53 protein-coding genes (2 of these 53 cut by a window edge) are annotated in these 56,164 nt (G+C 72.3%); 40 read left to right on the forward strand and 13 right to left on the reverse strand.

Going from position 1 to position 56,164, the window contains the following annotated elements; translation table 11 throughout:
- The 8 genes from ABJI51_RS02215 to ABJI51_RS02250 all read left to right on the forward strand — a co-directional run.
- On the forward strand, positions 1–1,338 hold the 3' portion of the coding sequence (locus ABJI51_RS02215) for an acyl-CoA carboxylase subunit beta (protein ID WP_348947200.1). The gene continues 261 nt to the left of window position 1, outside the view; the window shows 1,338 of its 1,599 coding nt (coding positions 262–1,599); its start codon lies off the left edge, out of view; the stop codon is at positions 1,336–1,338.
- A 7-nt stretch (positions 1,339–1,345) separates the two neighbouring features.
- Positions 1,346–3,295 carry an ATP-binding protein gene (locus ABJI51_RS02220; RefSeq protein WP_348947201.1) on the forward strand — a complete coding sequence of 650 codons (1,950 nt, stop codon included), beginning with the start codon at positions 1,346–1,348 and terminating at the stop codon, positions 3,293–3,295.
- Positions 3,292–4,458, forward strand: coding sequence for an acyl-CoA dehydrogenase family protein (locus tag ABJI51_RS02225; RefSeq protein WP_348947202.1), 1,167 nt, complete (start codon positions 3,292–3,294; stop codon positions 4,456–4,458). Before ABJI51_RS02220 ends, ABJI51_RS02225 begins: the two co-directional genes overlap by 4 nt.
- A gap of 7 nt (positions 4,459–4,465) precedes the next feature.
- Positions 4,466–5,065 carry a TetR/AcrR family transcriptional regulator gene (locus ABJI51_RS02230; RefSeq protein WP_348947203.1) on the forward strand — a complete coding sequence of 200 codons (600 nt, stop codon included), beginning with the start codon at positions 4,466–4,468 and terminating at the stop codon, positions 5,063–5,065.
- Between the two features lie 122 nt (positions 5,066–5,187).
- Positions 5,188–5,691: a hypothetical protein gene (locus tag ABJI51_RS02235; RefSeq protein ID WP_348947204.1), complete on the forward strand. Its 504-nt coding sequence runs from the start codon at positions 5,188–5,190 to the stop codon at positions 5,689–5,691.
- A gap of 106 nt (positions 5,692–5,797) precedes the next feature.
- Positions 5,798–6,055: a hypothetical protein gene (locus ABJI51_RS02240; protein WP_431605553.1), complete on the forward strand. Its 258-nt coding sequence runs from the start codon at positions 5,798–5,800 to the stop codon at positions 6,053–6,055.
- Between the two features lie 77 nt (positions 6,056–6,132).
- On the forward strand, positions 6,133–7,914 hold the full coding sequence (gene murJ, locus ABJI51_RS02245) for a murein biosynthesis integral membrane protein MurJ (RefSeq protein ID WP_348947206.1): 1,782 nt from the start codon (positions 6,133–6,135) through the stop codon (positions 7,912–7,914).
- Between the two features lie 156 nt (positions 7,915–8,070).
- Entirely contained in the window at positions 8,071–8,712 is a 642-nt protein-coding gene (locus ABJI51_RS02250) for a hypothetical protein (protein ID WP_348947207.1), read from the forward strand.
- Here ABJI51_RS02250 and ABJI51_RS02255 read toward each other — a convergent pair.
- A complete protein-coding gene (locus ABJI51_RS02255; RefSeq protein ID WP_348947208.1) occupies positions 8,700–10,049 on the reverse strand; it encodes a purine-cytosine permease family protein in 1,350 nt (449 codons plus the stop codon). The genes ABJI51_RS02250 and ABJI51_RS02255 overlap by 13 nt on opposite strands.
- 164 nt (positions 10,050–10,213) lie before the next feature.
- Positions 10,214–11,173, reverse strand: a complete 960-nt coding sequence (locus tag ABJI51_RS02260) for a chitinase (protein WP_348947209.1) — start codon at positions 11,171–11,173, stop codon at positions 10,214–10,216.
- 209 nt (positions 11,174–11,382) lie between these two features.
- Here ABJI51_RS02260 and ABJI51_RS02265 point away from each other — a divergent pair, with 209 nt between their 5' ends.
- Entirely contained in the window at positions 11,383–12,651 is a 1,269-nt protein-coding gene (locus tag ABJI51_RS02265) for a GGDEF domain-containing protein (RefSeq protein WP_348947210.1), read from the forward strand.
- 244 nt (positions 12,652–12,895) lie between these two features.
- On the opposite strand, the gene ABJI51_RS02270 is transcribed toward ABJI51_RS02265, so the two are convergent.
- Together ABJI51_RS02270 and ABJI51_RS02275 are read right to left on the reverse strand one after the other, a co-directional pair.
- Entirely contained in the window at positions 12,896–13,858 is a 963-nt protein-coding gene (locus tag ABJI51_RS02270; RefSeq protein ID WP_348947211.1) for an isopenicillin N synthase family dioxygenase, read from the reverse strand.
- 7 nt (positions 13,859–13,865) lie between these two features.
- The gene (locus ABJI51_RS02275; RefSeq protein WP_348947212.1) at positions 13,866–14,324 is read right to left on the reverse strand and encodes a nucleoside deaminase; all 459 of its coding nucleotides are present in this window, start codon (positions 14,322–14,324) and stop codon (positions 13,866–13,868) included.
- A gap of 111 nt (positions 14,325–14,435) precedes the next feature.
- On the opposite strand from ABJI51_RS02275, the gene ABJI51_RS02280 reads away from it, so the two are divergent.
- The gene (locus tag ABJI51_RS02280; RefSeq protein ID WP_348947213.1) at positions 14,436–15,392 is read left to right on the forward strand and encodes a helix-turn-helix transcriptional regulator; all 957 of its coding nucleotides are present in this window, start codon (positions 14,436–14,438) and stop codon (positions 15,390–15,392) included.
- Here the strand turns inward: ABJI51_RS02280 and ABJI51_RS02285 are convergent.
- Positions 15,389–16,462, reverse strand: coding sequence for a winged helix DNA-binding domain-containing protein (locus tag ABJI51_RS02285; protein WP_348947214.1), 1,074 nt, complete (start codon positions 16,460–16,462; stop codon positions 15,389–15,391). The two genes, ABJI51_RS02280 and ABJI51_RS02285, sit on opposite strands and share 4 nt — an antisense overlap.
- Entirely contained in the window at positions 16,459–17,010 is a 552-nt protein-coding gene (locus tag ABJI51_RS02290) for a DinB family protein (RefSeq protein WP_348947215.1), read from the reverse strand. Before ABJI51_RS02290 ends, ABJI51_RS02285 begins: the two co-directional genes overlap by 4 nt.
- Before the next feature lie 63 nt (positions 17,011–17,073).
- On the opposite strand from ABJI51_RS02290, the gene ABJI51_RS02295 reads away from it, so the two are divergent.
- Positions 17,074–18,021, forward strand: coding sequence for a helix-turn-helix transcriptional regulator (locus ABJI51_RS02295; RefSeq protein ID WP_348947216.1), 948 nt, complete (start codon positions 17,074–17,076; stop codon positions 18,019–18,021).
- Here ABJI51_RS02295 and ABJI51_RS02300 read toward each other — a convergent pair.
- The gene (locus tag ABJI51_RS02300; RefSeq protein WP_348947217.1) at positions 18,011–18,640 is read right to left on the reverse strand and encodes a TetR/AcrR family transcriptional regulator; all 630 of its coding nucleotides are present in this window, start codon (positions 18,638–18,640) and stop codon (positions 18,011–18,013) included. The genes ABJI51_RS02295 and ABJI51_RS02300 overlap by 11 nt on opposite strands.
- A gap of 238 nt (positions 18,641–18,878) precedes the next feature.
- On the opposite strand from ABJI51_RS02300, the gene ABJI51_RS02305 reads away from it, so the two are divergent.
- The 16 genes from ABJI51_RS02305 (at position 18,879) to ABJI51_RS02380 (ending at position 37,046) form a co-directional block, all read left to right on the forward strand.
- Positions 18,879–20,129, forward strand: coding sequence for an MFS transporter (locus ABJI51_RS02305; RefSeq protein ID WP_348947218.1), 1,251 nt, complete (start codon positions 18,879–18,881; stop codon positions 20,127–20,129).
- Between the two features lie 313 nt (positions 20,130–20,442).
- Positions 20,443–21,717, forward strand: a complete 1,275-nt coding sequence (locus ABJI51_RS02310; protein WP_348947219.1) for a GGDEF domain-containing protein — start codon at positions 20,443–20,445, stop codon at positions 21,715–21,717.
- Positions 21,718–21,813: 96 nt separating this feature from the next.
- Complete coding sequence (locus ABJI51_RS02315; RefSeq protein WP_348947220.1) at positions 21,814–22,347, forward strand: GntR family transcriptional regulator; 534 nt, start codon at positions 21,814–21,816, stop codon at positions 22,345–22,347.
- Positions 22,348–22,370: 23 nt separating this feature from the next.
- Positions 22,371–23,093, forward strand: coding sequence for a GntR family transcriptional regulator (locus ABJI51_RS02320; RefSeq protein ID WP_348947221.1), 723 nt, complete (start codon positions 22,371–22,373; stop codon positions 23,091–23,093).
- 83 nt (positions 23,094–23,176) lie between these two features.
- Complete coding sequence (locus ABJI51_RS02325; RefSeq protein ID WP_348947222.1) at positions 23,177–23,599, forward strand: STAS domain-containing protein; 423 nt, start codon at positions 23,177–23,179, stop codon at positions 23,597–23,599.
- A gap of 162 nt (positions 23,600–23,761) precedes the next feature.
- The gene (locus ABJI51_RS02330) at positions 23,762–24,706 is read left to right on the forward strand and encodes an ABC transporter permease (RefSeq protein ID WP_348947223.1); all 945 of its coding nucleotides are present in this window, start codon (positions 23,762–23,764) and stop codon (positions 24,704–24,706) included.
- Positions 24,706–25,701 carry an ABC transporter permease gene (locus ABJI51_RS02335; protein ID WP_348947224.1) on the forward strand — a complete coding sequence of 332 codons (996 nt, stop codon included), beginning with the start codon at positions 24,706–24,708 and terminating at the stop codon, positions 25,699–25,701. The genes ABJI51_RS02330 and ABJI51_RS02335 overlap by 1 nt, the downstream gene beginning before the upstream one ends.
- A gap of 10 nt (positions 25,702–25,711) precedes the next feature.
- The gene (locus ABJI51_RS02340; protein WP_348947225.1) at positions 25,712–27,379 is read left to right on the forward strand and encodes an ABC transporter substrate-binding protein; all 1,668 of its coding nucleotides are present in this window, start codon (positions 25,712–25,714) and stop codon (positions 27,377–27,379) included.
- Entirely contained in the window at positions 27,376–29,085 is a 1,710-nt protein-coding gene (locus ABJI51_RS02345; protein WP_348947226.1) for a dipeptide ABC transporter ATP-binding protein, read from the forward strand. The genes ABJI51_RS02340 and ABJI51_RS02345 overlap by 4 nt, the downstream gene beginning before the upstream one ends.
- A gap of 428 nt (positions 29,086–29,513) precedes the next feature.
- Positions 29,514–29,999: a GNAT family N-acetyltransferase gene (locus ABJI51_RS02350; protein ID WP_348947227.1), complete on the forward strand. Its 486-nt coding sequence runs from the start codon at positions 29,514–29,516 to the stop codon at positions 29,997–29,999.
- Entirely contained in the window at positions 29,996–30,862 is an 867-nt protein-coding gene (locus tag ABJI51_RS02355; protein ID WP_348947228.1) for an amino acid ABC transporter permease, read from the forward strand. Before ABJI51_RS02350 ends, ABJI51_RS02355 begins: the two co-directional genes overlap by 4 nt.
- On the forward strand, positions 30,859–31,626 hold the full coding sequence (locus ABJI51_RS02360) for an amino acid ABC transporter ATP-binding protein (RefSeq protein WP_348947229.1): 768 nt from the start codon (positions 30,859–30,861) through the stop codon (positions 31,624–31,626). Before ABJI51_RS02355 ends, ABJI51_RS02360 begins: the two co-directional genes overlap by 4 nt.
- An 8-nt stretch (positions 31,627–31,634) precedes the next feature.
- Positions 31,635–32,573: an ABC transporter substrate-binding protein gene (locus tag ABJI51_RS02365; protein WP_348947230.1), complete on the forward strand. Its 939-nt coding sequence runs from the start codon at positions 31,635–31,637 to the stop codon at positions 32,571–32,573.
- Positions 32,574–32,660: 87 nt separating this feature from the next.
- Positions 32,661–34,406, forward strand: a complete 1,746-nt coding sequence (locus tag ABJI51_RS02370; RefSeq protein WP_348947231.1) for a hypothetical protein — start codon at positions 32,661–32,663, stop codon at positions 34,404–34,406.
- 833 nt (positions 34,407–35,239) lie between these two features.
- On the forward strand, positions 35,240–35,680 hold the full coding sequence (locus ABJI51_RS02375) for a hypothetical protein (RefSeq protein WP_348947232.1): 441 nt from the start codon (positions 35,240–35,242) through the stop codon (positions 35,678–35,680).
- A 103-nt stretch (positions 35,681–35,783) separates the two neighbouring features.
- Complete coding sequence (locus tag ABJI51_RS02380) at positions 35,784–37,046, forward strand: cation:proton antiporter domain-containing protein (protein WP_348947233.1); 1,263 nt, start codon at positions 35,784–35,786, stop codon at positions 37,044–37,046.
- 28 nt (positions 37,047–37,074) lie between these two features.
- Here the strand turns inward: ABJI51_RS02380 and ABJI51_RS02385 are convergent, their stop codons facing one another.
- A complete protein-coding gene (locus ABJI51_RS02385) occupies positions 37,075–37,824 on the reverse strand; it encodes a DUF899 domain-containing protein (RefSeq protein ID WP_348947234.1) in 750 nt (249 codons plus the stop codon).
- Positions 37,825–37,887: 63 nt separating this feature from the next.
- Complete coding sequence (locus ABJI51_RS02390) at positions 37,888–39,177, reverse strand: cellulose binding domain-containing protein (RefSeq protein WP_348947235.1); 1,290 nt, start codon at positions 39,175–39,177, stop codon at positions 37,888–37,890.
- Between the two features lie 197 nt (positions 39,178–39,374).
- Between ABJI51_RS02390 and ABJI51_RS02395 the strand changes: the two genes are divergently transcribed.
- Positions 39,375–39,785 carry a hypothetical protein gene (locus ABJI51_RS02395; RefSeq protein WP_348947236.1) on the forward strand — a complete coding sequence of 137 codons (411 nt, stop codon included), beginning with the start codon at positions 39,375–39,377 and terminating at the stop codon, positions 39,783–39,785.
- A 66-nt stretch (positions 39,786–39,851) separates the two neighbouring features.
- Here the strand turns inward: ABJI51_RS02395 and ABJI51_RS02400 are convergent, their stop codons facing one another.
- Entirely contained in the window at positions 39,852–41,726 is a 1,875-nt protein-coding gene (locus ABJI51_RS02400; protein ID WP_348947237.1) for a Calx-beta domain-containing protein, read from the reverse strand.
- Between the two features lie 425 nt (positions 41,727–42,151).
- Here ABJI51_RS02400 and ABJI51_RS02405 point away from each other — a divergent pair, with 425 nt between their 5' ends.
- Complete coding sequence (locus ABJI51_RS02405) at positions 42,152–43,102, forward strand: hypothetical protein (RefSeq protein WP_348947238.1); 951 nt, start codon at positions 42,152–42,154, stop codon at positions 43,100–43,102.
- A 96-nt stretch (positions 43,103–43,198) separates the two neighbouring features.
- Positions 43,199–43,966: a sugar phosphate isomerase/epimerase family protein gene (locus ABJI51_RS02410; RefSeq protein WP_348947239.1), complete on the forward strand. Its 768-nt coding sequence runs from the start codon at positions 43,199–43,201 to the stop codon at positions 43,964–43,966.
- Here ABJI51_RS02410 and ABJI51_RS02415 read toward each other — a convergent pair.
- A complete protein-coding gene (locus ABJI51_RS02415) occupies positions 43,963–44,625 on the reverse strand; it encodes a lytic polysaccharide monooxygenase auxiliary activity family 9 protein (RefSeq protein WP_348947240.1) in 663 nt (220 codons plus the stop codon). The genes ABJI51_RS02410 and ABJI51_RS02415 overlap by 4 nt on opposite strands.
- A 375-nt stretch (positions 44,626–45,000) precedes the next feature.
- On the opposite strand from ABJI51_RS02415, the gene ABJI51_RS02420 reads away from it, so the two are divergent.
- The 9 genes from ABJI51_RS02420 to ABJI51_RS02460 all read left to right on the forward strand — a co-directional run bounded on the left by ABJI51_RS02420 (position 45,001) and on the right by ABJI51_RS02460 (position 53,888).
- Positions 45,001–45,261: a hypothetical protein gene (locus ABJI51_RS02420; protein ID WP_348947241.1), complete on the forward strand. Its 261-nt coding sequence runs from the start codon at positions 45,001–45,003 to the stop codon at positions 45,259–45,261.
- A gap of 278 nt (positions 45,262–45,539) precedes the next feature.
- A complete protein-coding gene (locus ABJI51_RS02425) occupies positions 45,540–45,713 on the forward strand; it encodes a hypothetical protein (RefSeq protein ID WP_348947242.1) in 174 nt (57 codons plus the stop codon).
- A gap of 80 nt (positions 45,714–45,793) precedes the next feature.
- The gene (locus ABJI51_RS02430) at positions 45,794–46,162 is read left to right on the forward strand and encodes an STAS domain-containing protein (RefSeq protein WP_348947243.1); all 369 of its coding nucleotides are present in this window, start codon (positions 45,794–45,796) and stop codon (positions 46,160–46,162) included.
- Between the two features lie 123 nt (positions 46,163–46,285).
- Positions 46,286–47,095, forward strand: a complete 810-nt coding sequence (locus tag ABJI51_RS02435; RefSeq protein ID WP_348947244.1) for a nucleotidyltransferase family protein — start codon at positions 46,286–46,288, stop codon at positions 47,093–47,095.
- Complete coding sequence (locus tag ABJI51_RS02440) at positions 47,092–47,823, forward strand: metallophosphoesterase family protein (RefSeq protein WP_348947245.1); 732 nt, start codon at positions 47,092–47,094, stop codon at positions 47,821–47,823. Before ABJI51_RS02435 ends, ABJI51_RS02440 begins: the two co-directional genes overlap by 4 nt.
- Positions 47,824–47,913: 90 nt before the next feature.
- Positions 47,914–48,873, forward strand: coding sequence for a quinone oxidoreductase family protein (locus ABJI51_RS02445; RefSeq protein WP_348947246.1), 960 nt, complete (start codon positions 47,914–47,916; stop codon positions 48,871–48,873).
- 97 nt (positions 48,874–48,970) lie between these two features.
- Positions 48,971–49,723 carry an SDR family oxidoreductase gene (locus ABJI51_RS02450; protein ID WP_103352243.1) on the forward strand — a complete coding sequence of 251 codons (753 nt, stop codon included), beginning with the start codon at positions 48,971–48,973 and terminating at the stop codon, positions 49,721–49,723.
- Entirely contained in the window at positions 49,720–50,490 is a 771-nt protein-coding gene (locus ABJI51_RS02455; protein WP_348947247.1) for an SDR family oxidoreductase, read from the forward strand. Before ABJI51_RS02450 ends, ABJI51_RS02455 begins: the two co-directional genes overlap by 4 nt.
- Before the next feature lie 125 nt (positions 50,491–50,615).
- The gene (locus ABJI51_RS02460; RefSeq protein ID WP_348947248.1) at positions 50,616–53,888 is read left to right on the forward strand and encodes an AfsR/SARP family transcriptional regulator; all 3,273 of its coding nucleotides are present in this window, start codon (positions 50,616–50,618) and stop codon (positions 53,886–53,888) included.
- 37 nt (positions 53,889–53,925) lie between these two features.
- On the opposite strand, the gene ABJI51_RS02465 is transcribed toward ABJI51_RS02460, so the two are convergent.
- The gene (locus tag ABJI51_RS02465; RefSeq protein ID WP_348947249.1) at positions 53,926–54,954 is read right to left on the reverse strand and encodes a winged helix-turn-helix domain-containing protein; all 1,029 of its coding nucleotides are present in this window, start codon (positions 54,952–54,954) and stop codon (positions 53,926–53,928) included.
- Positions 54,955–55,236: 282 nt separating this feature from the next.
- Entirely contained in the window at positions 55,237–55,731 is a 495-nt protein-coding gene (locus ABJI51_RS02470) for a DUF2690 domain-containing protein (RefSeq protein ID WP_348947250.1), read from the reverse strand.
- Between the two features lie 185 nt (positions 55,732–55,916).
- Here ABJI51_RS02470 and ABJI51_RS02475 point away from each other — a divergent pair, with 185 nt between their 5' ends.
- Positions 55,917–56,164 carry the 5' portion of a hypothetical protein gene (locus tag ABJI51_RS02475; protein WP_348947251.1) on the forward strand. Its footprint extends 106 nt past the window's final position, so only the first 248 of its 354 coding nucleotides appear in the window; the start codon lies at positions 55,917–55,919; the stop codon falls past the right edge of the window.

Here is a 56,164-nt window from a genome sequence, read left to right on the forward strand (position 1 = left end):
AGCCTGGTGACCGGCATCGGCGTCGTCGAAGGCGTCGAGTGCCTGATCTCCGCCAGCGACCCCACGGTCAAGGGCGGCGCCAGCAACCCGTGGACCACCAAGAAGAGCTTCCGGGCCGCGGACATCGCCGCGCAGAACCGGCTGCCGACGATCAACCTCGTCGAGTCCGGCGGCGCGGACCTGCCGACGCAGAAGGAGATCTTCATCCCCGGCGGCCGGATCTTCCGCGACATCACCCGCGCCTCGGCCGCGGGTTGCCCGACGATCGCGCTGGTCTTCGGCAACTCCACCGCGGGCGGGGCGTACCTGCCAGGCATGTCCGACTACGTCGTGATGGTCAAGGAACGCGCGAAGGTGTTCCTCGGCGGGCCGCCGCTGGTCAAGATGGCCACCGGCGAGGAGTCCGACGACGAGTCGCTCGGCGGCGCCGAGATGCACGCGCGGACCTCGGGGCTGGCGGACTACCTTGCCGTCGACGAGCAGGACGCGATCCGCCTCGGCCGCAACATAGTCAAGCGGCTCAACTGGACCAAGCAGGGACCGTCGCCGAAGCCGGACTACGAAGAGCCGTTGTACGACGCCGAAGACCTGCTCGGCATCGTGCCGGCCGACCTCAAGGTGCCCTTCGACCCGCGCGAGGTGATCGCCCGCGTCGTCGACGGCTCCGACTTCGACGAGTTCAAGCCGCTGTACGGCCCGTCGCTGGTCACCGGCTGGGCGAGCATCCACGGCTACCCGGTCGGCATCCTGGCCAACGCACAGGGCGTGCTGTTCGGCGAGGAGTCGCAGAAGGCCGCGCAGTTCATCCAGCTGGCCAACCAGATCGACACGCCGCTGGTGTTCCTGCACAACACGACCGGCTACATGGTCGGCAAGGAGTACGAGCAGAGCGGCATCATCAAGCACGGCGCGATGATGATCAACGCGGTGTCGAACTCGAAGGTGCCGCACCTGTCCGTCCTCATGGGAGCGTCCTACGGTGCCGGCCACTACGGCATGTGCGGCCGCGCCTACGATCCCCGGTTCCTGTTCGCCTGGCCCAGCGCGAAGTCCGCGGTGATGGGCCCGGCCCAGCTGGCAGGCGTGCTGTCCATCGTGGCCCGTGCGGCCGCCGAAAGCCGCGGCCAGGAGTACAACGAAGAGCACGACAAGGCCATGCGGGCCATGGTGGAAGGCCAGATCGAGGCCGAGTCGATGCCGATGTTCCTCTCCGGCATGCTCTACGACGACGGCATCATCGACCCGCGGGACACCCGGACCGTGCTGGGCCTGAGCCTGTCCGCGATCCACAATGGACCAGTGAAGGGCGCCGAAGGCTTCGGCGTCTTCCGGATGTGAGGGCGCCGTGATCCAGAACCTGCTGGTCGCCAACCGCGGCGAGATCGCCCGCCGTGTCTTCCGCACCTGCCGCGACGCCGGGATCGGCACGGTCGCGGTCTTCTCCGACGCCGATGCCGCCGCGCCGCACGCCCGGGAGGCGGACGTGGCGGTCCGGCTGCCCGGCAACGCGCCGTCCGAGACCTACCTGCGTGCCGACCTGCTGGTCAAGGCCGCCGTCGAGACCGGTGCCGACGCCGTCCACCCGGGCTACGGCTTCCTGTCCGAGAACGCGGCCTTCGCGCGGGCGGTGCTCGACGCCGGGCTGACGTGGGTCGGCCCGCCACTGGCGGCTATCGAGACCATGGGCTCCAAAGTGGAGTCCAAGCGGCTGATGGCCGCCGCCGGTGTCCCCGTGCTGTCCGAACTGGACCCGGCGTCGGTGACCGAAGACGATCTTCCGTTGCTGGTCAAGGCGTCCGCGGGCGGTGGCGGTCGCGGCATGCGCGTGGTCCGCTCGCTCGACGAGCTGGCCGAGGCGGTGGAAGGCGCGAGCGCCGAAGCCGGGTCGGCGTTCGGTGACCCGACGGTGTTCTGCGAGCGGTACCTGGAAACCGGGCGGCACATCGAGGTCCAGGTGCTGGCCGACACCCACGGCACGGTGTGGGCGGTGGGGGAGCGGGAGTGCTCGATCCAGCGCCGTCACCAGAAGGTCGTCGAGGAGGCGCCGTCGCCGTTCGTCGACGCGGCGATGCGCGAGGAGCTGTTCGAGGCCGCACGCAAGGCCGCCAAGGCGATCGACTACGTCGGCGCGGGCACGGTCGAGTTCCTCGCGGGGCCCGACGGCCGGTTCTGGTTCCTGGAGATGAACACCCGGCTGCAGGTCGAGCACCCGGTCACCGAGAACGTCACCGGGCTGGACCTGGTCGCCCTGCAGCTGCGGATCGCCGAGGGCGAGCGGCTTCCGGCCGACCCGCCGCCCACGGTGGGGCACTCCATCGAGGTCCGGCTGTACGCCGAGGACCCGGCCGCGGACTGGCAGCCGCAGAGCGGCACGCTCCACACGTTCGAAGTGCCCGATGTGGACCGTGCGTTCACCCACGGCCCGGGCCTGCGGCTGGACTCGGGTTTCGAGACCGGGTCTGTCGTGGGTGTCCACTACGACCCGATGCTGGCCAAGGTGATCACCTGGGAGCCCACCCGCGCCGAGGCCGCCCGGCGGCTCGCGAAGGCGCTGGCGGGCGCCAGGATCCACGGCGTCGTCACCAACCGCGACCTCCTCGTCAACATCCTGCGGCACGAGGCGTTCCTGGCGGGCGAGACCGACACGGCGTTCTTCGACCGCCACGGCCTGGACACGCTCGCCACGCCACTGGCCACTGTGGACGCCGAGCGGCTCTCCGCGCTCGCTGCCGCATTGGCGGACGCGGCGGCGAACCGGGCGTCGGCGACCACCCAGGCCCGGCTGCCCAGCGGCTGGCGCAACGTCCGCTCCGCTGGGCAGCGCAAGGTTTTCTCGACCGCCGGCCGCGAGTACGAAGTGGTCTACTCGCTGACCCGGGAGGGGCTGCGCGCCGAGGGATTCGACGCCGCGCTGGTGTCGGCGGAACCCGGCCGGGTCGTCCTGGACGTCGGCGGCGTGCGGCGCACCTTCGCTGTCGCCCGCCACGACGGTGTGTCCTATGTGGACTCGGCACTGGGTTCGGTGGCGTTGCAGGCGCAGCCGCGGTTCGCCGATCCGGCCGCGGCACTGGCCGCCGGATCGCTGGTCGCGCCGATGCCGGGCACGGTCGTCCGGCTCGCCGTGCAGGCCGGGGACCCCGTCAAGGCGGGCGACCCGCTGCTGTGGCTGGAAGCGATGAAGATGGAGCACCGGATCGCCGCCCCCGCCGACGGCGTGGTGGCGGAACTGCCGGTCACGGTCGGACAGCAGGTCGAAGTGGGCACGATCCTCGCGGTGGTGGGAGACAACGCATGAACGCCATGAACTTCGTCGAGCCGGAGGAGCGGATCGCGCTCCGGAAGGCCGTCGCCGAGCTGGGCGCCAAGTACGGGCACGAGTACTACGCCCGCAAGGCCCGCGCGGACGAGAAGACCCACGAGCTGTGGGACGAGGCAGGCAGGCTGGGCTACCTCGGCGTCAACATCCCCGAGGAGTACGGCGGCGGGGGCGCGGGCATCGCCGACCTCGCCGCGGTACTCGAAGAACTGGCCGCCGCGGGCTCGCCGCTGCTGCTCATGGTCGTCTCGCCGGCCATCTGCGGCACCGTGCTCTCCCGCTTCGGCACCGAAGACCAGAAGAAGCAGTGGCTGCCGGGCATCGCCGACGGCAGCAAGCGGATGGTCTTCGCGATCACCGAACCGGACGCCGGGTCGAACTCGCACCGCATCACCACCACCGCGCGCCGGGACGCGGGCGGCTGGGTCCTCAATGGACGCAAGGTCTTCATTTCCGGCGTGGACGAAGCCGACGCCGTGCTCGTCGTCGGCCGTACCGAGGACGCGAAGACGGGCAAGCTCAAGCCCGCGCTGTTCATCCTCCCGGCCGGCACGCCGGGCTTCGAGTACACGAAGATCCCGATGGACATCGTCGCGCCGGAGAACCAGTTCTCGCTGTTCCTCGACGACGTCCACCTGCCCGCCGAGGCACTGGTCGGCGAGGAGGACGCGGCGATCGCGCAGCTGTTCGCGGGCCTCAACCCGGAACGCATCATGGGCGCGTCCTTCTCGCTCGGCATCGCCCGGTACGCGCTGGCCAAGGCCGTCGGCTACGCCAACGAGCGGCGGGTGTGGGGCGCGCCGATCGGCACCCACCAGGGTCTCGCGCACCCGCTCGCCGAGATCAAGATCGAGCTGGAACTGGCGAAGCTGATGACGCAGAAGGCGGCGTCGCTCTACGACTCCGGCGACGACTTCGGCGCGGGGGAGGCGGCCAACATGGCCAAGTACGCGGCGGCCGAGGTGGCGATCCGGGCCACCGACCAGGCCGTCCAGACCCACGGCGGCAACGGCCTTGCCACCGAGTACGGCCTCGGCACGCTGGTGACGGCGGTGCGCCTGGGCCGGATCGCCCCGGTCAGCCGCGAGATGGTGCTCAACTTCGTCGGCCAGCACAGCCTCGGCCTCCCGAAGTCCTATTAGGAGTGTCTTGACCGGCGTCCGCGAACCCCAGCAGGAACGCAGCCGCACGACGCGGCGGCGGCTGATCGAGGCCGCGCTCGACAGTTTCGGCGAGCGCGGTTGGCACGGCGTGACGGTGGCGGGCATCGCCGAGCGCGCGGGCGTCTCCCGAGGCGCGGCCCAGCACCACTTCCCGGCCCGCGAGGACCTCGTGGTGGCGGCGGTCGACCTGCTCGGCCAGGCCCAGATCGACGAGCTGCGCGCCCAGGCGGCGGACCTGCCGACCGGGGCGTCCCGCATCGAGCGGGTGGTGGAGATGGTCCTGAACCTGTACACGGGCCCGATGTTCCGCGCGGCCCTGCAGCTGTGGTCGGTGGCGGCGACCGACGAGGCCCTGCGCGAAGTGCTGGTGCCTCTGGAGGCCAGGGTCGGCCGCGAGGCCCACCGGGTGACGGTGGAGCTGCTGGGCGTCGACGAGTCCCGCCCGGGAGTCCGCGAACTGGTTCAGGCCACCCTCGACCTGGGCCGCGGCCTCGGGCTGGCCAACCTCCTGACGGACGACACCCGACGACGGCGGCAGATCGTGCGCGAGTGGGCGCGGACCCTGGAGTTGCGGCTGGCCGGGTGATCGGGCGCGGGCGTGGCGGGACATTCCGGTCCGGAACTGCGCTCCTCGCCGGGTGATCGGGCCCGGCCATGGCGGGACAATTCCGGTCCGAAACCCCTCAAGGACCGGGCTATCGTCCGCGCATGCGTGATGACGTCTGGCCGATTTCCCCCGAGCACCCCGGCCCCCGGAGCCTGCGCAGCAGCAACGGGATCGGCTACGACCTCAAGGGTTTCACCCGCCCGGACGCGCGGGGTTACCGCTTCGCCACCCACTGGTTCATGATCATCGGGCTGCCGGTCGTCCCGCTCGGCCGCTACTACCTGCGCGATCTCGGCCTCGACGCCGCCCGCAGCGATCACGTCGTGACCACCACCCGGTACGACATCGCCGGGCGGTCGCGGCTCCGGGCCGCCGAAGTGGTCCGCACCTACGCTTTCGGGTGGCTGATGCCCGTCGTCGTGCTGCTGCCGCTGCTGGCCCTGTTCAGCTGGGTCGACGAACTGCCCGTCTGGATTCCGCTCGCGGCCGTCGTGGTCTGGCCGATCGTCGCGATCATCGTCACCGTGCTCGTGCTGATGCACTACCGCGACCACTGGGCGCCCCTGCGGCAGCCGCGGTGGCGCGAACCCGAGGAACGCCGCTGAGCCACGGAACCTCACCCGCTGCCGAAGCGTCATACGGCCGTAAGTAACGCAATCGGCCCAACGGCCGAATGACAGGTAGTAGTGGTTCTCACAGGAAGGCAGTCCGGTGTCCGGATCAGGAGTCGAGCTCACTCACCGCGCCATGGCGATGCTGAAGGCCGTGGCCGAGGGCCGCGCGCAGATGTCGTGCAGCTGCGAGCCCGACCTCTTCATCGACGGATTCGCCTGCTGTGACCAGATGACCGCGCACGCGCTCGCCCACGGGGGCTACCTGCGGCCCGCCGTCGAAGCGGCCACCGGGCTGGTGCCCGCCGAGCTCACCGACGCCGGGCGCGCTGTGCTGGAGGTCACCGTCGCCGCCTGAGGCGCGTCACTGAGCGTTGCCGGTTCCGGTGCCGAAAGGTGCCCCGCGCGGGCCCCTGAACTGGCAGTCTTGTCGCCATGGCGGAGCACCCCCCACCGGTGGACGACGAGGCGACGGTCTTCCTCCCGAGCGAGCTGCGCGGCCCCCACTGGCCGACGCGCGATCCCGACGTCTCGCGGCGGCCGTACGACGAATTCGCCACCCAGATCGTCGCGCGGCCGCCCGCGTCGCCGGTCAGTGCCGGCCGGGGTGAAGGGGCCGGTTCGTCGCTGGCCCGCTCCAGCGGCCGGATGGCCGTCGCCTCCGCCGTGAGCCGGGTCACCGGGTTCGTCGCGAAGCTGCTGCTGGCCGCCGTCGTCGGGACCGGAGTCGCCAACGACTCGTTCACCGTCGCCAACACGCTGCCCAACATCGTGTTCGAGCTGCTCTTCGGCGGCGTCCTGGCCAGCGTCGTGGTGCCGCTGCTGGTCCGCTCCCACGACGATCCCGACGGCGGCCGCGCCTACACCCAGCGGCTGATCACGATGGCGTTCGTGCTGCTCGCCGCCGGCACGGCCGTCGCGGTGGCGATCGCCCCGGTGTTCACCGCGGTCTACGTCGACAAATCGTCTCCGACGGCGAACCCCGCCCTCACCACGGCCCTGGCGTACCTGCTGCTGCCGCAGATCCTGTTCTACGGCCTCTTCGCGCTGCTGTCGGCCATCCTCAACGCCCAGAACGTCTTCGGCCCGCCGGCCTGGGCGCCGGTGCTGAACAACGTCGTCGTCACCGGTGCGCTCGTCGTGTTCGCGCTCGTGCCGGGGGAGCTGACCCTCGACCCGGTCCGGATGAGCGATCCCAAGCTGCTCGTCCTCGGCGTCGGCACCACCCTCGGCATCGTCGCGCAGGCGCTCGTGCTCGTCCCGGCGCTGCTGCGCACCGGCTTCCGGTTCCGCTGGCGCTGGGGCTTCGACCCGCGGATCAAGGAGTTCGGCAGGCTCGCCGCGTGGATCCTCGGCTACGTCGTGATCAGCCACGTCGGGTTCGTCATCACCACCCGCGTGCTCACCGGCGGCAACAGCGGCGGCGTCACCGCCTACAGCTACGCGTCGCTGCTTTTCCAGCTGCCGTACGGGATTCTCGGCGTTTCGCTGCTGACCGCGTTGCTGCCGAGGATGAGCCGGGCCGCCGCGGACGGCGACACCGTGTCGCTGGTCGGCGACCTCTCGCTCGCCTCCCGCGTCTCGACCGTGCTGTTCGTGCCGATCTCGGCGGTGCTGGCCGTGGTCGGCACGCCGATCGGCATCGCGATCTTCACCTGGGGCCGCGGCACCCTCGCCGACGCCGAGCGGCTCGGCCAGACGCTGGCCGTCTCCGCCGTCGGGCTGCTGCCGTACGCGCTGGTCCTGTTGCAGCTGCGGGTGTTCTACGCGATGAAGGACGCCCGCACGCCGACGCTGATCATGCTGGTGATGACGGCGGTGAAGATCCCGCTGCTGCTGCTCTGCCGCGGGCTGCTCGACGGCGAGCACATCGTCTACGGCGTGATGCTGGTGAACGGCGCCGGTTTCATCGTCGGCGCCGTGCTCGGCCAGGTCTGGCTGTGGGTGCGGCTCGGGCACCTGCGCAGCAAGCGGTCGCTGCGGGTCGGGCTGATCACGCTGCTGGCGAGCGGGCTCGGCGTGGTGGCCGCGGTGCTCGCCGGCTACGCCGTGCCCGCGTCGCTCGGGGTGATCCCCGCGGCCTGGGTGAAGCTGCCGGTGCAGGGACTGCTCGGGATGGCCGTGCCGTTCGGCGTGCTGGCGCTGCTGAAGCTGCCGGAGTTCACCCCGGTGACCCGGCGCGTGGCGGGCCTGCGCCGGCGGTTCGCGGCTCGTTGACGACTACGGCCGGAAACCCGATCCGGTTGTCTCGAAACGATAACGAGAGCGCTGCGATCAGCGCGTTTACAATTCCGGTGAGGATTTCTACGATCCACCCCTGATCATGCGGCCGCGGGCGAGCGCGGCGGCGGGGGAAACGGGTGGAGGTCGTGCATGACGCGCAGTGCGCGCAGGCGGCGGGACCGGGTCACGGTCGACGAACTGCTCCGGCAGAGCGGCGTGCAACCCCGGAAGGTGGGCTCCCGTTCGTCACCGTCGGAGCGGGCGGCGCGCAATGCGGTCGCCGGACTGCCGTCGGAGCGCCGCGCGCCCGAGCCGCGGGCTGCCGGGGTGCCGTTGGAGCGGCGCGCCGCCGAGTCGCGGGCTGCCGGAGTGCCCTCGGAGCGCCGCGCGCCCGAGCCGCGGGCTGCCGGAGTGCCGTTGGAGCGCCGCGCCGTCGAGCCGCGGGCCGGTGCGGCCCGGTTCGCGCTGGCCTCCGGCGTGCTCGCCGTGCTGGGCGGGCTCGTGCTGGTGCTGGCCCTGCGCCCGGAGCCGGTCCCGGCGACCACGCAGTTCCCGCAGCTGCAGCCGGCGACCGGCGCCCCGACGTCGTCGATCGTGCAGGCTGCCCCGACCGAGACCACCACGCCGTCCCCGGTGGTGATGCACGCGCGCAAGACACCGACACCCACCCCGACGGTCACGGTCAAGGTGCCGCCACCGGTGACGACGACGCCGTCGAAGACCCCGCCGACCTGGGACCCGCGGTGGAACTACTACCAGTGCTATCCGTACTACTGCGGCTATCGGCGCTGACGGCGGAGCAGCAGGTAGGTCCCAGCGGCGAGCACGAACCCGGCGGCGAAGGTGAGGTCGCCGACGCCGGGCACCGCTTTCGGGATCGGCGCCGTATACAGGGCCTGGTTGGCGAACAGGCCGACGCTCGCCACCAGGCCCACGAGGAACGCCGTGAACCCGGCGGTGTTGCGGTGGGTCCGGTCGGCGAGCAGGTGGCCGAACTCCGTCCCGCGGCGCAGGTGGTGGTCGGCCAGGAGCACGCCCAGCCACGGGCCGATCCAGTAGGCGATGACCAGCAGGAAGTTCTCGTACGCGTGCCCGGCGTCGGCGAGGCCCAGCCAGGCCAGCACGAACCCGACCGCGCCGAAGGCCAGCGCGACGACCGCGCGGCGCCAGGCCAGCGGCAGCCGGATCCCGAGTGTCAGGAAGGCGAGCGCTCCCGAGTAGACGTTCAGCACGTTCGCGGCGACCGCGCCGAGCGTGATCGCCAGCAGCGTTGCGGCGGCGAGGAAACCGGGCAGGTGGCCGGTGAACGCGGCCGTGGGATTGTCGGTCGCCGGACCGGCGATGGTCGCCGACGCGGCGCCGGCGAGCATGAGCACGGTCGTCGAGAGGAACAGCCCCAGCCCCGCGTACCAGCCGATCGCGCGCGGGGACGCGGTCTTCGGCAGATAGCGCGTGTAGTCGGCGGCGTAGGGATTCCAGCCCGCGGTGTAGCCGAACATGGTGCCGACGGCGAGCAGGAAACCGCCAGGGGAACCGGTGTTCGCGGTCGGGCCGGCGTCGGCGAAGATCACCACGCTCGCCACGGCGAACACGACGGCAAGGACCGCGAAGACGTACTTTTCGTACGCCTGCACGAGATTGTGCCCGAAGAAGGCGATCACGATCTGCAGCGCGACGACGAGCACCAGGCAGCCGGGCACGGGCAGGCCGGTGAGGCTGCCCAGCGCGAAGGCGCCGCTGACGCTGTTGACGGCGAACCAGCCGACACCGGCCATGACCGACATCAGCGCGGCGGGCAGCAGGTTCCCGCGGTAGCCGAAGGCGGCCCGCCCGAGCACCATCTGCGGCACGCCGTACCGCGGCCCCTGTTTCGACAGGAAGCCGTGGGCGAGCGCGCCGAGCCCGTTGCCGGCGACGGCGGCGAGCGCGGCCTGCGTGAAGGACAGGCCGAAGGCGGTGACGGCGAGCACGCCGACGAAGACGGTGGCGAACTCGAGGTTGGGCGAGGCCCAGGTCCAGGCCAGCTGCCGCGGCGAGCCGTGCCGGTCGGCGTCGGCGACGGGCTCGATCCCGCCGGGCTCGACGGCCACCACCTTGTCGCCGTAGCCGGCTTCTCCGGTTCTCGTCATGGGGAGACGGTAGGTGAGGAACGTTGCGGCGGTGTGACAAGTCGGCGGGGAGATCCGCGGCAGGCCTCCGGCACGCCGGTTCCCGCTCACCGGGACCCGCGAAGGCCCTCTCACCGACCCCGATGCCGGTGAGAGGGCCTCGGCAGCCCCACTACGGGTCCGTGTCAGCCGGTGTAGCCGGCGACGATCTTCGTGAACGCGTACTTGTCCTGCGTGATGCCGCTGCACTCGCCGCCGCCGCTGCAGTCGCGGTTGGTGGCCCAGAACGTGAAGCGGGCCAGGTGGTGGCTCGCCGCGTAGCTGCGGATCGAGGTGAAGTTCGAGACCGTCACCGTCTCGCCCGCGTTGTCGGTCTTGCCGTTCATCGAGGACAGGCCGCTGTGGCGGTAGGCCGTGTCGTCGCTCCAGCCGAACGTCGCCTTGAGCTGGTTCTTCAGCCCGTCGACCGCCGACTTCGTCATGGCCGCCATGTCGCCGCCGTTGGAGAAGTCGAACGGCATCACCGACCAGACGTCCACGTTCGCGCCGATCGCCTTGGCCTGGTTGATCAGGCGCTTGCCCCAGCTGTTCGGGCCGGTCGTCTCGGTGCCGATGGTGATCACCACGCGCAGGCCCGGGTTCTTCTGCTTGGTCAGCTTGACCGCGTTGAGGATGCGGTCCTGGACCGTGGCGTTCTCGAACTCGTCGGTGTTCTCGATGTCGAGGTCGATGGCCTTGAGGCCGTAGGCGTCGATCACCTTCTGGTACGCGCCGGCCAGCGCCGACGCCGACGTGCACTTCGAGCCCAGCTTCGTGCCGGACCAGCCGCCGAAGGACGGGATCACGTCCCCGCCCGCGTTGCGGATGTTCTGGATCATCGTCTTGTCCGAGCCGGTCAGCGAGCGGCTGCCGTCCCACTTGGGGTTGCACGTGCCGTCCGACAGCACGAACGCGAGCGTGAACGCTTTCACCCCGGTCGCGGACATCGCCGCGGTCGGGCTGGTCAGCCCGCCCCACTGGTACAGGTACGGCGAGGCGAGCACGGGGTCGACCGCGGCCATGGCCTGCGGGGCGAGGCCGATCGCGGTCGCCATCGCGGCCGACGCGGCGAGGGCGAGGGTGACCAGACGGCGCACTGGTTTCATGGGGGTCCTCCGAACGTGCAGGGTGGAGCACCTCCGGTTTGAGGCGGCGGGATCAACCCGGGAGGAGTGCTGTGTGCCACCACACAGTGGACTAGACCAATATTGCGTGTCAACCCTCCTTCGGTCGGAAAATGACCCACGCGCCTTCACGGGGAAATTCCCCTGAAGGCGGAGTGACAGCACCCGGCACCGGCGGCTACTTTGCCGAGATGGTGGGGGATTCGATCGCCGCCGGCGGAGGACGCCGCCCTGGCCGGTTCCTGCCCGCCGTCGTCCTGGCCCGCTGGGCACTCTGGCGGTTGCCGCGCCGCGGCCAGGTCTGCTACCTCGTCGTGGTCGACGCCCTCGCCGTCGCCGCGGTCGTCCTCGCCACCCTCCGGTTCCCGCCGCTCGCCGCGATGCTGACGCCGTTCGCGCTGCTCCTGGGCGCGATGCTGCTGTCGGCCGAGCTCGCGCGGCCGGCCGAACGCCACCGCGAGGACACCCTCCTCGGCCCCGGCGTCGACACGCCGTGGATCTTCGCGGGCGTGCTCGTGCTGCGGCCAGCCCTCGCCGTCGCGCTGGTCGCGTTTTCCGCGGTGCACCAGTGGTTCCGGGTCCGCAGAAGACCCGTGTACCGGCAGGTGTTCGGCGCCGCCGCGACGGCGCTGGCCGGTCTCGTCGCCGGCGCCTTCCTCACCGCGACGCACGTCCGGCCGCTCGGCGAGGTCCTCGACGCCCGGACCGTCCTGCTCCTCACCGTCGCGGCCGTGGTGTTCCTCGCGGTGAACGCCGCGCTCGTGACCGCCGCCGACGGCCCCCGCCACCCCCGCGACGCCGCACCGGGGTACGCCTTCGACGCCGCGATGACCGCGCTCGGCCTGCCGCTGGCCTGGGCCGTCGTCGCGGCTCCGCTCCTGGTGCCGGTGCTGGCGGGCACCACCGTCGTGCTGCACCGCGGCGGCCTGGGCCGCGGGCGCCGCGACCACGTCACCCTCGACCCGGGCACCGGCGTGCTGACCGCGGCGTCGTGGCGCGGCGCGGCCGAGGCCCGGCTGGACCGGCCCGGCCGCCAGGGCCCCGGCCCGGCGGTGCTGGTGCTCGACCTCGACCACTTCCGCAGGCTCAACGACCGCTACGGCACCCGCATCGGCGACGCGGTCCTGCGCGCGGTCGCCGACACCCTGCGCGACGAGGTCCGCTCGGCCGACCTGGTCGGCCGGACCGGCGGCGAGGAGTTCGCAGTGCTGCTCCCGGGCACCGGCCCGTTCGACGCGACGACGATCGCCGAGCGGATCCGCCTGCGGGTCGCCGCGACACTGGTGGCGCTGAAGGCCTCGGGCGACGGCCCGCAGTTCGTCGGCGTGACGGTCTCGATCGGCGTCGCCAGCTGCCCGCCCGGCGGCGCGCTGGCCGACGCCCTGCTGGCCGCGGAAACGGCGTTGCTGCGGGCGAAGGCCGCGGGCCGGAACCGGACGGTCTGCGCGGAACCCGGCTGAATGCCCTCGTGCCGCTGAGTCCTAGAGCCTGTATCGAAGTGGGGAATGGCCTGGACTCACCGGGACCGAGTGCGGGAATGGGGCGCGGCGGGGTGGCCTGCCGCGGCGATCCGTCGGGGGCCAGGTGAGCCGAAAGGCGCTTTCGTCGCAGCTGGTGCAGCGAACGGGCCTTTCGGCTCACCTGATGCGAGGAAAGTCCCTTTCAGCCCGCCCTCACGACCACCGAACGACTTCGATACAGACCCTAGGTGACCGTGATCGCGTCCAGCTTCTCCCGCAGGTACTCCGAGGCGATCACCTCCGGGTACGTCCGCTTCCCGAGGGGCGGGCCCAGTGACGTGATCCGCGCGTCGTGGTCGGTCTCGTAGAAGAAGATCAGCGACACCAGGTCCTCGTCCGGGGCCGACGCCGCCGGGGGCAGGACGCGGTGGCGGGTCGAGCGCCAGCGGTCGCCGGTCCAGCGGGCCATCAGGTCGCCGATGTTGATCGTGAACGCGTCCGGGTGGAACGGGGCGTCCTCCCACTCGCCGTCCGCCGTGTACACCTGGAGGCCGCCGACGCCTTCCTGGCGGTCGAGGACCGTCACCGTGCCGAAGTCGGTGTGCGGGCCGATCCGGAACTGGTCCGGGGCCGGGGTGCCGACGCGGGTCATCGGCGGGTACCAGTTGATGTTGAACGTGTACGTCGGGTGCCCGGTGTGCCGCGTGAAGTGGTTCTCGGCCAGGCCCAGCGCGGCGGCGAACATCTCCAGCAGGTGGTCCGACAGCGCCCGCATTCGGCGCATGTACTCGGTGGCCGCCTCGGCGAAGCCCGGCACCTCCGGCGGCCAGACGTTGGCCTGGAACCAGAACCCGTCGATCTCGGCGACGCCGACGCCGTCGTCCGCGCCCGCCGAGAACGACTCCTTGAGGTCCGGCGGGGTTTCGGTGCCTTCGGCGTAGCCGTTGGCCTCCACGCCCGGCGGCAGCCAGCCGCGGCCGCCGACCATCACGGCGTAGCGCTGCTTGACGTCCTCGGGCAGCGCGAAGAACTCCCGCGCCAGCTCGCGGGTGCGGCGGCGCAGGTCGTCCGGCACGCCGTGCCCGGTGACCAGCAGGAAGCCGGACTCCCGCAGCGCGCGGTCGAGCTGCGCGGCCACCTCGGCCCGGCCTTCGGACGTGCCCCCGAACCACGGCGAAAGGTCCACGAGCGGAACGGTTGACGGCATACGGCTCCTATTCGGGCTTCTCGGCCCCGATGTCCTCGAACCACAGGTCCGGCCGCGCGGCGATGAACTCGGTCATCAGCGCGATGCAGGCGGGGTCGTCGAGCAGGGTGATCTCCACGCCGAGCCCGGCGAGCCAGTCGTGCCCGCCGTGGAACGTCGTGGCCTCGCCGATGACGACGTGCCCGATCCCGAACTGACGGACGAGCCCGGAGCAGTACCAGCACGGCGAGAGCGTCGTGACCATGATCGTGTCGCGGTAGTGCGGGCGGCGCCCGGCGTTGCGGAACGCCGCGGTTTCGGCGTGCATCGACGGGTCGCCGTCCTGCACGCGCCGGTTGTGGCCGCGGCCGAGGAGGGTTCCCGCGGTGTCGAACAGCGCGGCGCCGATCGGGACGCCGCCCTCGGCCTTGCCCAGTTCGGCTTCTTCACGGGCGACGGCGAGCAGGGCGTGCGGGTCGATCGGCATGGGTCACTCTTTCCGGCCGGGGCGGTGCCTGGCAAGTGTTCGGCCGCAGGGCTGCACCATCCGGCGGAACGCGGACGGGAACTGTCCGCGATGTCTGGCACACTGCGCACCATGTACGGCACTTCCGAACGGCTCCTGCGGCTGCTGTCCCTCCTGCAGGCGCGGCGGGACTGGCCGGGTGCCGACCTCGCGGCCCGGCTGGAGGTCGACGTCCGCACGATCCGCCGGGACGTCGAACGGCTGCGCTCCCTCGGCTACCCGGTGCACGCGACACCGGGGGTGGCCGGCGGCTACCGGCTCGGCGCGGGTGCCGCGCTCCCGCCGTTGCTGCTGGACGACGACGAGGCCGTGGCGGTCGCGGTCGGCCTGCGCACGGCGGCGAACGGCACGGTCAGCGGCATCGAGGAGACGTCGGTGCGCGCGCTGGCGAAGCTGGAGCAGGTGCTGCCCGCCCGGCTGCGGCCGCGGGTCGGCGCCCTGCACGCGGCCACGATGTCGCTGCCCGGCGCGGGCCCGGCGGTCGACGCCGCGGTGCTGACGACGATCGCCGCGGCCTGCCGCGACCACGAGCGGCTGCGCTTCGGCTACGGCGACCGGTCGGGCGCGCAGACGGAACGCTCGGTCGAGCCGCTGCGGCTGGTCCACACCGGACGGCGCTGGTACCTGGTCGCCTTCGACCTCGACCGGGCGGGCTGGCGGACGTTCCGGGTGGACCGGATCGCGGGCGTGCCGGTGCCGGGCTTCCGGTTCACCCCGCGCGAACCCCCGGCCGAGGACCTCGCGGCGTACGTGACCCGCCAGATCTCGGCGGCGCCGTACCGGCACCAGTTCGTCATGCGGGTGGCGGTCCCGGCGGCCGTGCTGGCCCAGCGCATCCCGCCGACGGCCGGCGTGGTCGAGCCGGTCGACGAGCACAGCTGCCGGGTCCGCACCGGCGCGAACACGCTCGACACCGTGCCGTACCACCTGGCCCAGTGGGGCTACGACTTCGTGGTCGAAGAGGCCCCGCCGGAGCTGGTGGACCGGTTGCGGGAGGTGGCCGAGCGGTTTGCGCGGGCGGTCGGTTAGCCCGCGATCCGCACGCGGTCGCTGTCGCCGTCGGAGAGGAACGCCGCCAGTGCCTGCCCCTCCTCGGCGACCTCCGTCCGCTCGGCGCGGGAGAAGCGCCGCAACGGCGTCACCACGACCGTGCCGTCCTCGGCCGTCCAGGTCGCGGCGACCCGGCCGTCCACCAGCACCACGCGTTCGCCCGCCACCGACAGCCCGCGGTGGGCGTCGTCGATGATGCGGCTGCGGTCGTCGTAGCCGAGGATCGCGTTGTCGAACGCCGGCAGGAACCGGGCCGGTGCCGGGGTTTCCGGAGCGGGCCGCGGCGCGCCGGGCAGGTCGAGCAGTTCGCGGCCGCGCTCGTCGCGGAAGACCGCCAGCTCGTCGCGCAGCGCCTTCACCGCGGCCGGGAGCCCGGTCAGGCCGCACCACGCGCGGAGGTCGGCCGAGGCCGCCGGGCCGAACGCGGCCAGGTAGCGGCGCACCAGGACCCGGTCGTCGCCGGGCGGCCCGGGATCGCGGCCGAGCCAGGCGGACACCGGCAGGTTCCGCACCCCCGCCTTCGTGCGCCACAGCCCGCGGGGTGGCAGCTGGACCGTCGGGATCAGCGCGGCGACCAGCAGTTCACCGAGTGCCCGCGGTCCCGGCGCGGGCCATTGCGCGGCCACCGCCCGCGCGAGTTCGCCCATCGAGCGGGGCTCGCCGTCGGCCAGTACCGCGCGGCCCGCCGCCGCGAGCGCGTCGAGATCCACTCCCTCGAGCTCGCGGCGGTAGGTACCGAGGACACGCTGGCGCAGCATCGCGTCGAAGCGGGTCCGCCACGCGAGGACGTCCTCCGCGGTGAGCAGGTGGACCGTCCGGCGCATGAGGTGCGTCCGCACGACGTGCCGCCCGGTCAGCAGGTCCGACAGCGCCGCCGGGTCGAATGCGCGCAGCCGCGACCACAGCCCGGTGAACGGCTCCTGCGGTTCCTGTGCCTGCAGGCTGCACAGGTGCGCGACGGCGTCCCGCACCGGCAGGCCGGCCCGGTCCAGGAGGAGCTGCCGGGCGAGCGTGGCGCGGTTGAGCGCCCGCGTGTCCAGGACGGTCACGTCGACTTCTGCCCGTCGAGGGTCTCGCGCAGGATGTCCGCGTGCCCGGCGTGCTGGGCGGTCTCGGCGATGACGTGCAGCAGCACGCGCCGCACGCTCCGCGTCGCGCCCGGCTCGTTCCACGGCGCCTCCGGCAGCGGGTGTGCCGCGGACAGGTCGGGCAGGCCGCGGATGATCTCCTCGCTGCGCTGGGCGACGTCCTCGTAGCGCGCGAGGACCCCGGCCAGGGTTTCGCCGGGCAGCATGCGGAAGTTCGCCTGGTGCTCGACGGCCCACTGCGGGATCTCGCGGGCCGTTCCGGCGGCCAGGTCGGCCCAGGTCACGCCGTCGGGCAGGTCGTAGCGCAACGCCGAGGGGCCGTCGGCGGCGAACCGCAGCCAGCCTTCCTCGATGGCCGCGACGTGCTTGACCAGCCCGCCCAGGCACAGCTCGCTGACGGCCGGGCGCGTGCCGGCCTGCTCGTCGGTGAGCCCGCGGGTCGTGGTGACGAGGGCGGCGCGGGCGGCCGCCAGCTCGGCGATGAGGTCTTCGCGTTCGGTGGTGTTCACGAGGACCACCGTGTCAGGGGTAGCGGACAGGGTGTGTCCGCTACTGCGGGCAGGATGGCGGACGTGCCGAAAACCTCCGCGCGGCTGCTCGCGCTGCTGTCGCTGCTCCAGGCCCGCCGGGACTGGCCGGGGGAGCTGCTGGCCGAGCGCCTGGACGTCAGTGTGCGGACCGTGCGCCGCGACGTCGACCGGCTGCGGGAGCTGGGCTACCCGATCACGGCCGCCAAGGGACCCGACGGCGGATACCGGCTCGGCGCGGGCACCGACCTGCCGCCGCTGCTGTTCGACGACGACCAGGCCGTGGCTCTTGCGGTCGCGCTGCGGACGGTCGCCGGCGCCGGGATCGAGGAGGCCGCGGCCCGGGCACTGCACACGGTCCGGCAGGTCATGCCGTCCCGGCTGCGCCACCGCGTCGACGCGCTCGCCGTCACCGCGGTCGCGCCCACCGGTCCCGCCGCCGACCCCGCCGTGCTGGCGACGCTCGGCGCGGTCGTCCGGGCCCGCGAAGTGCTGCGGTTCGGCTACGCGGATGGCGCGCCGCGGCGGGCCGAACCGCACCACCTCGTCACGTGGCGCGGGCGCTGGTACCTCGTCGCGTGGGACCTCGACCGCGGCGACTGGCGCACCTTCCGCGTCGACCGGATCAGCCCGCGCGTCCCGACCGGGCCGCGGTTCACCCCGCGCGAGCTGCCCGGCGGCGACGTGGCCGCGTTCGTCGCCGCGCGGTTCGAGGGCCGGGACGCGGCGGGGGAGTGGCCCTGCCGCGGCGAGGTGATCCTCGGCCTGCCCGCCCGCGTGGTGGCCGCGTACGCCCGGGACGGCGTGGTCGAGGAACTCGGCCCGGACCGCTGCCGCCTGGTGCTCGGGGCGTGGTCGTGGGTGGGATTGGCCGCCTCGATCGGGCGGTTCGACGCCGACGTCGAAGTCGTCGGACCGGACGAGCTGAAGGACGCTTTCGCGGTGCTGGCCCGCCGTTACGCCGCGGCGGCCGACCGACCGCTCAGTCTGTGACCTGGGTCTCCGCGGGAGCCCCCAGCATGCGCAGCACGAGGCTGCCGTACTCCTTGCCCAGCGCGGTCGGCGTCTGCCGGGCCCGCTCGGAGTACCAGCGCGCGACGTCGACCCCGAGCGAAAGGACCGCCCGCGCGGCGATGTGCGGATCGGCGACGGTGAACACGCCGTCGGCGGCACCCGCGGCGATCACCTCCCGCACGATCCGCTCGATCCGGCGCCGCAGCTCGGCGACCACCTCGAACTCCTCCTCGGGCAGCGCCTGCAGCTCGTACTGGACGACCCGGGCGACGGTGTGGCGCCGCGCGTGCCAGGCGACGAAGTCCTCGACGATCAGCCGGATCCGCGCGACGGGATCGGCTTCCTTGGCGACGACGTTCTCGACGAGCGCGAGGGTCTGCTCGTGGCCGTACCGGCTGATGGCGAACAGCAGCGCGGCCTTGGACGGAAAGTGCACGTAGAGCGCGGCGGGCGACATCCCGGCGGCCCCGGCGATGTCGCGCGTGGTGGTGGCGTGGTAGCCCCGCTGCGCAAAGGCCTCGACCCCGGCGAGCATCAGCCGCCGGGCGGTCTCCGGCTGCACATCGGGCCACAGTTCGGCCGACAGCGACATCGTCATCCGGCGATCCTCCCAGATTCCACGGTCAGCCTCGATCACGTCCATTGTAAGCGGGCGCTTTGTCGAGACTCGCCTCAGCGCCTGCTCGTCCGTCGGGGCGGCTGTCCGAATTCGGCGGCCCGCGAATGGCGAATGGGGGTATTCCGTCCCGTTTCCGGCGCGGAACTTCCGGCGGTCCTGCCCGCCGCACGATCGTGGCTATATTGCAGGACGGAAAACGGCCGGACCGGGGGAGAAGATGGCGGAGGACGTGCCGGCGACCTACCGGGAAGTGTTCGGGGTCGCGCAGTTCCGGATTCTCTGGCTGGCTCACGTCCAGTCGGTCCTGGGTGACCAGCTCGCGCGCGTCGCGTTGTCGATCCTCGTGTTCGACCGGACCGGCTCGCCGGCCTGGGCGGCGGTCACCTATGCCATGACGATCCTGCCCAACCTGGCCGGTGGGGCGCTGCTGTCGGGGCTGGCGGACCGGTTTCCGCGGCGGACGGTCATGGTGGCCGCCGACGTGCTGCGGGCCGTGCTCGTCGCCGTGATGGCGCTGCCCGGGCAGCCGGTGGCCGTCATGGTCGTGCTGCTGGCCGTGGTCCAGGTGCTCTACGCCCCCTTCACCGCGGCGCGCAGCGCCGTGCTGCCCGCGGTGCTCACCGGCGACCGGTTCGTCGTGGGCACCGCCGTCATGCGCACCACCGACCAGATCGGGCACGTCGCCGGGTTCGGGGCGGGTGCCGCGCTGGTGACGCTGCTCGGCACGCACACCACCCTCCTGCTGGACGCGGCCACGTTCGCCGTCTCGGCGCTGCTGCTGGCCACCGGCCTCCAGGCACACCGGCCGTCCGCGGAGGGACAGGCCGTCCGCGGTGCGGGGACCTGGTGGCGGACGCTGCGGGCCGGTTTCGCACTGGTGACCGGCGATCGGCGGCTGCGGGCGCTGGTCGGGCTGGCGTGCGTGTCCGGGTTCTACGTCGTCCCGGAGGGCCTCGCCGTGCCGTATGCCGCGCAGATCCACGGTGGCACGCTCGCGGTCGGGCTGCTGCTGGCCGCGAACCCGGTCGGCGCGGTGCTGGGGATGCTGACGCTGAAGGCGGTGCGGCCGGACCGGCGGCTGCGGTGGATGGGGCCGCTGGCGGTGGCGACCTGCGCGGTGCTGTTGCCGACGGCGTGGGCGCCGCCGCTGTGGGTCACGGTCGCGTTGTGGGTGGCCAACGGCCTGTTCTCGGCCTACGACATGGTCGCCAACACGACGTTCGTGCAGATCGTGCCGGACGCCTCCCGCGGCCAGGCGATCGGCCTCGCCGTCGCGGCGATGCTCACCGCGCAGGGCGTCGGCGTGGTGGCGGGTGGGCTGCTCGCCCAGGCGGTCACGCCCGCGGTCGTGATCGGGCTCGCGGGCCTTGGCGGCACGCTCGCGGCGGTCGCCGCGTCGCTGGCCTGGCGCCGGGCCGCGCCGCTCCTGCCCCCGGCGGGGCAGGAGCGAAACGCGAACAGCGCTTGACCGGCACTCAGAACCAGGTGTTGTTGCGCATGCCGGTCACCTCCTTCCGGATCGGCCCGAGAGGCCTGCTCAACGCGACCAGGTGTTGTTGCGCCACGTGTTGTTCCGCATCGGTTCCACCTCCTTCGCCGGTGCCTGGGCCATCCGGGTGGTTTTCCTGATGATGAGGCAGCAGGCCGTCATGGCCCCCACCCGGAGCGTTACGCTGCTTCAACCGTGATGTGCGGACGTAATCGTTGCTGGGGGGTGACGGCCGGTGTTCTCGCTGGTCGGTAGGCCGTGGCGACGGATCCGGTCCTGGGCGGTGTGGTCGTTGCCCCGCCACGTCCTGGCGTACGTCCTGATCGTCGACATCCTGGCAGCAGGCGCCACCGGCGCGATGGTCCCGGTCCTGCCGGTGACCCGCGCCGACGGTATGGCGGCCCTCATCCTCGGGATCTGCGCGATCGCCCACATCGAGCTGTCCCGCGGCATCGAACGCGCCCGCAAGCTGACCTCCGGCGCCGGCCCGTTCGTCGACAGCCTGACCCTGTGGGACTTCGCGGCGATCCTCGTCCTGCCCCCGGCCGCGGCCAGTGGCCTGATCGTCTTCACCCACGCCGTCGCCTGGCTGCGGGTCTGGCGCGGCCGCCGCGCGCTGTACCGGTGGGTGTTCAGCGACGCGACCGTCCTGCTGGCCACCCAGGCCGCCGCCCTGGTCCTGCTGGCCGGGCCCGGCCCCCACCCCGGCGTTCCGGCCGGGCCGGGCGGGCTCGCCGTCGTCCTCGCCGCCGCGGTGCTGCGCTGGTTCGTCAACTACGCACTGGTGGTCGGCGCGATCCTGATCTCGTCTCCCGGCGTCCGCGCCGGGCAGGTGATCGGCGAGTTCGGCGAGCAGATCATCGAGGCGGGCGCGCTCGGCCTCGGCCTCGGCGCGGCCGGGCTGGTGGCCTACAACCCGTGGCTGCTCGCCGGCGTCGTCGTCGGCCTGCTCGCCCTGCACCGCGGAGTCCTGCTCGCGCAGTTCCGCGCATCCTCGCGCACCGACGAGAAAACGGGACTGCATTCCGCGGACTGGTGGCACCAGATCGCCGAACGCGCGCTGGAGCGGGCCCGGATCGGCGAATCCGCCCTCGCGGTGCTGATGATCGACCTCGACCTGTTCAAGAACATCAACGACACCCACGGCCACCCGGCGGGCGACCAGGTCCTGCGCGCGGTGGCCCAGGCCATAGCGGCCGAAGTCCGTCACGACGACGCAACGGGCCGCTGGGGCGGCGAGGAGTTCGTCGTCCTCCTGCCCTCGGTCGACGAACGCGAACTCGCCGCGATCGCCGAACGCATCCGCCGCCGCGTCCACGTCCTGGTGGTCCCGATCGTGACGGACGAAGGCCCGAAGACGGTCACCGACCTGACGGTCTCCATCGGCGGCGCCCTGTGGCCCAGCCCCGGCCTGACCACGATCGACGACCTCGTGCTGGCGGCGGACAGCAATCTGTACACGGCGAAAGGTGCCGGCCGCGACCGCGTACGGCTTCCTGGTGATCTTCCTTCGCCGCGGACCGACGGGCTTCCCGAGCAGAAACCGCGGCAGCCGGACCAAACCTGACGCCGGTGTTGCGGCAGGGTTCACTGTCTGGACGCTGTCCTGAATGGACGGTGAGGCGAGCCGGTCCCGGCCGGGAATGCGGCAGGAGGGCGGAACATGGTCGGCGACAGCGCATGGACGAGCGTGTCGATGCCGTACGTGAGCGGACAGAGCGGCGATGCCTGGGGTGCCGAGGCGGCGCAGCACGGTGGTAGGGGCACGCAGCGGCTTCTCGACGCCGGCGAGGTTCCGGCGCCTGCACCGGTCGCCGAGGCCCTCGGGCTCGGCACGGGCGGGCCGGTGATCGTCCGTCGTCGCGTCATGCTGTTCGATGATCGGCCGGTCGAGCTGGTCGAGTCCTACTATCCGCCCGCGATCGCGCGTGGCACCCCGCTGGCCGAGCCGCGGAAGATCCGGGGTGGGGCCGTTGCGCTCCTGGCCGAACTCGGTCATCGGCCGGAACGGGTTCGGGAAGACGTCGTTGCTCGCCTGGCGACCGCACGCGAACGGGCCACGCTGCAGCTGGCCGATCCGGCGTGCGTGCTGCAGCTGTCGCGCGTGTTGTTCGATCAGGAGGGCGTGGCGGTCGAGGCGAGTGTCATGACCATGGTCGCCGAGGGACGGCGCCTACGCTACGAGCTGACCCTCTGATCCCAGGCCCCGAGGAGCCGGACTTGCCCCGTGCCCGTGACGTCCGGCCGCGGCATCAGCAGATCGCCGCGGAACTGCGCGACCGCATCATGCGCGGTGACCTCGGGCCGGGTGACCGGCTCCCGTCGACCGCGGACCTCGTCGCGCAGTACTCCGCGGCGAACGCCACGATCCAGCGTGCGCTGTCGACCCTGAAGGCCGAGGGATTCCTCGACAGCCGTGTCGGCAAAGGCGTCTACGTCCGCGACCATCAGCCGCTCGTCGTCGACGCTGCCGCCTACCTCGCTCCCGCGCCCGGCCGGTTCCGCTATCGGCTGATCACGGTGGAAGAAGCCGTCCCGCCCGCCGACGTGCTCGAAGCGCTGGAACTGGCACCCGGTGCTGTCACGGTCGTGCGGCGCCGGATTCTCTTTCACGACGATCAGCCGGTCGAGCTGTCGGCCTCGTACTACCCGGCCGAGATCGCCGCAGGCACCGGCTTGGCCGGACGGGACAAGATCGACGGCGGCGCGCCCCGCGTTCTCGCCGGACTCGGCTTTCCGCAACGGAACTTCGTCGACCGCATTTCGGCCCGCCCGCCCACGGTCGGCGAAGCCGAGGCGCTCGAACTGCCCGAAGGAACCCCGGTCATTCGGCAGCTGCGCACGGTCTACAGCGACCGCCAACGACCCGTCGAAGCCTCGGTGCTGGTCAAGGGCGCGCATCGCCACGAACTGCGGTACCGGCAGGAAATCCCCGCGAAGTGACCAGGTTCCTGCGGTAATGTCAACGTGAACAGCCTGGTTCAGCCCCGAGCCACCGCCCCATTTGCTGCAGGAAGGGTGTCCTGGTGTGGCCGGGTGAGCCGGGATCGAGGCGGTTGACCGTTTCCTGCTCACACGCGAACCGGCACATCGTCGTCCTCGATCTCGCGGGTGAACTCGACAGCGGCACCCTCCTTCTCCTGACGCGGGAAATCGCGGCGGTCCTGGCTCGCGAACCGGTCCCGGAGGCCGTCGTCGTGGATCTGGGGGCCGTTGTCGCCGTCTCGGCTGCCGGGTTGCGGGCGTTGTATGCCGCTCAGGATCATGCCGGCGGCAAGGGTGTTGCGGTTCGTGTCGTGGCCGGGCGGTGCTCGAACGCGGGACGGGTGCTCGACGCGACGGGCATGCGGGCGGTGCTCGACGTGTACTCCACCCGGGCCGCGGCCGTGGCTTCCGGCGACCGGGACCGGTTCGTGAGGGAGATGCGCGGCCGCTGGGCGCGCGGCTAGCGTCCGCTGGCTGGACGAAAACCGGACACCAAGGGCTGAACCACCTGTTCGGTCGGCGACTTACCGTCCACATCGTGGGAAAGTGGGTCGATCACTGGGTTCCGTGGAGGAACTTGCCTAAGGTCCACCACGTCACCCGAACGGCTGAATATTGAAGGTGCTGTGGTCAACTCTCCGCCGACGCCGCCACCCGCCGGCGTCCCGGCCCTCGCGGCACGTTCGCTGCCCGCCGCGGTGTGGCGTGCCGTCCGGTCCGGGCGGTGGACGTTCACCTGTGCGGTGCTGATCGTCGTCATCGTGCTGCTCGCCGCCGGGGCCGATCTCTTCGTGCTGGCCGAAGGGCAGAGCCTTGCTCCGGACATCGCCACGCTCGGCCCGACCGGGCTGCCCGCCGGCACGCTCGGCGGGGTGAGCGGGGCGCACTGGTTCGGGGTCGAGCCGCTGACCGGCGTCGACCTCTTCGCGCTCGTCGCACACGGGGCGCGGACGTCGCTGCTCGTCGGGCTCGGGGCGACCGTGCTGGGCACCGCGCTCGGCGTCGTCATCGGGGTCAGCGCCGGCTACCTCGGCGGCTGGTGGGACCGCCTGGTGACGTGGACCGCCGACGTCATTCTCGGGTTCCCGTACCTGATCTTCATGATCGCGCTCGGCGCCGTGCTGCCGGTGGACTTCCCGCGGCAGGTCATGCTGATCATCGTCCTCGGCCTCTTCGGCTGGCCGCGCGTGGCCCGGATCGTGCGCGCGCAGACACTGACGCTCGCCAAGCGCGACTTCGTCGCGGCCGCCCGCGTCATGGGCGGCGGGCCGTGGCACGTGTTCACCAAAGAGCTGCTGCCGAACCTGTGGGCGCCGGTCATCGTCGTCGCGAGCCTGGCGATCCCGTCGATGATCGGCAGCGAGGCCGCGCTTTCCTTCCTCGGGGTCGGCGTCCTGCCGCCGACGCCGAGCTGGGGCCGCACGATCAGCACCGCCATCGACTTCTTCGAGACCGACCCGATGTACCTGGTGTTCCCCGGGTTGCTGCTGTTCCTGATCACGCTGGCCTTCAACGTCGTCGGCGACGCCATCCGCGACGCCCTCGACCCGCGCTCCGGCGGTGCGGCCTGATGCGCACCCTCCGCTTCGTCGCGTCGCGGTTCGCCGGGATGCTGCTCGTGCTGTTCGTCGTCGCCTTCGTGACGTTCGTGGTGTTCTACGTCCTGCCCGCCGACCCGGCCCGGATGGCCTGCGGCCGCCCGTGCTCGCCGGAAGGCCTGCAGCTGGCACGGGAGTTCATGGGCTACGACGTCCCGTGGTACCGGCAGTTCCTGGACTTCCTCGGCGGGATCGTCGGCGGCCGCACGTTCGGCACCGGCGCCGCGGCGATCCACTGCACCGCGCCCTGCTTCGGCTGGGACTTCCAGAACAACGTCGACGTGCTCAGCGAGATCGGCGGCCGGATCGAGGTCAGCTTCTCGGTGGCACTCGGCGCGGCCGCGATCTGGATCGTCGCCGGCGTCGGCCTCGGCGTGCTGTCGGCACTGCGCCGCGGCACCGCCGCCGACCGGATCACCATGGCCGCCGCCATGGCAGGCGTGTCCATGCCCGCCTACCTCGCCGGGATGATCGGCATCACGATCTTCGCCTTCGCGCTCGACGTCGTGCCGAAGTCCGGATACGTGCCGCTGACGGAGGATCCCGCGCAGTGGGCGTGGCACCTCGTGCTGCCGTGGCTCGTGCTGGCCTTCCTGCACGCCGCCGTCTACGCGCGGCTCACCCGCGGCCAGATGCTGGAGACCCTCGGCGAGGACTACATCCGCACCGCGCGGGCCAAGGGCCTGACCGAGCGGAAAGTGGTGGGACGGCACGCCCTGCGCAACGTGCTGCTGCCGGTCGTCACGGTCTTCGGCGTCGACCTCGGCTCGCTGCTGGCCGGCACGGTGATCACCGAGCGGATCTTCGGCATGGCCGGGGTGGGACGGCTGCTCGTCGACGCCATCGCGTCGCTCAACCTGCCGGTGCTGCTCGGCGTCACGCTGTTCTCGGCGCTGCTGGTCACCGTCCTGAACTTCCTGGTCGATCTTTGCTACGGCGCGCTCGATCCGCGAGCACGCCTTGTCTGAAGGGGAAACGATGAAACTCAGGCTCGCGGCGGGCGTGGCCGCCGCCGTCATGCTGCTGACGGCGTGCGGTGCCAACGACACACCCGCCGGGCAGGGCGGCAGCGTCAAGCCGGGCGGGAACCTCGTCCTGCTCAACGACGCGCCGTCGATCACCTGGGACCCGGCGAAGAGCTCGAACCTCGTCGTCACCTCCCTGGGGCTCATCCACCGCCGGCTGACGTCGTGGGACGTCGCGCCGGGCAAGGACACCACGATCGTGCCGGACCTGGCCACCGACACCGGGCGGCCCAGCGACGGCGGCAAGACGTGGACGTTCACCCTCAAGGACGGCCTCAAGTACGCCGACGGCACGCCGATCAAGAGCGAAGACGTCAAGTGGGGCCTCGAACGCTCCTTCGCGCCCGCGTTCTCCGGCGGCCTGGCCTACCACAAGGACCTGCTCTCGCCGGGCCTGGCGTACAAGGGCCCGTTCGAGGGCAAGGACCTCGACACCATCCAGACGCCGGACGCGAAGACGATCGTCTTCCACCTCGCCCGCCCCTACGGCGACTTCAACTGGGTCGCCAGCACGCCGGCGTTCTCCCCGGTGCCCAAGGGCAAGGGTGCCGAGCCGAACTACGGTGACCACCCGGTCGCGTCCGGCCCGTACCAGCTGGCGAGCTACGAGCGCGGCAAGTCGGCGAAGCTGACGCGCAATCCGAACTGGAGCCGCGACGAGGACAAGACCCGGCTGGCCAACCCGGACACCATCGAGTTCCAGCTCGGCCAGGACACCGGCGTCATCTCCAAGCGCCTGGTCGACGACAGCGGCAACGACCGCTACGCCTTCGGCATGTCCTTCGCCTCGCCCGCCCAGCTGGCCCAGATCCAGGGCAACGCCTCGGCGAAGGCGCGGCTGGTGACCTCGGAATCCGGTGCGCTGGCCTACCTTTCGCTGAACACGCAGCGCGGGAAGCTGACCAATCCCAAGGTGCGCCAGGCCTTCCAGTACGCCGTCGACAAGGCCGCGTTCCAGGTGGCCAGCGCGGGCAGCGCCCAGCTCGCCGGTGACGTCGCCACGACGCTGATCACGCCGGGACTGCAGGGGCGTGAGCAGTTCGACCTGTACCCGGCGCCGCCGTCCGGCGACGTGGCCAAGGCCAAGCAGCTGCTGGCCGAGGCGGGCTTCCCGAACGGCCTGGACGGGCTGGTTCTGGCCACCCACAACGAGCGGGGCTTCCCGGAGAAGGCCGCGGCGATCCAGGCGTCGCTGGCGCGGGCGAACATCAAGGTCACCATCAAGCCGCTCGACGACGACACCTACACGTCCGAAGTGGACACCAAGGGCCTCTCGGACTTCGACCTGACGCTGACCTCGTGGCAGCCGGACATCCCGTCGGCCAACGCGAACATCCAGCCGCTGTTCCAGTCCACCGAGATCGGCAACGGCGGGTACAACGAATCCCGGTACAGCAACCCGGAAGTCGACCGGCTGATCGCCGAGGCACAGGCCACTGTGGACCCGGCGGAAGCCGGGAAGAAGTGGGCGGCGCTGGACAGGAAGATCCTCGCCGACTCGCCGGTCGTGCCGCTGATCTACACCCGAAACTCGTTCCTGCACGGCTCGAAGGTCGGCGACGTCCAGATCGGCCGCTTCCCGGCCTACGTCGACTACCGCAAGTTCGGGATTCTCCAGTGACCGCAGCCGGGCTCCTGCGGCTGCGCGACGTCGCGGTCTCCTTCGGGGACGTCGAAGCCGTCCGCGGGGTCGGCTACGAGGTCGGCGCGGGCGAGGTCGTCGCGGTGGTCGGGGAGTCCGGCTCGGGCAAGACGGTCACCGCGATGTCCCTGCTCGGCCTGCTTCCCGCCACGGCAAAGGTGTCCGGCCGGGCGGAGCTGGCCGGGCGGGATCTCTACGCGATGACACCGGCCGAGCGGCGGGCAGTCCGCGGCGGCGAGGTCGGGATGGTGTTCCAGGAGCCGATGAGCGCGCTCAACCCGGTGTTCACCATCGGCGACCAGCTCGTCGAAGCCATCCGCGCGCATCGCGACACGACCGCCGCGGCGGCCCGCGAGCGCGCGGTCGAGCTGCTCGGCCTGGTCGGGCTGCCCACACCGCGCGAGCGGTTGCGCGCCTACCCGCACGAGCTGTCCGGCGGGCAGCTGCAGCGCGTCGTCATCGCCATGGCGGTGGCGAACGAGCCGAAGCTGCTGATCGCCGACGAGCCCACCACCGCTCTCGACGTCACCGTGCAGGCGGAGATCCTCGAGCTGCTGCGGGACCTGCGCGAGCGGCTCGGCACGGCGATCCTGCTGATCACCCACGACATGGGCGTGGTCGCCGACCTGGCCGACCGGGTGGTCGTCATGCACGACGGCCGGGTCGTCGAGCAGGGGACCGTCGAGGCGATCTTCACCGCGCCTGCCGAGGACTACACGCGGCAGCTGCTCGGCTCGGTCGTCTCGCTCAGCAGCGCGGCGACGACCGGGCTGGAACGCGCACTGGCCGCGGACATCTCGGCCGGGCCCGGGCACGTCGCCGCGGCGGAGCACCCGGCGGTGGCGTCGGTCCCCGACGTGCCCGCCGAGGCACCGCTGCTGCGCGTGGAAAACCTGTCGGTGACCTACCGCGGCCGGTTCCGCGCGATGGCCGTGCACGCGGCCGCGGGGGTCAGCCTGCACGTGGAGCCGGGCGAGGTACTCGGGCTGGTCGGGGAGTCCGGTTCGGGCAAGAGCACGGTGGCCCGCGCGGTCACCGGGCTGCTCACGCCCACCACGGGGTCCGTCCGCATCGGCGACGCGGACATCACCCGCGTGCGCGGCCGGGCGGCGAAGGCCCTGCGGCGCCGGATCGGCGTGGTGTTCCAGGATCCGCTGTCCTCGCTGAACCCGCGCACCACGGTCGGGGAGAGCGTCGCGACGCCGCTGCGGCTGCACGGCGCGGCCCGCCGGTCCGAAGTGGACGGACGGGTGGCGGCGCTGCTCGAAGCGGTCCAGCTGGCGCCGTCGCTGGCCGCCCGCTACCCGCACGAGCTGTCCGGCGGGCAGCGTCAGCGCGTCTGCATCGCGCGGGCCCTGGCACTGGGCCCGGACCTGCTGGTGGCCGACGAGCCGACGAGCGCGCTCGACGTCACCATCCAGGCCCGCATCCTCGACCTGCTGCGCGAGCTGCGGCACGAGTTCGGGTTCGCGTGCCTGTTCATCAGCCACGACCTCGCGGTGATCGAGCAGCTGGCCGACCGCGTGGCGGTGATGCACCGCGGGCACGTCGTCGAGCAGGGCCCGGCCAAGGAAGTCCTGACCGCACCGGCGCACCCGTACACGCAGCGCCTGCTGTCGGCGGCACCGGTCGCCGACCCGGAGGCCCAGCGCCGCCGCCGCGAAGCCTGGCGGCTGCTGCGCTGACCGGGGTGGCCGGGGTGGTGGTCTGCCGCGGCTTGTCGTGAGTGGTAATTCGCGTTAGAACCCGAATTGCCACTCACGACCCCCTACCGGCGGCGTCCCGGCCATCCGGACCACTCCGGACGCCGGCCGGGGTGCACCCGGGTGGGCTGAAAGGCGCTTTCGTCTCGTCTGGTGCAGCGAAAGGGACTTTCGTCGCGTCAGACGTAAGGAAGGTCCCTTTCAGCGCGTCGGACCACGACGCTATCCGGTGGACGGCCCCGGCGCACGCACGCTCAGGATGTGGACCGCCGCGCCGGGGTCGTCGTCCAGGATCTGGAACCGGCGGCCTGCTCGTTGACCGGGCCCCGCGACGCTTCCTAGAGTTCGTCGGTGTCAGCGGAAAGCGTCCGCGCTTTTCTTCCCTTTCCTTTTCCGGAACAGGTATTCCCATGCCCGAATCCGTCTGGGTCGCCCAGTCTGATCCGCGGGTCCGGCCGCTGCTCGCCGACCTGGCCCGCGAGTATTCGGCGCGCTACCACCGCGTGCTCAGCGATGTCCACTTCGAACTCCGTGAATACCCGCCGGAACGGTTCGCTCCGCCGGACGGCGGATTGCTGCTGCTCCTGACGGACGGTGCCGCGGTCGCGGGCGGGGCATTCCAGCGATACGACGAGGAAACCGCCGAACTCAAGCGGATCTGGACGCATCCCGCGCAGCGCGGCCGGGGCCTGGCCCGCCGGGTCGTCGCCGAGCTGGAGGCCGAAGCCGGCCGGCGCGGGTACCGGCGGATCTTCCTCACCACCGGCCCGAACCAGCCGGAGGCGCGCGGGCTCTACCTGGCCACCGGGTACACGCCGCACTTCGACGTCGACGCCGTGCCGCGGGCCCCGTTGCCGTTCTCGAAGGCACTTCCGGCCGTGGTGGGGGCGAGATGACCAGCGATCTCGGCACGCGGCCCGCACCGGCCGCGGCCCCGGAAGAAGCACTGAAGATCGTGCCCGCGCGGCGCCCGTTGACCTGGATCGCCGCGGCCGTCGTGGCGGTTCTCGTCGCCATGGCCGGGCACGCGCTGGTGACCAACAAGGCGTTCGACTGGCCGACGTTCGCCCGGTTCGTCTTCCAGAAATCGATACTGGAAGCGGTCGCGCTGACCCTCGAACTGACGCTGTTCGGGGTCGTGGCCGGCTTCCTGCTCGGCACCGTGCTGGCGCTGATGCGGATTTCCCGCAACCCGCTGCTGCGCGCGGTCAGCTGGACCTACACGTGGATCTTCCGCTCGGTCCCGCTCATTCTGCAGCTGCTCTTCTGGTACAACCTCGCGATCCTCTACAACGAGATTTCGTTCGGCATCCCGTTCGGGCCGTCGTTCGTCTCGGTCGGCACGATGAGCCTGATCCCACCGTTCCTGGCGGCCGGGCTCGGCCTCGCCCTGCACCAGGGCGCCTACGCCGCGGAGATCGTGCGCGCGGGATTCCTGTCGGTGGACCCCGGGCAGCAGGAAGCCGCCGCGGCGCTGGGCATCCCGGCCGGACGGCAGTTCCGCCGGATCGTGCTGCCGCAGGCGCTGCGCACGATCGTGCCGACCGCCGCGAACGAGATCGTCGGCATGCTGAAGGCGACGTCGCAGGTGTACGTCATGGCCCTGCCGGAGCTGTTCTACCAGGTCCAGGTGATCTACACGCGCAGCGGCCGGGTGATCCCGCTGCTGCTGGTGGCGACGGCCTGGTACCTGGCGCTGACCACGGTGCTGTCGGTCGTGCAGTACCAGGTCGAACGCCGCCTGGGGCGTGGGGCATGAGCGTGGAGTACATGGTGGACGTCCGCGGTGTCCACAAGAGCTTCGGCGCGCTGACCGTCCTCGACGGCGTCGACCTGCAGGTGCGGCCGGGGGAAGTGACTGTCCTCTTGGGACCGTCCGGGTCCGGGAAGTCGACGCTGCTGCGGCTGATCAACCACCTCGAACGGGCCGACCGCGGGTTCATCAGCGTCGGGGGCGAGCTGATGGGCTACCGGCGGTCCGGCAACCGTCTGCACGAGCTGAAGGAACGGGAGATCCTCAAGCAGCGCACCCGCATCGGGTTCGTCTTCCAGAACTTCAACCTGTTCGGGCACCTGACCGTGCTGGACAACGTCGCCGAGGCGCCGATCTCGGCACAGCGCCGCCCGCGAGTCGAGGCCGAGGCGAAGGCGCGTGAGCTGCTCGCCCGGGTCGGGCTCGCCGAGAAGGCGGGCGAGTACCCGCGGCGGCTGTCCGGCGGGCAGCAGCAGCGCGTGGCGATCGCGCGGGCGCTGGCGCTCGAACCGGACGTCCTGCTCTTCGACGAGCCGACGTCGGCGCTGGACCCGGAGCTGGTCGGCGAGGTCCTGGACGTCCTGCGCGAGCTGGCGCGGGCGGGCACGACCATGGTCGTCGTCACCCACGAGCTGGGCTTCGCGCGCGAAGTCGCCGACACCGTCGTGTTCCTCGACGCGGGCCGGGTGGTCGAACAGGGCCCGCCCGCCGCCGTGCTGGACAACCCGAGCCACGCCCGCACCCGGGCCTTCGTCGACAAAGTCCTTTGAGGAGAGTCATGAGACTGCGCACACTGCTGCTCGCTTCGGTGTTCCTGCTCGCCGCGTGCGGCAGCCCCGAGGCGGCGACCGCGCCGCCGGCCGGGCAGCCCGGCGGCGTCAACATCACCGCGAACCAGAACCGCGTCCGCGCCCAGAAGGTCGACGCGATCGCCGCCCTCGTCCCGGCCGCCATCCGCAGCCGCGGCACCCTGGTCGTCGGGACGACCGGCAACGGCACCCCGCCGCTGTCGTTCCGCGCCGACGACGACAAGACGGTCATCGGCGTCGAGCCCGACCTCGCCCAGCTGGTCGCCGACGTCCTCGGCCTGCGGCTCGACCTGCAGGCGACGTCCTGGGAGAACCTCTTCCTGTCGGTGGAGAACCGCCAGTTCGACGCGGGATTCTCGAACATCACGGTGACCGAGGAACGCAAGGACAAGTACGACTTCGCGACCTACCGCAAGGACACGATCGCGTTCGAGGTCCGCAGCGAGAAGAACATCACCGTCGGAGGTCCGAAGGACATCGCCGGGCTCACGGTGGGGGTCAGCGCGGGAACCAACCAGGAGCAGATCCTGCTGCGCTGGGACCAGCAGAACCGGGCGGCGGGCCTGGCCCCGGTGAAGTTCCAGTACTACCAGGCAACCTCGGACTACTACCTGGCCCTGCAGTCCGGCCGCATCGACGCGTACGTCGGCCCGAACCCGACCTCGGCCTACCACGTGGCGGTCGACGGAAAGACGAAGATCGTCGGCACGATCTCCGGCGGCGGCACGATCCCGGCGGACATCGCGGCGATGACGAAGAAGGACGACGGCCTGGTCAAGGCTCTGCAGCAGGCACTGGAGACGGAGATCCGGAACGGGCAGTACGCGGAGGTCCTCAAGCGCTGGAACCTCGGCTCGGAGGCGGTGCCGTCCTCGGAGATCAATCCGCCGGGCCTGCCCCGCAAGTGAGTCCTCAAACCGGGCGCGCGCCCGGTCTAAGCTGGAGGCGGCGGGAGGAGGCCGACTCTGGACGAGCGCGCGCCGACGCACAACCGGGTGGACGGGAACGCCGAAGCGGTCCTGCAGGTGGGGCACCTCGCCGGGGACGTCCACCTGCACTCCCGGCCCGACGGCGAGCCGGTGCCCGCCGGGCGCCCGATCACGGCCTGGAACGCCTTCACCCTCGGCGTCCACCGGGCGATCACGGTGCCCGGCGGGCCGCTGCCGGACCTGCCGCGCTATGTCCGGCGCGCGCACGACGCCGAGCTGGACGAACTGCTGGCGGATCCGGCACAGAGCGTCATGGTGGTGCTGACCGGTGAGTCGTCGACCGGCAAGACCCGCGCACTCTACGAGTCCGTCCTGGCTCACCAGCGGCTGCGGAAGTGGCCGCTCTGGTACCCGCGCACGGCCGGCGAGCTTTTGAAGCTCGTGCGTTCCGGCCGGCTCGGGGACGAGGCGATCCTCTGGCTCAACGAGACCCACAACTACCTTTCCGGATCGGCAGGCGACGTCGCAGCGGCCGCGCTGTGGAGCCTGCTCGACGGATCGCACGGCGGTTCGACCGTCGTACTGGGGACGCTGTGGCCGCAGTTCTGGGCCGAGTTCGTCGCCGCCCCGCGCAGTGCGCACCGGGACGACCACGGCAACGCACGGGCGTTGCTCCAGCAGCATGTCCGGCGGATCCGGGTCGCCGAGCGGTTCGGTGAGGCGGACGTGCGGGCCGCGCGGTCGCTCGGGATGGCGGATCCGCGGCTGTCCGCCGCGGTGTCGGCGTCCGGCCGCGGGCGCGAGGTGATCCAGACGATGGCGGGCGGCCCGGCCCTGGTCGAACGGCTCGAGTACCCGGACGGCTCCGACGACCGGTTCGCCGCGGCGGTGGTGACGGCGGCGATCGACGCCCGGCGCCTGGGACGCCGGCGGCCCGTCACCCGTGCGCTCCTGGCCGAAGCGGCGGCCGGCTACCTCGGCGACCAGGATCGGGTCGGACCGCCCGGGGACTGGTTCGAGCGCGGCCTGGGACGCGCCGCGGGCGAAGCCGTGCTCGGTGTGACGGCGCTGGGCCCGCTGCGCCAGGCCGCGGGCGTGGGTCCGGCCGACGGCTACGAGCTGCACGACTACCTGGACCAGCACGGCCGGGCCGCCCGGCGGGGCCGCCTCGTTCCGGAATCACTGTGGTCGGCACTGCTGCGGCACACGGACGATTCCGACGACGTGCTGCGGTTGGCCGAGAGCGCCTGTCAGCGGTTGCTGTACCGCCATGCGGATCCTTTGCTCGAGCGCGCCATCGCGACGGCGAACGAGGAGCAGCAGGAGCACCTGGTCGTCCTCATGACCGAGTACGGTCGCCTCGACCGGGCACTTCGCCTGCTGCGGGACACCGCATACCGGCCACAGCCGGATCGCCGGCGCCGGGAGGGGCTCTGCAGGAAGCGACGGTGCTCGGCCTGCTGGAGCACGGTTGTGTCCGGGAAGCCCGGGCGTTGCTGGAGGTCTACGCGGAACGCGCCGACGTCGAGTGGGCGTGGGTGCACCTGGTCCAGCTCCTCGAACGCGGCGGCGAGGAAGACAAGGCCATCGAACTGCTCTCTCGCCTCGTCGAGGACGGCATCGGGAGATACGGCGGTGCCGGCGAACGGCTGGCGGACCTGCTCGCCGGCCGAGGCGACTGGGAACGCGTCATGGAACTCCTGCGCGGCGGCAAGGTGCTGCAGCCCCAGCTGTGGCTGGCGAAGCAGTTCGCCGCCGCCGGACGGCTGGATCGGCTGCGGGCACTCGCCGGGTTCGAGGACCAGAGCGTGATCCTGGTCCTCGTCGAAGCACTGCTGAAGGACGGCCAGGTCACAGAGGGACTCGAACTGTTCGGCCGGGTCCGCGAATGTCCCCGGCCCAGCGGGGCACTGCTGGACCTGCTCGTCCGGCACGGCGGTCCGGACCTGGCCATCGAGGCGGCGATCCGATCGGCACCGGGCGGGTGGGACAAGTTGCTTCGCGAACTCGCCGACGCGCTGTGCGCGCACGGGCACCGTGACCGCGTGCGCACGCTGCTGCGGGAACGCGTCCAGGTCGAGCTGAACCAGCCGGCGGACACCGACCCCCCGGCTGTCCTCGCGGAACTTCTCGTCGACCACGGCTGCTGGCGCGAGGCGCTGAAGATCGCGCGCCACAACGCGGAATGGGGGCTCAGGTGGGTTCCCCGCCGGTTGGCCATGGCGGGCAACACGGCCCAGCTGCGGAAGCTCCTCGACCAGGGACACGAACACGCGGGCCGCGAATACGTCCGGCTGCTGGCCAGGACCCACCGGATGCCCGAAGCGCTGGACCTCGCCCGTACCTCCGCGGACGCGGGCCTCGGCTGGGCCGACGACGAACTCGCCACCTGCCTCGCCGAGTCCGGCCGATTCGGCGAACTCGTCACCAGGGCGGCGGGCGGAAACGAACACGCCGCCCGGCGGCTGGTGACCCTGGCCCGCTTGGGAAAGCTCCCGGACAGCACCGGCCTCCTGCGAGACGGCCTGACGGCGGACGGTTGCCGCGTGACAGACCATGGGCGGCCCGGTTTCTGAGAGCAGGCTTTTGGAAGCGGTTTGGAAGCCGGGCTTGTCACCGTACGGGAAACGAAAGGGGAACAACCGATGACCGTACGGAACAAAGCCCTCGGCGTGGCCGCGGCGGCCGCCTTTGCCGCCGCGGGGATGCTGGCCACCGCCACTTCGGCGGGGGCGGCCGTGGACCCGCCCTCCAACGGCTGGGACCACACCTGGACCACCACCGACGGCAACAAGGGCGGCACCGTCTACATCGAAGAGAACGGCGACCGCGTCTCGGTCTGCGACACCGCCGCCGACGGTTATGCTCCGCGGGTCCAGGTTGCCAGCGAAGAGAGTTCCGTTCCGGGCGCCTACGACATCCGCTACACCCTCACCGCTTCCGGCGGGCTGGGCTCGTGCGCCTCGGCCAGTGCTTCCCAGGGCGGCGTCTACAACCTGCCGGAGAACACGAACATCGGCATCACGGTCTGGCTGGGCCCGGACTACAAGTACCAGAGCACGCACTACTACCTCAACGATCACTGATTCGCCCGCCGCGGGGCACCGGTGCGGAAGGTGCCCCGCGGCGGTCCGGTGTGGACACCCGGGCCCGTCGTTCCTTTTAGGACGCATGCGGGACAATGGGCGCATGAACCTGCTCCTGCTCGCCGCCGCGGTCGCGATGCTCGTCCGGGCGCTCGCGGCCGCCCGGCTCGACCGGTGGAACCTCGGTGCTCCGGTGGTCATGGTGCTCGCCGGGGTCCTGGTCGGCGTGCTGTACGAGGACTCGATCGCCGCCGTGCTGAACACCGAGGCGGTGCAGCACATCGCGGAGATCATCCTCGCGGTGCTGCTGTTCGTCGACGCCACCGAGGTGCGCGGCGGCCGCCTGTGGGGCGGTTATCCCGGCCTGGTCGCCCGGGTGCTGTTCATCGCGCTGCCGCTGAGTCTCGCGCTCGCGGCACTGCTGGGCTGGCTGCTGTTCCCCGACCTGCCGTGGGCGGTGCTCCTGCTGGTCGCGGGCGTCACCATGCCGACCGACTTCGCGCCCGCGGAACAGCTGGTCCGCGACCGGACGCTGTCGATGCGGGTGCGCAGCGTGCTCAACGTCGAAAGCGGCTACAACGACGGGATCGTCTCCCCGCTGTTCCTCTTCGCCCTGATCCTCGCCGGCGCCGAGACCCAGCAGCGGACGCCACTCGACGCGCTCGCGACGGCGCTGCCCTTCGCCGTCAAGGCCGTGGTCGCGGGCGTCCTGCTGGGCAGTGTCCTCGCGTGGCTGCTGGACCGGGCCCACCACGCCGGGTGGCTGACGGCCCAGTCCGGGCGCATCGCGGTGCTGCTGGCGCCGCTGCTGACCTACACCGTCACCGTCGCGGCCGACGGCAACGGGTTCGTCGCCTCGTTCGTCTGCGGTATCGCCTTCCGCTACGTGCACCGGCTGCTCAAGGCCCGCCGGGTCCGCGACGGCCGCGGCGACCGCGCGGAGGTCCGGGCCGACGCCCTGAGCAAGGACCTGCACCTGCTGGAGGACGTCACCACCCTGCTGACCACGACCATGTGGTTCGTCGTCGGGATCGCGGCCGTCCTGGCGTTCTCGCTGGGCGTCTCGTGGCAGGTGGTGGTCTTCTGCGCCGCGGCGCTCACCGTGGTCCGCCTGGTCCCGGTGCTGCTCTCGCTGACCGGCTCGAAGCTGTCCGGGCGCGAACGCGTGCTCGTCGGGGCACTGGGCCCGCGCGGCACGACGACGATCGTTTTCGGGCTGCTGGCGTTCAACAAGCTGCCCGAGGGACCGGCGGCCGACACGATCCTGGTGATCACCGTCGCATGTGTCCTGGGCAGCGTGGTCCTGCACGGGATCGGTGCCCGGCCGCTGGCGCTCATGCTGACCCGGCGACGCGCCCGGCGGTGACGTCCGGCCAGGTGCGTCGCCGAGGGCGTCAGCTGCTCTCGGCTGCCGACGCGCGGGCGTGCTCCTTCGTCGCGGCCACCTTCTCGGCCAGGCGTCCCTCCCACGGGTCGTCGCCGGTCTCGTACTCGTCGTGGCGCCGCCACCACGAATACGCCGGGTCCTGCGGGTAACCCTCCGGGGAGTCCTCCCAGTCCTCCTGCCGCCCGAACGGGGTCAGGTCGAGATAGCTCCAGGTGCTGCCCAGCGCTTCGTCGCCGCGGTGGTTGAGGAAGTACGTGCGGAACACCCGGTCGCCGTCGCGGACGAAGACGTTCGTGCCGTGCCATTCGTCCACGCCGAAGTCGGCGTCGAAGCTGTCGGTGAGGGTGTACCAGGGCGCGGTCCAGCCCATCTCGGCCTTCAGCCGCGCGATGTCCGGCTGCGGTGCCCGCGACACCCGGACGTAGGTGGTGTTGCGGGCGTTCAGGTGGGCGAGGTGCCCGACCTGGTCGGCCATCATCGAGCAGCCCACGCAGCCGCGTTCCGGCCAGCCGTGCACCCCCGGCTCGAAGAAGAAGCGGTAGACGATCAGCTGACGGCGGCCCTCGAACAGGTCCGGCAGGCGCACCCGCCCGGCCGGGCCGTCGAACCGGTAGTCCGCCGTCACCTCCGTCCACGGCATCCGCCGCCGCTCGGCGGCCAGCGCGTCGTGCGCCCGGGTCAGTTCCTTCTCCTTCACCAGCAGTTTCCGGCGGGCGGCATCCCACTCCGCGGCGGACACCAGCGGTGGCGTTTCCATCGTGCTTTCCTCTCGTCGAAGCCGGCTCGATGGTTGGACATCGCCGGAGCGCGAAAGGAATCGTCACCGCGCGGTGCAGGCCAGCTCGGACAGTGGCTGGACCGCTCCGTTCACCACCGCTCCCCAGGTCGTCGTCGCACCCGGGGGCAGTGCCCCGTTGTAGGCCGCGTTGACCGCCGTGACCTGGCGGCCTGCCTGGCTCGGGAGTGCGTTCCACGAGTTGGCCAGCTGCTGGGTGCCCGCGAACGAGAACGACGTGGTCCAGCCCGTGAGCGCCGCCGTCCCGGTGTTCCGGACGGTGAACTCCAGCTGGTGCCCGCCGGACCAGGTGGACGTCACCGCGGAGGTCGCCGCGCAGGACGGGCCGGACGGCACCGGCGTCGTGGTGCTCGTGGTCGGCGTGGTGGTCGGTGTGCTGTCTCCGGTCGTGTAGGTGACAGCGGTGTAGTCCGCCGTGCAGCCCGACAGGCACTGGTCCGGCAGGGTGAACCGGTAGACGCGGCCGTTGCCGACCAGCGTGTCGGCGGCGTCCCTGACCCGGATCGCGTACGCGGTGCCCGCCGTCGTGGTCGGGCCGATGACGAAGGACTGTCCCATGTCGCTGTTCGGCTGGGCCTGCTGCCAGGTGCCGTCCGCGCCGAGATACTCGACCCCGTGGATGCCGTTCGGCAGGTGGGACACCGCGATGGCCGTCCAGTACCGTTGCGCGCCCTTGAGGAAGCCCAGCTTGAGGTCGCCGGTGTAGTCCGGCGACGGCACGAACGACCACGAAATGCGCCGGTTGTTCCAGTGCGCGGGGTTCATGTCACCCACCGGGACGCCGTTCTTGACGAACCGGTTCAGCGACGCCGTCGCCAGGTCCAGGTGACCGGGGTCGTCGCGGCACCAGGCGTTCGCGTCGCCGCAGCTGTCGGCCACGACCATGGTCAGCTGGGCGCCTTCGTAGCCGTCGGACACCCAGGAACCGTTGCGGCAGAACGGCTGTCCCGGCGCCCCGTCGTTGACACCGGTGCAGTAGGCGCCGATCGTCACCTGCACGAACCGCCCGCAGTTGCGGCCGTTGTCCCAGAGGCCGATCTTGCCGGCCTGCGACGGCGGCAGCGGCCGCGGGTAGAAGCTGTAGTCACCGGGAGTGTTGTAGACGTTGAGCGCCACGAAATCGGGCGAATCGAGAACGTTCTGGGGGAGGCCGCAGCCGCCGTACGGGGAGCCGAGCGCGTCGAAGTGGGTTGCGTAGCCTGTCACCGGCGTTGCCGCCACGGCGGCCGGTTTTCCGCCGTATACCACGGAAAACGCGAGGACCAGGGTGGCGACCGCGGCGAGCACGGCCGGTCGGCGGCGGACGGATCCCATGGGCTCTCCTAAGCGCCGTTGCTCGTTCTGGAAGCGCTCCCAGACTGCTCCGCGCCGGGGCGGTTGTCAACGGCCGGGCTTTCCGGCCGCCGGTATTACAAATGTCACCGCCGGTCGATGAGGGACGGCACTGCCGGTTCCCGCGCCTGCTCGCGACGATGGTTCCCGGCAAGGGCAGCAGGGTCCGAGGAGGAATGGTGAACAGCGAGAACGTCGGCGGCTCGGCGGCACGGGCCGCGCTGGGCCCGGCACGGCGCCTGGTCGTCTGCTACCTGGTCCTCAGTGTGCTCACCCTCGGCGCGATCGTGCTGCTGCGGAACGACCCCGGCCTGGTCACCGACGCGGTGTGGATCCGCGGGTCGATCGTCGCCGTCACGGCCTTCCTGATGCTGACGTTCGCGTCGGGTGCCGCGAAGGGCAACCCGCGTGCGCTGCTGCGGCTGCGGATCGTCTCGGCGATCATGATCGTCGTCATCGGGGTGATCGTCGCGCTGCCGGGTGTTTTCCCGGTGTGGCTGAGGATCGAGCAGGCCGTCTGCGGGGTGCTGCTGCTCGGGGTCGCCGCGATCGTGAACGGCAAGCGGGTCCGCGCCGCCTTCGCGAAGTGACCGGCCAGGGTCTGTCCTGAGTGGACGGCCGGGGCGGACGACGTCCGCCCCGGCCGCTGCACCGCGTCAGCGGTGGCAGGGATCACCCGCCGGGTGGGCCGGCGTTCCGTGCACGTCGGCCTGGGACTCCGCCAGCACGATCTTCGCCAGCGCCGTCTCCAGGGCGACCGCCTGCTGCTTCACCACGCCGTTCGCCACGGTCTGGCCGTTCAGCTTCAGCGTGCCGATCACCAGCGGGATCGTCAGCGGCGCCGAGCCCACCGCCACCGGAACCCCGTTGATCTTCAGCGAAGCGACGTTCGAACTGCCGGTCAGGACCGGGGCGAGCCCGCTCGGTGAAGGCTGGCACGTCGCCGCCGCCTGTGACTGGATCACGCCCAGCTCGATCGTCAGGCCCACCGTGCTGATCACCGTCTTGTCGATGCGGGCCGCCGCCTGCGCGTGGTCGCCCGCCGCCGGTGCCGCCGACTGGTCGTCCGGCGCCAGGTCCGTCGAGGCCGTCAGCGCGTGCGTCTGCACCTTGATCAGGCCCGCGTTGAGCGTCGCGTCGAGGACGGACGCGCTGTCGTCGGCGCAGGGCAGGTTCGCCGGGTTCGCCACGGCCGCGGTGATGCCGATGACGTTCGCCGCGGTGGCCGTGCAGGAGAACGTGCCGTCGCGGTCGTCGTCGACGATCGTGCCGACGCCGATCGGGTCGACCAGCCCGGCGCCGGACGGGGCCGACAGCGTCACGGTGAACGTCTCGTCCGGCTCGTCGACCGTGTCCGGGTTGACCAGCACGGTCACCGGCTTGGCCGTCTCACCGGGCGCGAAGGTGACGTCCCCGCCGGCCGCCTGGTAGTCGGCCGGGGCGGTCGCGGTGCCGTCCGAGGTGGCGTAGTGCACGGTCACCGGGTTCGGGCTCGGCCCGCCCAGCAGCGACACCGTGAAGGTCGCCGGCACCGGCGGGCCGCCGGAACCCTCCGCGACCGTCACGTCGTTGATGCTCAGGCCGAGCACGCGCACGGTCGTCGTCTCGACGAACCCGCGGGACACGCCGTCGACCAGGTAGTCGACCGTGCAGTGGTAGGTGCCGGGGGCGGCGTCGGCCGCGGCCGCGACCGTCTCGGTGAACGTCGCGACGTCGCCGCTGGTCACCTTGACGCTTGCCGGCGCGTTGGTGACCGTCAGCTGCGGGTCGCAGCTGGTGACCTTGGGGGCCACGGTGACCTCGATGGACTTGATGCCGTCGAGGATCGCCTGCGACACCTGGCTCGACGGGACGTTGTTCAGCAGCACGCCGCCGGTGGCCGAGGTGATCGCGCTGGCCTGGCCCGCCGAGTCGAGCGCGCCGACGTTGACCGCGACCACGCGGATGTTCGCCGCCTTGAGCGCGTCGATGGTCTGGGCCAGGGTGTGCCCGCCGCTCGGGTCGTGCGACGGCGCGTCGCCGAACCAGGCGATGATGCGGGTGCCGTCCGGGCGGAAGGCGACCGCGCCGGTCGCCAGCTGGTAGAGGGCGTTGAGGTCGGCCTCCGGGATGTCCCCGCCGCCCGAGGCGACCCACTGGTTGATGCCCGCCTGCACCGCGCTGGTGTTCCCGGTGATGTCCTGGTTCACCTTGAACGGCACGGCGTCGGTGAAGTCCTTGTACTCGGCGACGCCGAACTGCGCGGTCGGCTGCGCGGCGAGGACGTCCCCGGTGATCGCGCCGGCGTTCGCGCGGACGTTGGCGATGGCGCCTCCCATGCTGCCGGTCGTGTCGGCGAGCAGCACGAGATCGGGGTTCGGCGGCACGGCGGAGGTGGTCACGTGCTTGGTGACGGCGGTGCTCTCGCCGGCGGCGAGGGTGAGGTCGACGGTGGCCGGGTCGACCCCGGGCGGCGCGGCGAGCGCGACCGCCGGTGGAGCGAGGAGTGCGGTGACGGCGGTGACCGCGACGAAGAGCGATCTTCGCGACATGGACGTCCCTTTCGACAACCGGCCGGAGCCGGAAATCCGCTGGCTTGCCTGAGAGAGACGAAATTCGTCGCGCCGCGTTAGCCGGGCCCGCGAACGTTACCCGGACCGCCCCGTGTCAAGGCGGCGGGCGGGGGAGGGACGCCTTGAGGCGCCCACGCGGACCATGACCGCGCTGGGCCGTCCCGGCGACCGGGCGCGGGCCGCCGTCGCACTGAAGTGTGGGGGCGAGGTCCGTGCAGTGCACCTTTCGTGGTCGCCCCGGCTGCGTTTTCCGGCGTTCGGCAGGCGAAGTACCACCGGATGTCGTAACGGGGCAGCCCGATGACGCCGACGGGTGGTCCAGGTTCCGGACGGCCCTCCGGTGGGTAGCCCAGTGGTGTGAGCTGAGCAGGCCCTGCCTGCTGCGACGAGTGAGAGGTGATCACATGAGCCAGGGCGACGCCCCGGTCGGGCGATCGGTGAAAACGGCGGCGGCCGGCGTACGGGATCTCGCCGCGGAGGCGGCACGGGTGGGGGCGGCCGCGGCCGCGCGGGCGGTCGAGATCACCGACCGGAAGCTGGCCGAAGGCAAGGACGAACTCGCGAAGGTCGGCCGCGCGGCGACCAGGGAACTGGACAAGAGCACCCGCTCTTCCCGCCGCGACGTGCTGGCGAACTCGACGGCGGCCCGCGACGAGGTGCTGGCCAGGGCGGCGAAGATGCGCGACCCGGGCCGCAAGGCCGCCCAGGCGGTGGCGACCGTGGTGAGTTCGGCGGGCGAGCCGGGCCGCAAGCGCCGCAAGGCGGTGGCGGCGGCGAAGCGGGACCTGGCGGTCGCGCTGCGTGAAGCGAAGAGCGTGGCCCGCGGCGAGCGCACGAAGAAGGCCCGCTGGCCATGGCTGGTGGCCCTCGGCGCCCTGGCGGCGGCCATCGTGGCGGTGGCCAAGGTCCGGCGGCCGAACCCGCTGGCGGACGAGGCGGCCGCGGGGTCGGGTTCGGGTTCGGGTTCGGCGGAGAAGCCGTCGACCCAGTCCAGCGGCAACGCGGCGGCGCTGTCCGCGGAGAAGCCCGCGGGGACCACCGCCGCCGGAACCACCCCTGCCGGGGCCAAGCCGTCCGGGACCGCGGCGGCCGGGAGCACGCCTGGCGGGACCACTTCTGCCGGGACTGCGCCTGGGGCCAAGCCCGGTGGGACCGCGGCGTCCGGGACCACGTCCTCCGGAACCGCGCCTGCGGCCAAGCCCGCCGGGACCACCCCTTCGGCGAAGCCCGCCCACCAGGCCGAGAAGCCGTCGTCGGCCAAGGAGTCGGAGAAGGTCTCGTCGTCCGGTGGCAAGTCCGGCGAGGGTTCGAACGGCCGCGCGCCCGCGGGCCGCGGTCAGCACAAGGCGCACTAGCCGTTGCCACGCTGCCCGCGCCCGAGGTGACCTTGGGCGCGGGCAGTCCGCTACTGTCCCGGTAAGCGCTTACTCGCACCGGGAACGGGGGACGCAATGGGCTGGCAGTTCGCCGTGAGCACGCTCGGCATGCCGGGAGTCCCGGTCCGCGAAGCGGCACGCATCGCGCTCGCCCACGGCTGCGCGGGCCTCGAACTGCGCGTCCACCCCGGCGAGGAAGTCCACTTGGGACTTCCACCCCGGGCCGTCGACCAGGTCCGGTCCCTGCTCGACGGCGAAGGGCTCGCCGTCGCCTGCCTCGCCGGCTACGCCAAGGTCGCCGCACCGGGGGGCGACCGGCCGGTGGTCGACGAGCTGAAAGCCCTGATCGAGCTGGCCCACCGGATCGGCACGGCCGCGATCCGCGTCTTCCCGGGCGGCGACGGGGACGCGCCGTCCCGCATCACCGCCGTCCTCGACGACCTTCGCGACGCCGGCGTGCGGCTGCTGGTCGAGACGCACGATTCGCACCCCACCGGCGCCGCGGCGCTGGCGCTGGTCGCCCAGTTCGATCCGGGCTTGGCCGCCGTGCTGTGGGACGCCGTCCACCCGTGGCGGGCGGGGGAAGAGCCCGCCACCACGCGGGAGGTGCTGGGTGAGCACCTCGGCTACTTCCAGGTCAAGGACGCGGTGGGCCGCGACGACCCGACGCCCGCCCCGCCGGGGGAGGGCGCCGTCCCGCTCGGGGCGTGCGGTGAGGCCCTGCGCGGGTGGTCCGGGTGGGTCTCCCTGGAGTGGGAGAAGGCCTGGTACCCGGACCTCCCGCCGGTCGAGGTGCCCCTCCGCGGCGCCGCGGAGTGGTTTCACCGGTACGCGCCGCGCTAGCGTCCGGAGAAGTTCACGTCACTGCAGAAGTAGTACGACTGGTCCAGGTGGCTCGCCTGCCAGATGGTGTAGACGACGTGCCGCCCGGTCCGGCTGCCCGCGTTCACCGCGACCTGGTACTGGCCCGCCGGGGCGAGCTTGCCCGTCTGGGCGACCAGTTCGAGGTTGCCCCAGCCGAGCGGCTGGGTCGCGGCGTCGAAGCCCTGCTTGGTGATGTACACCCGCAGGTAGTCCGCGCCGTGGCGGGCCTGGTCGGTGATCGTGAGGGTGAACCGGTTGTCCTTGTTCGCCATCTGCCACGCGCCCACCGTGTCCAGCGCGTTGTAGCGCGGCGCCTGCGTGCGGCCGCCGCTGCACAGCGTTCCGTCGGGGATCGCGGCCTGGTGGTTGCCCGCCACCCCTTCGCGGTAGAGGCCGTTCCAGTTCCACATCGCGTTCGGGTCGGCCTGCCAGGCCTGCCAGCACATCGGGTCCTTGGTCGCCATCGCCGGGTTCTGGAAGTCGCTGCCCCAGCGCGCCCAGCAGCCGTAGTTGCGCGACGGCGGGTCGGTGGCGGACCCGTGCGCTTCGGCGACGCCGGTGAGGACGCCGCCCAGCAGCACGGCCGCCAGGGCCGTCACCACCAGGGAGAGAAAGGGCCGTATCCGTCGGGGAACCACACTGTCCTCCTTCGTCGGGTGCCATCGCTGGGAGCGCTCCCAAACGATCGACGCCCGCACCATACGCGGCGGCCCGCGTCGTCGACCACCGCGGCATCAGCCCAGAGCCGTTGCGGCACAGCAGGTTCCGCGACGGCGGCGTGCTGAACGGCTCCTGAACAGCGCAGCCGCGCGGGCCGGTGCTCGCCCGATCGGTCCTCTGGCCGCCGACGCACCGTGAAGACGTCACGGGCGGCTGCTCCGCCGGGGTGGATCCGGAAAACTTGTCACCGGGAAACGGGGACTTGAAGCCGTTCCCGTTCGGTGCTATAGAAAAAAGGGAAGCGCAGGACATGACCTGGTGACATCGCGAGACGATCCGGGGAGTGAACGACGATGCCGGACAAGATCGCCCGTTCGGCCGCGACCGACGGGTTCGCCGAGCTGGTGCTGGCCGATCCCGCGTGGGTCAGGGCGGAGTTCGACGCGATCGTGGCCGCGAACTTCGACCCGCCTCCGCCGCCGGTGCCCGCTTCCCGGCGTCCCCCGGGGATGCCCCGTCCGGTTCTCGTCCTCGGTGTGCCGCGCCGTCACCCGCGTGTCCGGCCGCCCGCCGGGACGTGCCCGTGCCGGGAGCGGTCCCCGCCGCGGCCTTGATCGTCCTAAGTGGATGGACAGCGCGAAAGGGGAGTGATGCCGTGCCGCACCCGGAGTTCCACGGCTCCGGCGCCCGTTGCCTGCCCCGACCGCGGCCGGTCCGACGACCACGACGTCCCGGCCACCGCGCCTCCAGGCGCACTTCCGCGGCAGCCGGCGCCCCGTGCCGGGTGCGGTCGAGTTCGTGAGAACCACCGGACCGAACGGTTTCGACACGCTGGTTCCCCCCGCCGGATCCCCGGCGGGGGACAACCGCGCGCGCAGAGGGAGGAACCTCGATGCCCGACGAGTTCACGCCGCCGAACGACGCCGCCGACCAGCAGGTGCCCGCCCGCCCCGAAGACCCGCACGACCCGGACGTCACGGCCGTGCCCGCCGACGCCGACCCCGCCGACTTCCTCGACCAGCGCCGCGAAGCCCCGGTTCTCGCCGACGGAGAACCCTGGCCCTGACCTGCTCCGGTTCACAGCAAATCGATGACAAAACGATGCAGGCCCTCTAAGGTCGCGGTCAGCGACGGAAGGAGGGGCCGGTGACCGCCGACCGCACGCCTGAACTGACGGTGCAGGTCAGCACCGTGCCCGAAGCCGTCGTCGTGACGGCGGCGGGTGCCCTCGACTTCGGCACCGCACCGGTCCTGCGCGCGCGGGCACGGGCGGCACTGGCCCCGCCGCCGGAGGCGCTCATCGTGGACCTGGCCGGGATCACGTTCTGCGGCTCGGCGGGCCTGCAGGTGATCGCCGAGCTGGCGGCCGCGGCGAAGGCAACGAACCTGCCGTTCGCGCTGGTCACCGAGGGACGCGCGGTGCTGCGGCCCCTCCAGCTCACCCGCCTGGACGCGGGGCTGGCCTTGCATCCGACGGTGACCGGCGCGCGTGCCTGGCTGCGGCAGCTTTCGTGAGCCCGGTGTGCGGCTGCGGCTGCGGCAGGTTTCGTGAGCCCGGCGGCTGGACGCACGGCTGGCCCTGCCCCGGTCCTTGATCCCGCGGGTTAGCCGCGCCCCGGCGGCGGGTAGTCCTCTGCCATGGAAGCGGAGGCGTTGCTGCAGAGCCTGACCCGCGTCGTGACCGCGCTGGACGGCACGGGCATCCGGTTCGCCGTTGCCGGCGGGCTTGCCGTCTACGCCCGGGGTGGGCCGCCGTCGGATCACGATGTCGACCTCTTCCTCAAGCCCGGGGATGCCGAAGCCGCCGCGGAAGTCCTCACCGCCGCCGGGTTGCGGCGGGTGCATCCGCCGGAGGACTGGCTGACGAAGGTCTACGACGGCGACATCCTCGTCGACCTCATCCACCGGCCCAACCACCGGCCGGTGACCGACGAGCTGCTCGACCGCGCGTCGCTGATGCGCGTCGGGTCGACCGCCGCGCCCGTCGTCTCCGGGACCGACCTGCTGGTGGACAAGCTGCTGGTGCTCAGCGCGCACCGGTGCGACTTCGAGCCGCTGCTGCAGATCGCCCGTGACCTGCGCGAGCAGGTCGACTGGACCGACGTTGCCGTGCAGGTCTCGGCGTCCCCGTACGCGCGGGCGTTCCTGAGCCTGCTCGGCGACCTGGCCGTCATCGATCCGAAGGAGGCACTCGTGCCCGAACCACCGCAGTACCTCGTCGCCCGGCTCAGCCGCGCGCTGGCCGAAGACCCCCGCACCGCCGAGCTCGGCGTGCACGTCACCGTGCGGGGCGAGCACGTCCACCTGACCGGCGAAGTCACCTGCCCCGCGCGGAAGGCGGAGGTGGACGCCGTCGTCACCGAATACCTGACCGAGGAACTGGTGCACAACGACGTCCGGGTCGCCGACGTCCGGGAACCGGCGAGCGCGGAGGAGATCGGCCGATGAGGATCGCCGCGGTCGGGGACGTGCACCTGGGCGAGGACTCCCGCGGCCTGCTGCGGCCGGCACTGGACCACCTCGCGGGCACCGCCGACGTCCTGCTGCTGGCCGGGGACCTGACCCGGCACGGCACGCTCGAGGAAGCCCGCGTGGTGGCCGACGAACTCGCCGGGCTCGGCGTGCCGATCGCCGCGGTGCTGGGCAACCATGACCACCACAGCGACGCCGCCGAGCCGATCGCAAACCTGCTGCGCGAGACGGGTGTCGTGGTGCTCGAAGGCGACGCGGCCCGCTTCGACCTGCCGGACGGCTCGCTGGGCGTGGCGGGCGTCAAGGGCTTCGGCGGCGGGTTCGCGGGCAAGTGCGCCAGCCGCTTCGGCGAGCGCGAGATGAAGGACTTCGTCGAGCACACCATGGCGTCGGCCGAATCGTTGCGACAAGCGTTGCAGAGCCTGGACACGGACGTCGTGGTCGCGCTGACCCACTACGCGCCGATCCCCGGCACGCTGCACGGCGAGCCGCCCGAGATCCACCCGTTCCTCGGGTCGTACCTGCTGTGCGAGCCGATCGACGAGGTGGGCGCGGACCTGGCGCTGCACGGCCACGCCCACTTCGGCTGCGAGCAGGGCGTGACGCCGGGCGGGGTGCGGGTGCGCAACGTCGCCCAGCCGGTGATCCGCAAGGCGTACGCGCTGTACGACCTGCACCCGGCGGAGCTGTCCGCGCGCCGGTAGCCGCCGTGCCGGCAGGCCCAGCCTGGTCCTGGCAGACCCAGGTTGGGCGGGGCCTGTCCCGTCCCCGCCCGCGGCCGCAGGATCGGTGCCATGACGAACAGCATGAAAGCGGTCACCATCCCCGAGTTCGGCGCCGCCGAGGTCCTGCGCCTGGCTTCCGTGCCGGTTCCGCGGCCCGGCCCGGGCGAGGTCTCGATCGACGTCGCCTACGCCGGAGCCAACTTCGCCGAGGTCCTCTACCGGCAGGGCGTCGTGGACGTCCCGCTGCCCTTCGTGCCCGGCATCGAGGTCTCCGGGCGGATCCGCGCGCTCGGCGCGGGTGTCGAGGGCCTGGCGGTGGGGCAGCCCGTCGCCGCGCTGACCATCGTGGCGAGCGGGGGCTACGCCGAGGTCGTGACGACCTCCGCCGACCTCGTCGCGCCGCTGGGCGGCACCGGGCTCGACGTCGCCGCCGCGGTGCCGTCCAACAGCACCACCGCCTTCCTCGTGCTCGAGCGGGTGGCCCGGCTCGCGCCCGGGGAAAGCGTGCTGGTGCACGCGGCCGCCGGCGGTGTCGGCAGCCAGCTCGGCCAGGTCGCGCGCCTGCTCGGCGCCGGCCGGGTGGTCGGCACGGTCGGCAGCGCCGCCAAGATCGCCGCGGCGAAGGCGTTCGGCTACGACGAGGTCGTCCTGCGGGACCAGGTCGCGGACACCGGTGCGTTCGACGTCGTCGTCGACATGGTCGGCGGGGCGGCGCGGCGCGCGAGCCTGGACCGGCTGGCGCCGATGGGCCGCCTGGTCGTGATGGGCAACGCCTCCGGTGCCGCGGACGTCGGCATCCCGGCGAACGAGCTGTGGTTCACCAACAAGACCGTCTCCGGCTTCAACCTCGCCGCGTTCTCCGCCGTCTCGCCGGAGATCGTGGGCCGGGCGCTGCGGCGGGCGGTCGCGGCCGTCGCCGGCGGTGACCTGCGGGTCGACGTGGAATCCCTGCCGCTCGCCGACGCCGTGCAGGCGCACCGGCGCATCGAGTCGGGCTCGACGACCGGCAAGCTGGTGCTGCGGGTGTGACGCGGGTCCGCCTTGAGACGGCGGCCGCATCGCGCATAATGGCCCCTGACCGACTGCTTGGTATGTGCCGGGCACCACACGAAGGAGACACGCTGCCGTGAACTCGTTCAAGGATCGCGTCGCGATCGTCACCGGGGCCAGCCGGGGCATCGGCCTCGGGATCGCGAAGACGCTCGTCGAGCGCGGCGCCAAGGTGTGCCTCACCGCACGCAAGCCCGAAGCCCTCGAAGAGGCCGTCAGCTCCCTCGGCGGCCCGGACGTCGCGATGTTCGTGGCAGGCAAGGCCGACGACACCGACCACCAGGACGAGACGGTCGCGAAGACGATCGAGACGTTCGGGCGGCTCGACTACCTGGTCAACAACACCGGCATCAACCCCGTCTACGGCCCGACGCTGGACATCGACCCGGCCGCCGCGGCCAAGATCCTCGGCGTGAACGTGCTCGCCCCGCTGGGCTGGACGAAGCGGGCCCGCGACGCGTGGATGGGCGAGCACGGCGGCGCGGTCGTCAACGTCGCCTCGGTCGCCGGCCTCGGCGCGTCGCCGGGGATCGGCATGTACGGCGTCAGCAAGGCCGCGCTGATCCGGCTGACCGTCGAGCTCGGCGCCGAGCTGGGACCGAAGATCCGGGTCAACGCCGTCGCCCCGGCCGTGGTCAAGACGAAGTTCGCGACCGCGCTGTACGAAGGCCGCGAGGAGGAGGTCGCCGCGGCGTACCCGATGAAGCGGCTGGGCGTGCCGTCCGACATCGCGGGCGCGGTGGCGTTCCTGCTGTCCGACGACGCGGGCTGGATCACCGGCCAGACCGTCGTCCTCGACGGCGGCGTGACCCTCGGCGGTGGCCTGTGACCGGCGTCGTCGTCACCGGGGGCGGCGGCGGGATCGGCGCCGCGCTGGCCCGCCGGTTCGCCGCCGAAGGTGCCCGGGTGGTCGTGGCCGACCTGGACGGGGACAAGGCCGCCGAGGTCGCCGCCGAGGTCGGCGGGACGGCGTTCGCCGGCGACGTCGCCAGCCCCGAAGGCGTCGCCCGGCTGGTGGACAGCGCCCGCGAAACGCTCGGCGAGATCGACGTCTTCTGTGCCAACGCGGGCATCGCCCCGTTCGGCAGCGCGGAGAACACCGAAGAGGTCTGGGCGCGCACGTGGGACGTCAACGTGATGTCCCACGTCCGCGCGGCGAACCTGCTGCTGCCCGCCTGGCTGGAGCGCGGCAAGGGGCACTTCGTCGCGACGGTGTCCGCGGCGGGCCTGCTGACCAGCCTCGGCTCGGCGCCCTACTCGGTGACCAAGCACGCGGCGCTGGCGTTCGCCGAATGGCTGTCGGTGACCTACCGGCACCGCGGCATCACCGTCCAGGCGATCTGCCCGCAGGGCGTGCGCACGGCCATGCTGGAGAGCACGGGCACCGCGGGCCAGCTGATCATGGGCGCGGCGGCGATCGAGCCGGAGCAGGTCGCCGACGCGCTGTTCGCGGCGATGGCGGAGAACCGGTTCCTGGTCCTGCCGCACCCGGAGGTCGCGGGCTACTACGCGACGCGCGCCACGGAGACCGACCGGTGGCTCGGCGGGATGAACAAGCTGCAGCGCAAGGTGGAGGAGGCCGTCGGCGAGCTGTGACGTCCTCGCCGCGAAAGTCACTTGTGGACAGTGGCCGGGTGCCGGTCGGCGCCCATCCGGATACTGTGTGATCACTCCGGCCGCCGTCCGCGCGGGACGGAGCGGTGCAGCGGGAGGACAGAACGGTGAGCGGGCACGCCTTCCTCGTCCTCGGGCCGCTCGAAGTGCTCGACGGCGCGGGCACCGCGCTGACCATCACCCGCCGCAAGCCGCGGCTGCTGCTGGCCCTGCTGCTCTTCCGGGCGAACTCCGTCGTCCCCGCTGCCCAGCTGCTGCACCACCTGTGGGACGGCCGGCCGCCCGCCTCGGCCGTGGCGAACCTCCAGTCCTACGTCACCGAGCTGCGGCGGGTGCTCGCGACCCCGGCCGTCCCCGGCACCGAGCGGCTGCAGACCCGGCCGGGCGGGTACCTGCTGCGGGTCGACGACGGCGAGTCCGACGTCGGCCGGTTCGCCGCGCTCGCCGTCCGGGGCGCCGACGAGCTGGCCGCCGGTTCGCCCGCCGCCGCGATGGAACACCTCAGTGCCGCGCTGGCGCTGTGGCGCGGCCCGGTGCTGAGCGGGCTGGACGTGCCGGAGCTGCTCCGGCCCGACGTCGAAGAACTCGAAGAAAAGCGGCTGCGTGCCGCCGAGCACCGGGCGCAGGCGTGGCTCGATCTCGGCTGTCCCACCGTCGCGGCCGCCGAGCTGCGCGCGCTGACCGGGCAGCACCCGCTGCGGGAACGGCCGTGGGAGCTGTTCATGCTGGCGCTGCACCGCGGCGGCCGGACCGACGAGGCACTGGCGGCCTACCGGCGCGCGCGTGCGGTGCTGGCCGGCGAGCTGGGCATCGAACCGGGGCCCGGGCTGCGCCGGATGCAGCAGGCGATCCTGACCGGCGACCCGGCCGTCGACGCACCGCCGGAGCCGGGCCGCGTCGCCGCGGTCCGCCCGCGGCAGCTGCCGCCGGACGTGGTCACCGTCGTCGGCCGCGCGCCACTGCTGGAAACCCTGGACGCGCTGGTCCGCCCGGACGGGCCCCGGCCCGCGGCGGTCGTGCTGGCCGGGCCTGCCGGGGTCGGGAAGACGACGCTGGCGGTGCAGTGGGCGCACCGGGCCGCGCCGCACTTCCCGGACGGCCAGCTGTACGCCGACCTGCACGGCTACTCGCCCTCGCCTGCGGTGCCCGCCATGCAGGTGCTGACCGGGTTCCTGCACGCGCTCGGCGTCCGGCCCGGCCAGGTGCCGACCGAGCAGGCGGACGCCGCGGCGCTCTACCGCTCGCTGCTGGCCGACCGCCGGGTGCTCGTCGTCCTGGACAACGTCTCCTCCGCCGAACAGGCGCGGCCGCTGCTGCCCGGCAGCGCGGGCTCGGCGGCGCTGATCACCAGCCGGGACCGGCTCGCCGGGCTGACCGCGACCCTCGACGCCCGCGTCCTGCCGCTGCCCGAGCTGTCCGCCGACGACTCGGTCGCGCTGCTGGCCGCCGTGCTCGGCGCGGACCGCGTCGAGGCGGAGGCGGACGCGGCCCGGCAGCTGGCACAGCTGTGCGCGGGCCTGCCGCTGGCCCTGCGGATCGTCGCGGCGAACTTGCTGCGGTGGCCCGGCCAGCCACTGGCCGGCTACCTCGCGGAACTGACCGGCGGCGACCTGCTGACCAAGCTGGAGGTGCCCGGCGACGAACGGCTGGGCCTGCGGCGCACCCTCGACTTCTCCTACGACGCGGTGTCGGACGCGGCCGCGCAGTTCTTCTGCCTGCTCGGGTGCGTGCCGGGGGAGGAGATCAGCCTCGCCGGGGCGGCCGCGCTGGCCGGTGCCGACGTCTTCCACACCGCGCATCTGCTGCGCGAGCTGGTCGCGAGCCACCTCGTGCAGCCGCGCGGTGCCGACCGGTTCGGGATGCACGACCTCGTCCGCGCCTACGCCGCCGGTCGCGCGGCGGACTTGGCGGAGCGGACGCGCGACGAGGCGCTCGGCCGGCTGTTCGAGTACTACCTGCGGATCGCCGACCGTGCCGCGAAGGCGTTGTACCCGGACTTCCGCCGCCTGCCGGACGAGCGGCCCGCCGAGACCGCCGAGAAGCCGTTCGCCCCGGCGGAAGCACGCCAGTGGCTCCTGACGGAGCACCCCAATCTGCTGGCCGCCATCCGCTGGGCCGCCGAGCACGGCCCGGCGGCCGTCGCCTGGCGGCTCGCCGACGTGCTGCGCGGGTTCTTCCACTCGCACCGGCTGGACGCCGAGTGGGAGGCGGCCGCGACCGCGGGCCTGGCCGCGGCGCGGCGGGCGGAGGACCGGCACGCGGCCGGGGCCATGCGGCACAGCCTCGGCGCGCTGGCCTGGAGCCGCGGCAGCTACCAGCAGGCGCTCACCGAACTCGGCGCGGCCCGCGAGTGCTATCTCGCCGCGGGCGCGCTCGACGGCGCGGACTCCGTGCTGCAGGCGTTCGGCGTCGTGTACCTCGACCTCGGGCAGCTCGAGGACGCGATCGAGCACTTCACGGCGGCGCTGGGCGCGGCCGAAGAGCGCGGCACCGAAGCGCAGGTGGCCAACAGCCTGATCAACCTCGGCGCCACGCTGCTGGACCACGGACGGCTCGCCGAAGGAATCCGGAGCAACGAACGCGCGCTGGAGATCTGCCGGACGGTCGGTTCCCCGCACGCGGCCGCCATCGCCCAGTGCAACCTCGGCTACGGCTACCGCGCGACCGGGCAGCTGCGGCGCGCGCACGCGGTCCTCACCGAAGCACTGGCCGTCCTGCGCGAACTGGGTTCACGCGAGGACGAAGCGGACGCACTGGCCCGGCTGGCCGCGGTGCACCGGATCGCCGGAGACGCGGCGGCCCGCGCGTGCGCGGCACAGGCGCTGGTGATCGCGCGGGAGGCGGGCAACCGGCGGTTCGAGACGGACGCACTGGGCGAGCTGGGCCACATCCACCGGCTCGCGAGGGAGACCGACGCGGCGCGGGCGTGTTACCTCGAAATGTTGCAGCAGGCCAAGGAAACGGGCTACCGGCGTGGTGAGATCATCGCCACGATCGGGCTCTCGGCGGTCGACCCGGCAACGGCATCGGCCCACGCAACGGAGGCGTTGCGCCTCGCCGAGCGCGGCGGCTTCCGTCCGTTGGCGGAGCTGGCCCGGCTCCGCCTGGCCGAAGCGACCCTCGAAGCGGGGGACACGGCGGCAGCGGGAGAGCACGCCAGGACGGCGGCCGGGGAACTGGGCCGGGCCGGACACCGGATCGGCGAGGCCGACGCCTGGGTCGTCCAGGGAAGGGTCCGGCTGGCCTCCGGCGACCCCGAAGCGGCCCGCGACTGCGCGCAGGAGGCTGAGGCGGCGCTGCGGGACAGCGGGGCGGAAGCCGTGATGGTCCGGGTGCGTGCGCTGCTGGCGGAGGTTTCCGCGGCTCGGCCATCGGGCTGAGGGCGGGTTCAGTTGGTGGGCAACAGCGCTCGGCGTATCACAAGGCGTACGCTGCCTGCCGTCGCCGGGGTTCCCGGATGTCGTTCACCGGCGCGGGATTCGCCGGGCCGAGGGTGAGCAGAGCCGAGCCGAAGCCCGTCGGCCGGTGGCGGGCCGCGCCGCCGGAGCGGTCGGTTGTGATGAGGCCCGACTCTCTCAGCACCGTTGCGTGCTGGCTGGCGCTGGCCGCGGAAATCCGCAGCTCCGTTGCCAGCTCGGTGGTCGTCGGCGCGGACAGGGCGCAGATGGCTTCGAGGACCGCGGCGCGTGTGCGGCCCAGCAGCTGCTCCGCCGAGCGGCTCGGGGCCTCGCCGAACCATCCCGGGCGGCGCCCGACCGGGTACACCAGCACCGGCTGCCGTCCGGGGTCGAGGAGGGTCACCGGAGACTGCCAGCAGAACATCGACGGCACCAGCAGCAGCCCGCGGCCGCCGAGGTGCAGTTCCTGGTCGACCGGGTAGGCCACCTCGAGCACCGGGGAGTTCCACCGGACCGTCGGATGCAGCGTCGCGAGCAGTCCCTCGACACCGCTGTTCAGCAGCGTGTGGCCGCGCTGCAGGCGGTCGGCGCGCACCAGGCCGGTGATCGCCGACCACGACGGGGCGAGCGCGACCGCGAAGTACTGCCGGATCGCGTGCCCGAGGCGGCGCAGCACGTCGAGGCACCCGTCGGCGAGCGCCGGGGCCCACGCGGGCGGGCGCCGCTCGGCCGCGAGTGCGGTCAGGTCCGCCCGGACCACCGAACGCGGGGTGCTCAGCACGCCGTCGATCGCGCTGTCGAGGTCGTACGCGCCGAGGGCCGGTGTGAGGAAGTCCACCGAGTACCCGCGCGGCGGCGCCAGCGCGAAGAGCAGGGCCGCCGACCGGTCCAGCCGGGCGCGGACCGACGAGCGCCAGTCGCCGAACACGGCGGGCGCCGCCCCGCCCTGGAGCTGGTGGCTGCTCAGCAGCGTTTCCCACATCGGATCCGGCTCTTCCAGAATCCGCGTGCGGGCGAGGTCGTCCGCCTCGAAATGGATGCGCAGCATCGTCCCCCCGGTTCCCCCTGGTCGCGCCGACTATGACGGCAGCCGCCATACACCCGCCACACACGCCTGCATGGTGACCGCTTTGTCCGGTTTCGGCGGAGGGTGAAACCTCTGGACACCGGCGCCGCGGTCGTCGAAGGTGGCGGCACGGACGCGCGTGGGGGGTGTCCGTGCGACTTCCGGCGTGCCATGGGGTGCTCTGCCGCGGCTGGTCGTGAGTGGTAATGAGGGTTCTAACCCGAATTACCACTCACGACCGCGGACCGGCGCAGCAGCGTCGGGCTAGCTCCAGCTGACGGCTCGCCAGCCGGTGCACTCCAGCTTGGCGGAGTCGTGGCAGACGCGGATCAGCGCACCCGAGACCATCCGGGTCCAGACCGGGTCGCAGGGGATGCCGGTGCCGTTGGGCCAGCAGTTCCCGGTGACCACCTCTTCGTGGACGATGGAGCCGTCGGACCGTCCGGTCTGCATCGCCGTGCGGAAGTCGCGGTTGTCCCGGCTGGACTGGACGCGCGCCCAGTAGGCACCGCAGTCGTAGCTGTGCCGGATCTCGACGAGGTCGCCCCAGTAGGCGGTGAAGGATTCGATGGTGGACGCGCTGGCCGAACAGCCGGTCGACTGCGGGTCCAGGCCCTGGCAGCCCGAGTGCACGCAGGCGGCGGCGAGCTTCTGGGGCGCGACCGTCGCTGCGCCCGCCTGCGCCGGCTGCACGGCCAACGTGGTGAGGAGCAGTGCCAGGACGGCCGCTGCCTTGCCGAAGAGGGATTTCGTCGTCATGCTCGTCCGCTCACTTTTCTTTCCTGATCCGTTTTCCGATGCATCCCGGGCCCGGGGCCGTCCCAGCGTGCGGGCGGAAGCGCCGTCGAGCAAGCGGTTTCAGCCAGCGCTGAAACCGTTGCCATTCGGTCAGCCGGTGCCGCAAGATCATCGCGTCGTCCATCCCACGGAACAAGGAAATCCTCATGTACAAGCCTGTTCTGCGCGGCGCGGCCGCGACCGCGGTCGCCGGCACCGCCCTCCTGCTCGCCCCGCAGGCGGCGCTGGCCGAACCGAAGTCCGCGACCTGCCCGCAGAGCTACTGCTCGGTCGTCCAGGTCGACGGTTTCCCCGGCGGAACCCTCTCGGTCGACGCCGACGTGCACGGCGAGGGCAAGGCACGCTTCCAGGTGTGGGGGCCGAACGGCTATTACTGCACCCTCACCTTCGAAGC

The sequence above is a fragment of the Amycolatopsis melonis genome, assembly GCF_040064235.1.
Lineage (GTDB): Bacteria > Actinomycetota > Actinomycetes > Mycobacteriales > Pseudonocardiaceae > Amycolatopsis > Amycolatopsis melonis.

Excerpts from the sequence above, each read along its gene's own strand:
- ABJI51_RS02225 (WP_348947202.1), top strand. The coding sequence starts at position 3,292 with ATGAACGCCATGAACTTCGTCGAGCCGGAGGAGCGGATCGCGCTCCGG.
- ABJI51_RS02235 (WP_348947204.1), top strand. The coding sequence starts at position 5,188 with ATGCGTGATGACGTCTGGCCGATTTCCCCCGAGCACCCCGGCCCCCGG.
- murJ (WP_348947206.1), top strand. The coding sequence starts at position 6,133 with ATGGCGGAGCACCCCCCACCGGTGGACGACGAGGCGACGGTCTTCCTC.
- ABJI51_RS02250 (WP_348947207.1), top strand. The coding sequence starts at position 8,071 with ATGACGCGCAGTGCGCGCAGGCGGCGGGACCGGGTCACGGTCGACGAA.
- ABJI51_RS02255 (WP_348947208.1), bottom strand. The coding sequence starts at position 10,049 with ATGACGAGAACCGGAGAAGCCGGCTACGGCGACAAGGTGGTGGCCGTC.
- ABJI51_RS02260 (WP_348947209.1), bottom strand. The coding sequence starts at position 11,173 with ATGAAACCAGTGCGCCGTCTGGTCACCCTCGCCCTCGCCGCGTCGGCC.
- ABJI51_RS02265 (WP_348947210.1), top strand. The coding sequence starts at position 11,383 with ATGGTGGGGGATTCGATCGCCGCCGGCGGAGGACGCCGCCCTGGCCGG.
- ABJI51_RS02270 (WP_348947211.1), bottom strand. The coding sequence starts at position 13,858 with ATGCCGTCAACCGTTCCGCTCGTGGACCTTTCGCCGTGGTTCGGGGGC.
- ABJI51_RS02275 (WP_348947212.1), bottom strand. The coding sequence starts at position 14,324 with ATGCCGATCGACCCGCACGCCCTGCTCGCCGTCGCCCGTGAAGAAGCC.
- ABJI51_RS02280 (WP_348947213.1), top strand. The coding sequence starts at position 14,436 with ATGTACGGCACTTCCGAACGGCTCCTGCGGCTGCTGTCCCTCCTGCAG.
- ABJI51_RS02300 (WP_348947217.1), bottom strand. The coding sequence starts at position 18,640 with ATGACGATGTCGCTGTCGGCCGAACTGTGGCCCGATGTGCAGCCGGAG.
- ABJI51_RS02305 (WP_348947218.1), top strand. The coding sequence starts at position 18,879 with ATGGCGGAGGACGTGCCGGCGACCTACCGGGAAGTGTTCGGGGTCGCG.
- ABJI51_RS02315 (WP_348947220.1), top strand. The coding sequence starts at position 21,814 with ATGGTCGGCGACAGCGCATGGACGAGCGTGTCGATGCCGTACGTGAGC.
- ABJI51_RS02335 (WP_348947224.1), top strand. The coding sequence starts at position 24,706 with ATGCGCACCCTCCGCTTCGTCGCGTCGCGGTTCGCCGGGATGCTGCTC.
- ABJI51_RS02340 (WP_348947225.1), top strand. The coding sequence starts at position 25,712 with ATGAAACTCAGGCTCGCGGCGGGCGTGGCCGCCGCCGTCATGCTGCTG.
- ABJI51_RS02350 (WP_348947227.1), top strand. The coding sequence starts at position 29,514 with ATGCCCGAATCCGTCTGGGTCGCCCAGTCTGATCCGCGGGTCCGGCCG.
- ABJI51_RS02355 (WP_348947228.1), top strand. The coding sequence starts at position 29,996 with ATGACCAGCGATCTCGGCACGCGGCCCGCACCGGCCGCGGCCCCGGAA.
- ABJI51_RS02360 (WP_348947229.1), top strand. The coding sequence starts at position 30,859 with ATGAGCGTGGAGTACATGGTGGACGTCCGCGGTGTCCACAAGAGCTTC.
- ABJI51_RS02365 (WP_348947230.1), top strand. The coding sequence starts at position 31,635 with ATGAGACTGCGCACACTGCTGCTCGCTTCGGTGTTCCTGCTCGCCGCG.
- ABJI51_RS02375 (WP_348947232.1), top strand. The coding sequence starts at position 35,240 with ATGACCGTACGGAACAAAGCCCTCGGCGTGGCCGCGGCGGCCGCCTTT.
- ABJI51_RS02380 (WP_348947233.1), top strand. The coding sequence starts at position 35,784 with ATGAACCTGCTCCTGCTCGCCGCCGCGGTCGCGATGCTCGTCCGGGCG.
- ABJI51_RS02385 (WP_348947234.1), bottom strand. The coding sequence starts at position 37,824 with ATGGAAACGCCACCGCTGGTGTCCGCCGCGGAGTGGGATGCCGCCCGC.
- ABJI51_RS02390 (WP_348947235.1), bottom strand. The coding sequence starts at position 39,177 with ATGGGATCCGTCCGCCGCCGACCGGCCGTGCTCGCCGCGGTCGCCACC.
- ABJI51_RS02400 (WP_348947237.1), bottom strand. The coding sequence starts at position 41,726 with ATGTCGCGAAGATCGCTCTTCGTCGCGGTCACCGCCGTCACCGCACTC.
- ABJI51_RS02405 (WP_348947238.1), top strand. The coding sequence starts at position 42,152 with ATGAGCCAGGGCGACGCCCCGGTCGGGCGATCGGTGAAAACGGCGGCG.
- ABJI51_RS02410 (WP_348947239.1), top strand. The coding sequence starts at position 43,199 with ATGGGCTGGCAGTTCGCCGTGAGCACGCTCGGCATGCCGGGAGTCCCG.
- ABJI51_RS02420 (WP_348947241.1), top strand. The coding sequence starts at position 45,001 with ATGCCGGACAAGATCGCCCGTTCGGCCGCGACCGACGGGTTCGCCGAG.
- ABJI51_RS02425 (WP_348947242.1), top strand. The coding sequence starts at position 45,540 with ATGCCCGACGAGTTCACGCCGCCGAACGACGCCGCCGACCAGCAGGTG.
- ABJI51_RS02435 (WP_348947244.1), top strand. The coding sequence starts at position 46,286 with ATGGAAGCGGAGGCGTTGCTGCAGAGCCTGACCCGCGTCGTGACCGCG.
- ABJI51_RS02440 (WP_348947245.1), top strand. The coding sequence starts at position 47,092 with ATGAGGATCGCCGCGGTCGGGGACGTGCACCTGGGCGAGGACTCCCGC.
- ABJI51_RS02445 (WP_348947246.1), top strand. The coding sequence starts at position 47,914 with ATGACGAACAGCATGAAAGCGGTCACCATCCCCGAGTTCGGCGCCGCC.
- ABJI51_RS02465 (WP_348947249.1), bottom strand. The coding sequence starts at position 54,954 with ATGCTGCGCATCCATTTCGAGGCGGACGACCTCGCCCGCACGCGGATT.
- ABJI51_RS02470 (WP_348947250.1), bottom strand. The coding sequence starts at position 55,731 with ATGACGACGAAATCCCTCTTCGGCAAGGCAGCGGCCGTCCTGGCACTG.